The 56,840-nt window shown below is 68.8% G+C and carries 49 protein-coding genes (1 of these 49 running past the window's edge); 23 read left to right on the forward strand and 26 right to left on the reverse strand.

Going from position 1 to position 56,840, the window contains the following annotated elements; all coding sequences use genetic code 11:
* The 6 genes from CAL24_RS09230 to flhD all read right to left on the reverse strand — a co-directional run.
* Positions 1-804 (reverse strand): Hpt domain-containing protein (locus CAL24_RS09230; protein ID WP_170947052.1); only part of this gene is annotated, 804 nt, incomplete at its 3' end.
* Positions 805-831: 27 nt separating this feature from the next.
* Positions 832-1,212: a response regulator gene (locus CAL24_RS09235; RefSeq protein ID WP_028355634.1), complete on the reverse strand. Its 381-nt coding sequence runs from the start codon at positions 1,210-1,212 to the stop codon at positions 832-834.
* A gap of 2 nt (positions 1,213-1,214) precedes the next feature.
* Entirely contained in the window at positions 1,215-2,153 is a 939-nt protein-coding gene (gene motB, locus CAL24_RS09240) for a flagellar motor protein MotB (RefSeq protein ID WP_028355633.1), read from the reverse strand.
* A gap of 11 nt (positions 2,154-2,164) precedes the next feature.
* Positions 2,165-3,040 carry a flagellar motor stator protein MotA gene (gene motA, locus CAL24_RS09245; RefSeq protein WP_028355632.1) on the reverse strand — a complete coding sequence of 292 codons (876 nt, stop codon included), beginning with the start codon at positions 3,038-3,040 and terminating at the stop codon, positions 2,165-2,167.
* 142 nt (positions 3,041-3,182) lie between these two features.
* Complete coding sequence (gene flhC / locus CAL24_RS09250) at positions 3,183-3,761, reverse strand: flagellar transcriptional regulator FlhC (protein WP_028355631.1); 579 nt, start codon at positions 3,759-3,761, stop codon at positions 3,183-3,185.
* 11 nt (positions 3,762-3,772) lie between these two features.
* The gene (gene flhD / locus CAL24_RS09255) at positions 3,773-4,096 is read right to left on the reverse strand and encodes a flagellar transcriptional regulator FlhD (protein WP_028355630.1); all 324 of its coding nucleotides are present in this window, start codon (positions 4,094-4,096) and stop codon (positions 3,773-3,775) included.
* 341 nt (positions 4,097-4,437) lie between these two features.
* Here flhD and CAL24_RS09260 point away from each other — a divergent pair, with 341 nt between their 5' ends.
* Both CAL24_RS09260 and CAL24_RS09265 read left to right on the forward strand, forming a co-directional pair.
* Entirely contained in the window at positions 4,438-5,172 is a 735-nt protein-coding gene (locus CAL24_RS09260; RefSeq protein ID WP_028355629.1) for an RNA polymerase sigma factor FliA, read from the forward strand.
* A gap of 151 nt (positions 5,173-5,323) precedes the next feature.
* On the forward strand, positions 5,324-6,517 hold the full coding sequence (locus CAL24_RS09265; protein ID WP_094806539.1) for a FliC/FljB family flagellin: 1,194 nt from the start codon (positions 5,324-5,326) through the stop codon (positions 6,515-6,517).
* A 252-nt stretch (positions 6,518-6,769) separates the two neighbouring features.
* On the opposite strand, the gene lpdA is transcribed toward CAL24_RS09265, so the two are convergent.
* From lpdA to aceE, 3 genes are read right to left on the reverse strand one after another with little or no spacing between them, the layout of a single operon-like run.
* Positions 6,770-8,575, reverse strand: coding sequence for a dihydrolipoyl dehydrogenase (gene lpdA, locus CAL24_RS09270; RefSeq protein ID WP_094806540.1), 1,806 nt, complete (start codon positions 8,573-8,575; stop codon positions 6,770-6,772).
* A 12-nt stretch (positions 8,576-8,587) separates the two neighbouring features.
* Entirely contained in the window at positions 8,588-10,297 is a 1,710-nt protein-coding gene (aceF, locus tag CAL24_RS09275) for a dihydrolipoyllysine-residue acetyltransferase (RefSeq protein WP_094806541.1), read from the reverse strand.
* A 12-nt stretch (positions 10,298-10,309) separates the two neighbouring features.
* Positions 10,310-13,018 (reverse strand): pyruvate dehydrogenase (acetyl-transferring), homodimeric type, encoded by a 2,709-nt coding sequence (gene aceE / locus CAL24_RS09280; protein ID WP_028355486.1) that lies wholly within the window; start codon positions 13,016-13,018, stop codon positions 10,310-10,312.
* Between the two features lie 302 nt (positions 13,019-13,320).
* Between aceE and CAL24_RS09285 the strand changes: the two genes are divergently transcribed.
* The 6 genes from CAL24_RS09285 (at position 13,321) to CAL24_RS09310 (ending at position 19,992) form a co-directional block, all read left to right on the forward strand.
* Positions 13,321-15,075, forward strand: coding sequence for a PAS domain-containing sensor histidine kinase (locus CAL24_RS09285; protein ID WP_094806542.1), 1,755 nt, complete (start codon positions 13,321-13,323; stop codon positions 15,073-15,075).
* Positions 15,072-15,698, forward strand: coding sequence for a response regulator transcription factor (locus CAL24_RS09290; protein ID WP_028355484.1), 627 nt, complete (start codon positions 15,072-15,074; stop codon positions 15,696-15,698). The genes CAL24_RS09285 and CAL24_RS09290 overlap by 4 nt, the downstream gene beginning before the upstream one ends.
* Positions 15,695-16,579, forward strand: a complete 885-nt coding sequence (gene folD / locus CAL24_RS09295) for a bifunctional methylenetetrahydrofolate dehydrogenase/methenyltetrahydrofolate cyclohydrolase FolD (protein ID WP_051439527.1) — start codon at positions 15,695-15,697, stop codon at positions 16,577-16,579. Before CAL24_RS09290 ends, folD begins: the two co-directional genes overlap by 4 nt.
* Before the next feature lie 216 nt (positions 16,580-16,795).
* The gene (locus tag CAL24_RS09300; protein WP_094806543.1) at positions 16,796-18,856 is read left to right on the forward strand and encodes a M3 family metallopeptidase; all 2,061 of its coding nucleotides are present in this window, start codon (positions 16,796-16,798) and stop codon (positions 18,854-18,856) included.
* A gap of 107 nt (positions 18,857-18,963) precedes the next feature.
* Positions 18,964-19,578: an SCO family protein gene (locus tag CAL24_RS09305; RefSeq protein ID WP_028355481.1), complete on the forward strand. Its 615-nt coding sequence runs from the start codon at positions 18,964-18,966 to the stop codon at positions 19,576-19,578.
* Between the two features lie 162 nt (positions 19,579-19,740).
* Positions 19,741-19,992: a GlsB/YeaQ/YmgE family stress response membrane protein gene (locus CAL24_RS09310; protein WP_028355480.1), complete on the forward strand. Its 252-nt coding sequence runs from the start codon at positions 19,741-19,743 to the stop codon at positions 19,990-19,992.
* A 68-nt stretch (positions 19,993-20,060) separates the two neighbouring features.
* On the opposite strand, the gene adeC is transcribed toward CAL24_RS09310, so the two are convergent.
* The 3 genes from adeC to CAL24_RS09325 are packed head-to-tail and all read right to left on the reverse strand — an operon-like array spanning position 20,061 to position 25,915.
* Entirely contained in the window at positions 20,061-21,527 is a 1,467-nt protein-coding gene (adeC, locus tag CAL24_RS09315) for an AdeC/AdeK/OprM family multidrug efflux complex outer membrane factor (RefSeq protein ID WP_028355479.1), read from the reverse strand.
* Positions 21,524-24,727, reverse strand: a complete 3,204-nt coding sequence (locus CAL24_RS09320; RefSeq protein ID WP_094806544.1) for an efflux RND transporter permease subunit — start codon at positions 24,725-24,727, stop codon at positions 21,524-21,526. The genes adeC and CAL24_RS09320 overlap by 4 nt, the downstream gene beginning before the upstream one ends.
* A gap of 9 nt (positions 24,728-24,736) precedes the next feature.
* Positions 24,737-25,915, reverse strand: a complete 1,179-nt coding sequence (locus CAL24_RS09325; protein ID WP_028355477.1) for an efflux RND transporter periplasmic adaptor subunit — start codon at positions 25,913-25,915, stop codon at positions 24,737-24,739.
* A gap of 220 nt (positions 25,916-26,135) precedes the next feature.
* Here CAL24_RS09325 and CAL24_RS09330 point away from each other — a divergent pair, with 220 nt between their 5' ends.
* Positions 26,136-27,065 carry a LysR family transcriptional regulator gene (locus tag CAL24_RS09330; RefSeq protein WP_028355476.1) on the forward strand — a complete coding sequence of 310 codons (930 nt, stop codon included), beginning with the start codon at positions 26,136-26,138 and terminating at the stop codon, positions 27,063-27,065.
* Positions 27,066-27,112: 47 nt separating this feature from the next.
* Here CAL24_RS09330 and CAL24_RS09335 read toward each other — a convergent pair whose 3' ends face one another.
* Positions 27,113-27,844, reverse strand: a complete 732-nt coding sequence (locus CAL24_RS09335) for a pseudouridine synthase (protein WP_028355475.1) — start codon at positions 27,842-27,844, stop codon at positions 27,113-27,115.
* Between the two features lie 100 nt (positions 27,845-27,944).
* Between CAL24_RS09335 and CAL24_RS09340 the strand changes: the two genes are divergently transcribed.
* The gene (locus CAL24_RS09340; RefSeq protein ID WP_094806545.1) at positions 27,945-28,505 is read left to right on the forward strand and encodes a chorismate--pyruvate lyase family protein; all 561 of its coding nucleotides are present in this window, start codon (positions 27,945-27,947) and stop codon (positions 28,503-28,505) included.
* A gap of 33 nt (positions 28,506-28,538) precedes the next feature.
* On the opposite strand, the gene CAL24_RS09345 is transcribed toward CAL24_RS09340, so the two are convergent.
* Complete coding sequence (locus CAL24_RS09345; RefSeq protein WP_028355473.1) at positions 28,539-29,075, reverse strand: YaeQ family protein; 537 nt, start codon at positions 29,073-29,075, stop codon at positions 28,539-28,541.
* 95 nt (positions 29,076-29,170) lie between these two features.
* Between CAL24_RS09345 and CAL24_RS09350 the strand changes: the two genes are divergently transcribed.
* Complete coding sequence (locus CAL24_RS09350; RefSeq protein WP_094806612.1) at positions 29,171-29,821, forward strand: LysE family translocator; 651 nt, start codon at positions 29,171-29,173, stop codon at positions 29,819-29,821.
* 91 nt (positions 29,822-29,912) lie between these two features.
* Here the strand turns inward: CAL24_RS09350 and CAL24_RS09355 are convergent, their stop codons facing one another.
* From CAL24_RS09355 to ggt, 5 genes are all read right to left on the reverse strand, one after another.
* Entirely contained in the window at positions 29,913-31,775 is a 1,863-nt protein-coding gene (locus CAL24_RS09355) for a dipeptide ABC transporter ATP-binding protein (RefSeq protein WP_094806546.1), read from the reverse strand.
* Between the two features lie 14 nt (positions 31,776-31,789).
* Complete coding sequence (locus CAL24_RS09360) at positions 31,790-32,668, reverse strand: ABC transporter permease (protein WP_028355470.1); 879 nt, start codon at positions 32,666-32,668, stop codon at positions 31,790-31,792.
* Complete coding sequence (locus CAL24_RS09365; protein WP_094806547.1) at positions 32,665-33,609, reverse strand: ABC transporter permease; 945 nt, start codon at positions 33,607-33,609, stop codon at positions 32,665-32,667. The genes CAL24_RS09360 and CAL24_RS09365 overlap by 4 nt, the downstream gene beginning before the upstream one ends.
* Before the next feature lie 107 nt (positions 33,610-33,716).
* A complete protein-coding gene (locus CAL24_RS09370; protein ID WP_028355468.1) occupies positions 33,717-35,231 on the reverse strand; it encodes an ABC transporter substrate-binding protein in 1,515 nt (504 codons plus the stop codon).
* An 85-nt stretch (positions 35,232-35,316) separates the two neighbouring features.
* Positions 35,317-36,945, reverse strand: a complete 1,629-nt coding sequence (gene ggt, locus CAL24_RS09375; RefSeq protein ID WP_094806548.1) for a gamma-glutamyltransferase — start codon at positions 36,943-36,945, stop codon at positions 35,317-35,319.
* Positions 36,946-37,038: 93 nt separating this feature from the next.
* Here ggt and CAL24_RS09380 point away from each other — a divergent pair, with 93 nt between their 5' ends.
* Positions 37,039-37,947 carry a LysR family transcriptional regulator gene (locus CAL24_RS09380; RefSeq protein ID WP_094806549.1) on the forward strand — a complete coding sequence of 303 codons (909 nt, stop codon included), beginning with the start codon at positions 37,039-37,041 and terminating at the stop codon, positions 37,945-37,947.
* Between the two features lie 9 nt (positions 37,948-37,956).
* Here CAL24_RS09380 and CAL24_RS09385 read toward each other — a convergent pair whose 3' ends face one another.
* Together CAL24_RS09385 and CAL24_RS24145 are read right to left on the reverse strand one after the other, a co-directional pair.
* Positions 37,957-40,134, reverse strand: coding sequence for a phosphocholine-specific phospholipase C (locus tag CAL24_RS09385; RefSeq protein ID WP_028355465.1), 2,178 nt, complete (start codon positions 40,132-40,134; stop codon positions 37,957-37,959).
* Positions 40,135-40,170: 36 nt separating this feature from the next.
* Positions 40,171-40,326 carry a hypothetical protein gene (locus CAL24_RS24145; RefSeq protein ID WP_170947054.1) on the reverse strand — a complete coding sequence of 52 codons (156 nt, stop codon included), beginning with the start codon at positions 40,324-40,326 and terminating at the stop codon, positions 40,171-40,173.
* Between the two features lie 186 nt (positions 40,327-40,512).
* Here CAL24_RS24145 and CAL24_RS09390 point away from each other — a divergent pair, with 186 nt between their 5' ends.
* The 9 genes from CAL24_RS09390 to gspN are packed head-to-tail and all read left to right on the forward strand — an operon-like array spanning position 40,513 to position 46,211.
* Positions 40,513-40,953, forward strand: a complete 441-nt coding sequence (locus CAL24_RS09390) for a general secretion pathway protein GspC (protein ID WP_028355464.1) — start codon at positions 40,513-40,515, stop codon at positions 40,951-40,953.
* A gap of 32 nt (positions 40,954-40,985) precedes the next feature.
* Complete coding sequence (gspG, locus tag CAL24_RS09395; protein WP_170947055.1) at positions 40,986-41,453, forward strand: type II secretion system major pseudopilin GspG; 468 nt, start codon at positions 40,986-40,988, stop codon at positions 41,451-41,453.
* A complete protein-coding gene (gspH, locus tag CAL24_RS09400) occupies positions 41,425-41,916 on the forward strand; it encodes a type II secretion system minor pseudopilin GspH (RefSeq protein ID WP_028355462.1) in 492 nt (163 codons plus the stop codon). The genes gspG and gspH overlap by 29 nt, the downstream gene beginning before the upstream one ends.
* Positions 41,903-42,301: a type II secretion system minor pseudopilin GspI gene (gspI, locus tag CAL24_RS09405; RefSeq protein WP_028355461.1), complete on the forward strand. Its 399-nt coding sequence runs from the start codon at positions 41,903-41,905 to the stop codon at positions 42,299-42,301. The genes gspH and gspI overlap by 14 nt, the downstream gene beginning before the upstream one ends.
* Positions 42,298-42,906: a prepilin-type N-terminal cleavage/methylation domain-containing protein gene (locus CAL24_RS09410; protein WP_028355460.1), complete on the forward strand. Its 609-nt coding sequence runs from the start codon at positions 42,298-42,300 to the stop codon at positions 42,904-42,906. Before gspI ends, CAL24_RS09410 begins: the two co-directional genes overlap by 4 nt.
* Complete coding sequence (gene gspK / locus CAL24_RS09415) at positions 42,903-43,847, forward strand: type II secretion system minor pseudopilin GspK (RefSeq protein ID WP_028355459.1); 945 nt, start codon at positions 42,903-42,905, stop codon at positions 43,845-43,847. Before CAL24_RS09410 ends, gspK begins: the two co-directional genes overlap by 4 nt.
* Positions 43,826-44,863: a type II secretion system protein GspL gene (gspL, locus tag CAL24_RS09420; protein ID WP_094806550.1), complete on the forward strand. Its 1,038-nt coding sequence runs from the start codon at positions 43,826-43,828 to the stop codon at positions 44,861-44,863. Before gspK ends, gspL begins: the two co-directional genes overlap by 22 nt.
* A complete protein-coding gene (gene gspM, locus CAL24_RS09425) occupies positions 44,860-45,462 on the forward strand; it encodes a type II secretion system protein GspM (RefSeq protein ID WP_028355457.1) in 603 nt (200 codons plus the stop codon). Before gspL ends, gspM begins: the two co-directional genes overlap by 4 nt.
* Positions 45,462-46,211 (forward strand): type II secretion system protein N, encoded by a 750-nt coding sequence (gene gspN, locus CAL24_RS09430; protein WP_170947056.1) that lies wholly within the window; start codon positions 45,462-45,464, stop codon positions 46,209-46,211. Before gspM ends, gspN begins: the two co-directional genes overlap by 1 nt.
* 11 nt (positions 46,212-46,222) lie before the next feature.
* On the opposite strand, the gene gspE is transcribed toward gspN, so the two are convergent.
* Both gspE and gspD read right to left on the reverse strand, forming a co-directional pair.
* Positions 46,223-47,653 carry a type II secretion system ATPase GspE gene (gene gspE, locus CAL24_RS09435; RefSeq protein WP_094806551.1) on the reverse strand — a complete coding sequence of 477 codons (1,431 nt, stop codon included), beginning with the start codon at positions 47,651-47,653 and terminating at the stop codon, positions 46,223-46,225.
* Positions 47,650-50,253 (reverse strand): type II secretion system secretin GspD, encoded by a 2,604-nt coding sequence (gene gspD / locus CAL24_RS09440; RefSeq protein WP_094806614.1) that lies wholly within the window; start codon positions 50,251-50,253, stop codon positions 47,650-47,652. Before gspD ends, gspE begins: the two co-directional genes overlap by 4 nt.
* 127 nt (positions 50,254-50,380) lie before the next feature.
* Here gspD and gspF point away from each other — a divergent pair, with 127 nt between their 5' ends.
* A complete protein-coding gene (gene gspF, locus CAL24_RS09445; RefSeq protein ID WP_094806552.1) occupies positions 50,381-51,589 on the forward strand; it encodes a type II secretion system inner membrane protein GspF in 1,209 nt (402 codons plus the stop codon).
* Between the two features lie 316 nt (positions 51,590-51,905).
* Here the strand turns inward: gspF and CAL24_RS09450 are convergent, their stop codons facing one another.
* From CAL24_RS09450 to CAL24_RS09460, 3 genes are read right to left on the reverse strand one after another with little or no spacing between them, the layout of a single operon-like run.
* Positions 51,906-52,244, reverse strand: coding sequence for a P-II family nitrogen regulator (locus CAL24_RS09450; protein WP_012249775.1), 339 nt, complete (start codon positions 52,242-52,244; stop codon positions 51,906-51,908).
* A gap of 40 nt (positions 52,245-52,284) precedes the next feature.
* Positions 52,285-53,919 (reverse strand): NAD+ synthase, encoded by a 1,635-nt coding sequence (locus tag CAL24_RS09455; protein WP_094806553.1) that lies wholly within the window; start codon positions 53,917-53,919, stop codon positions 52,285-52,287.
* A gap of 38 nt (positions 53,920-53,957) precedes the next feature.
* Positions 53,958-55,307 carry a mechanosensitive ion channel family protein gene (locus CAL24_RS09460; RefSeq protein ID WP_094806615.1) on the reverse strand — a complete coding sequence of 450 codons (1,350 nt, stop codon included), beginning with the start codon at positions 55,305-55,307 and terminating at the stop codon, positions 53,958-53,960.
* Positions 55,308-55,445: 138 nt separating this feature from the next.
* Here CAL24_RS09460 and argH point away from each other — a divergent pair, with 138 nt between their 5' ends.
* A protein-coding gene (gene argH / locus CAL24_RS09465; RefSeq protein WP_028355580.1) for an argininosuccinate lyase crosses the window boundary here: on the forward strand, positions 55,446-56,840 show its 5' portion. Its footprint extends 21 nt past the window's final position; only the first 1,395 of its 1,416 coding nucleotides appear in the window; it begins with the start codon at positions 55,446-55,448; its stop codon lies off the right edge, out of view.

Below are 56,840 nucleotides of genomic sequence, written 5' to 3' on the forward strand. Positions count from 1 at the left end.
CTGTGATAGGTGCTGATGGGGGAAATCATCAAGGCGCGCCACCGCGGCCTGGCCGGCGGCCGCCGGCTCGGCCGGGGCCGGCGCGCCGGCCTGCGCCGGCAGCGGCGCGCGCCGCACATCGAGCTGGTCGGCGTCCACGATGAAGCAGCAAACCGCCTCGATATCGTCGGACGAGCAGGTGCTGTCGACCCATACTGTCAGGCCGCCCGCATCCCGCTCGTGCCTCAGCACCTTGCCCAGGTTGCCCATCTCGTCCACAAGGGCCTGGGCGTCCTTGTCCGAGACCCGGCCGATGCGTATCTGGAACGGCGCCGCATCGTCGACCGGCGCGGGCTGGGCCGGGGTCGCGGGCTGCGCGGCGACAGGCGCCGCGGCCGGCGGCGGCACCGCGCCAGCGGCCGCGCCGTGCTCCTGCGCCAATTGCCGCAGCACCGCGCAGATGCGCTCGTAGACGGCCTCGTCGGGCTCCCCGGCAGCGCGATAGGTATCCAGTTGGCTCTTCAGCACGTCTTTTGTTTCCAGGAAAATGTCCACCATGTCCGCGCGCAGGGCCATCTCGCCGCGCCGGATCTCGTCCAGCAGGTTCTCCAGCAAATGCGTGGTGCCGGCCAGCTTCTGGAAGCAGCCGAAGGTGGCCGCGCCGCCCTTGATCGAATGCGCGGCGCGGAAGATGGCGTTCAACTGCTCGATATCGGGCGCATTCACGTCCAGGCCCAGCAGCAGTTGCTCCATCTCGGCCAGCAGTTCGTCGGCCTCGTCGAAAAAGGTCTCGTAAAACTGGCTGAGGTCCAGACCGGCGCTCATGATCCTGTGTCTTCCTGTCGAAATCGCTCAGGCGGCGGGCTGCTCGCCGAGCAGTTCCGCCGCCAACTCCACCAGCACGTCGGGCTCGACCGGCTTGTTCAGCCAGCCGCATACGCCCAGGCCGCGCGCCGCGTCCTTGCTCTGCGCGGCCTGCTCAGTCGTCAGGACCAACACGGGCAGCTCCTGGTAGCCCGGTTCGGCGCGCAATTCCTGTATCAGCGCCAGGCCGTCCATCACCGGCATGTTCCAGTCGCTGACCAGCAGATCGATGCGGTCGCCGCGCGCCAGCTCGAGCGCCTGGCGGCCGTCCCCGGCGGTCAGCACGCGCCACCCGGCGGCGCCCAGGGCCGCCTGGACGATCATCCGCATCGTCGCCGAATCGTCCACGACCAATATCGTTGCTGTCATGACTACCTTGCCGTCCCGGCCGCCGGCGTTTCCCGCGCCACCGCCTCGTTCACATCCTCGACGCCGCCGGCCCGCAGTTCGGCCGCGGTGGCGTTCTCCCGTTCGATCTGCAGCTGGGTGCGGCGATTCAGCACCACCAGGCTGATACGCCGGTTAACGGCCGCATACGGGTCATCTTTAACCAGGCTCATGCTGGAAGAGAGTCCCTGGATGCGCATCAGCTTGCCTTCGGCCATGCCGCCGGCGACCAATTCCTGGCGCGAGGCATTGGCCCGGTCGGCGGACAGCTCCCAATTGCTGTAGGCGCGTTCGCCCCGGGCATACTGGGTGGCGTCGGTGTGGCCGGCGATACTGACCTTGTTGGGCAATTCGTTGAGCACCGGCCCCAGCTCGCGCAGAATGTCGCGCATATAGGGCCGGACCTCGGCGCTGCCGGTCGAGAACATGGGCCGGTTCTGGTTGTCCACGATCTGGATGCGCAGCCCTTCGGTGGTCATGTCGATCAGGAGCTGCGGCTTGAAGTTCTTCAGCACGGGGTTTTCTTCCAGCATGCTGTCCAGGCGGTGCTTCAGGCGCTCCAGCGCGCGCCGGTCACGCCGCTCGGCGTCGGACTGCACCTGCGCCTGCACCCGGCTGCCATCGGCCTGGCGCACCTCTCCTTCGTCGCGCAGCGGATCGCGGCCGCCGCCCGGGATGGCGCTGGTCTCGGCCGACGAGCTCGGCCCGCCGGTCAGGGCCACCCGCAGCGGCATGCGGAAGTACTCGGCAATGCCGCGCAGCTCTTCCTTCGGCACAATGGCGATCAGCCACATGACCAGGAAGAACGCCATCATGGCGGTGATGAAATCCGCGTAGGCGATCTTCCAGCTGCCTCCATGCCGCGCGGCGGCCCGCGCGCGCTTGCGGCGGATCACCACCCGGTGATTGTTCAGCGAACTCATCCGCCGCCCCTTCAGGCGCGGCCGGTGGCCGCCGACTTGGCCTGCCGCACGTGCTCTTCCAGCTCACCGAACGACGGGCGCACGGCGGAGAACAGCACCTTGCGGCCGAATTCGACGGCAAGCTGCGGCGGGTAACCGTTCATGCTGGCCAGCAGCGTCACCTTGATGCACTCCAACACCTTGACCGACTCGGCGGTGCGCCGCTCCAGACGCGACGCCAGCGGCGCGACGAAACCATAGGCCAGCAACACCCCCAGGAAGGTGCCGACCATGGCCTTGGAAATCAGGTCCCCCAACACCGCGGGAGGCTGGTCCACCGCGCCCAGCGCCTTGATCACCCCCAGCACCGCGGCCACGATGCCGAAGGCCGGCAGCGCGTCGGCCACCTGGTGCAGCGCATGGCAGGGCACCTCGCGCTCGTGCCGGTAGGTCTCGATCTCCTCGTCCATCAGCGTCTCGATCTCGAACGAGCTCATGTTGCCGCTGATCATGATGCGCAGGTAGTCGGTAATGAACTCCATCAGCTTGGCATCGCCGGTAATGCGCGGATAGTCGCTGAAAATGGCGCTGGACTCCGGGTCTTCGATGTGCGATTCGATCGCCATCAGGCCCTCGCGGCGCGCCTTGTTCAGCAGCACATACAGCAGGGCCATGAGCTCCATGTAGACCTCCTTGCTGTACGGCGCGCTCTTGACCGCTTGCGGCAGCGCATTCCGCATCAGCAGCAGCGACTTGCGGCTGTTGCCCGCCAGGAAAGCCCCCAGCGCCGCGCCCGCGATCAGGGTCAGCTCGAATGGCTGGTACAGCGCCCCGAGGTGCCCGCCCAGCCCGATGAAACTGCCCACCACCGCGACGAGCACCACCGCATAACCAATAACAATCAACACATCAGGCCTCTGCCATCGAAGTCTAGAGTTGGCGACAATGATCCCCCGCCGACCCGGCTGCAAAAGCACGGGTTACGGGGCGTTTTGGGGGGCTTTTGGCCTATTTGGCGGGTCCGCCGCCGGCCGGCGGCGGACGCGGGGCTCAGCCGCGCATGGCGGCGGCCGCCGGAAGGGCGCGCTGCCCGGCCCGGGCCTTGGCCGCGGCGCGGGTCTTGCCGGCGCGCGGCGGCGGCCGGCAGATCGCGCAGACGAAGTCGCCCTGCGGATCGTGCGCATGCGCAATGAAATGGCCGCCGCACTGCCGGCAAGGCGACAACTGCAGCATGCCGCTGTCGAAGAACCGCACCAGCATCCAGGCGCGCGTGAAGCTGAGCACCGGCTCGTCGGCCGGGCGCTCGGCTCCCGCGTGCTCCAGGTACAGCCGGTACGCATCGATGATGGCCCGGATGCCGCGGCTGTCGGTGCGCGTATTCAGGAAGCTGTAGACGTTATAGAACAGCGACGAATGGATGTTCGGCAGCCAGGTCATGAACCAGTCGACCGAGAACGGCAGCATGCCCTTCGGCGGGGAGCAGCCGCGGATCTCGCGATACAGCCGCGACAGGCGGTCGTGGCTGAGGCTGGTTTCCGCCTCCAGGACTTGCAGGCGGGCGCCCAGCGAGATCATGGAGCTGGCCAACAGAATGTCGTCGGCCTCCTGGGAAACGCTCTTGCTAGCCATGGGACGCGGCATCAGGCCAACTGCTCTACAGGCTGGTTGGCCAGCAGGATGGTCGCATGGGCCTGCTGCAGCGCGCCGCCCAGGACGTCCTGGGTCAGCGCCGAAAGCAGGCTGTAGTCGTCGAAACGGAATCGGCACAGCAACGAGCTCGAGCTGGCCAGCTTCACCAATTGCGCGGGCGACAGGCGCGCCAGGATGTCGGCCACCTCGGCGCTGAACCCCAGGCGGAACATCGACGCGGCATAATCGTCGCGTAGCATGCGCTGGGCCAGCAGCAGATACGAAAGGTTGACTTCCCGGATATCGGCGAGCAAAGAACTGTCCGCGGTATTCACGCTTGTGGCTCCTAAAAACTTGACAATGCCGGGGCGGCTAGAGCCCCGGCCGTATCGGCTCAAGATCCCATTGACCCGACTTCGATATCAATACAAACTGTATCTTTTGATACCAAAGTGAACGTAATCTACCATTGATCTTGTCAAATTTTATGACATTCATGGCGGAATATGGCGAAATTTCTGACATTCAGCAAAAAAAATACACTCAAGTTACGTTTAGGTACATGACCTGCCCAGGAATTTCGTAAACAAACACGTAAAAGGTTTTGTGTTTGTATAAATGAAAAACGCGTGCTTGCCGACAATCTCCTGCTTGAACGAGATGTCGACGGATACGCATGCCCCACGCAGATGACAGTCTGGTCCGGTACGCGCCGCTGGTCCGCAGGCTGGCGCTGCAGATGCTGGCGCGGCTGCCCGCCAGCGTCCAGCTCGACGACCTGGTCCAGGCCGGCATGATCGGCCTGCTCGACGCGTTGCGGCGCTACCAGGAAACGCCCGACGCCCAGTTCGAGACCTACGCCACCGCCCGCATCCGCGGCGCCATGCTCGACGAGCTGCGCAGCCAGGACTGGTTGCCGCGCAGCGTGCGCAGCAAGGGCAAGCGCATCGAGGCCGCCATCCAGCGCAAGGAACAGGAACTGATGCGGCCGCCCTCCGACGGCGAGATCGCCGACGCGCTGGAAGTGCCGCTGGACGAATACCAGGCCATGCTGAACGACGCGCGCGGCATCCAGATCCTCCATTACGACGAACTGGGCGAGCCCGGCGAACCCGGCTGGCACGAAATGCCGGCGGACACCTCGCACAGCCCGCTCGACGCCCTGCTGGCCGCCGACCTGCGGCGCGCGCTGATCGAGGCCATCGAAGCCCTGCCGGAACGCGAACAACTGGTGCTGTCGCTGTGCTACGAGCAGGGGCTGAACCTGAAAGAGATCGGCGCGGTCCTGGGAGTGACCGAGGCGCGCGTCTGCCAGCTGCGCACCCAGGCCACCGCCCGCATCCGCGCCCGCTTGCGGGACGGCGCCTGGCAGCAGCTGCCGGCCGAGGCCCACCTGGCGCAGGTCCTGTAAGCGCGCCCGCCCTTCCCTTCCTCCGATTCTGCGGCCAGACGCTTAAGTTCATCACGCCCCCGCCGTTACCCAGGCTAGCGGGACATCCGGCCCGCAAATGGGCGGCCTCGCTGCCCAGTTTGAAGAAGCCTTTCTCTCTTGGGAGCTATCCATGGCTGCAGTCATCAACACCAACTACTTGTCGCTGGTTGCGCAGAACAACCTCAACAAGTCCCAATCCGCTCTGGGCTCCGCCATCGAGCGCCTGTCCTCCGGCCTGCGCATCAACAGCGCCAAGGACGACGCCGCCGGCCAGGCCATCGCCAACCGCTTCACCGCCAACGTGCGCGGCCTGACCCAGGCTGCCCGCAACGCCAACGACGGCATCTCGATCGCCCAGACGACCGAAGGCGCGCTGAACGAAATCAACAACAACCTGCAGCGTGTGCGTGAACTGGCCGTGCAGGCCGCCAACGGCACCAACTCGGCTTCGGACCTGAAGTCGATCCAGGACGAAATCCAGCAGCGCCTGGACGAAATCGACCGCGTGTCGGCCCAGACGCAATTCAACGGCGTCAACGTGCTGGCCAAGGACAACAAGCTGACCATCCAGGTCGGCGCCAACGACGGCGAAACCATCACCATCGACCTGAAGGAAGTCACCGCCAAGACCCTGGGCCTGGATGGCTTCAACGTGTCGGGGCCGAAGGGCGCGCTGAATCCGCTCGCCGCTGCCGATTACCAGAAGGCTTATGGCGCGACGACCGCTGTCAACGCCAACAGCGTGGACGAAGCCACCGCCGACACCCTGGCCGGCCGCCTGGGCGTGGCCGCGGGCAGCGTGACGGTGGCCGGGACCGCCGTGGCCGACGAGAACGGCAACTGGTTCGTCCAGGTCGACATCACCGCCGCCGACGCGACGGAAGCCAGCAACCTGCAGGCCAAGGGCTTCGATATCGAGTCGGGCGACAGCGCGACCTACTACATCGCCCTGGACCCGCAGGATGCCGACACCACCACCACGGCCGGCACCGCCGCCTTCACGCTCGACACCAGCACGATCGACCTGGGCAGCCTGAGCAAGGGCGCCACCGACGGCGCGCTGGCCAAGCTCGACACCGCGCTGCAGAACATCGACACGCAGCGCAGCGCCCTGGGTGCCATCCAGAACCGCTTCGAGTCGACCATCGCCAACCTGAACAACACGGTCAACAACCTCTCGGCCGCCCGTTCGCGCATCGAAGATGCCGACTACGCGACCGAAGTTTCGAACATGACCAAGAGCCAGATCCTGCAACAGGCCGGCACCTCGGTGCTGGCGCAGGCCAACCAGGTTCCGCAGACGGTGCTGTCGCTGCTGCGTTAATCCGGGCAACCCCGGCACATGCCGGGACCCAGGCAGGGCCATCCACAAGACGGCCCTGCTTCGCAACGGCTGGATGCCTGGCGTCCAGCCGTTTTTTGTTTTGGGCTTTCATTGGAGGTGTCAGGCCCCCTGAAGGGTGCCTGACACCTCTAGAACCTGGCGCGATCCCGCGCGCCTGGCGCCGGCCGCAACGGCTGCCCCAAAAAAGCAGCCGCCCATCGGGCGGCTGCTTTCCTGCTGCGGCGCAGCCGGTCACTTCTTCCGCATCGGCGGCAGGTCGGTGCAGACGCCTTCGGCCACTTCGGCCGCCATGCCCACCGATTCTCCCAGCGTGGGATGCGGGTGGATGGTCTTGCCGATGTCCACCATGTCGGCGCCCATCTCGATCGCCAGGGCGATTTCGCTGATGAGGTCGCCGGCATGGGTGCCGACGATACCGCCGCCGACGATGCGGTGGCTCTCCGCGTCGAACAGCAGCTTGGTGAAGCCCTCGTCGCGGCCGTTGGCGATGGCGCGGCCGGATGCGGCCCAGGGGAACAGGCCCTTCTCGACCTTGATACCCTGCTTCTTGGCCTCGTCCTCGGTCAGGCCGACCCAGGCCACTTCCGGATCGGTGTAGGCCACCGACGGAATGACGCGCGCGTCGAAGAAGGACTTCTGGCCGGCGGCGGCCTCGGCCGCCACGTGGCCCTCGTGGACCGCCTTGTGGGCCAGCATGGGCTGGCCGACGATATCGCCGATGGCGAAGATGTGCGGCACGTTGGTGCGCATCTGGCGGTCCACTTCGATGAAGCCGCGTTCGGTGAGGGCGATGCCGGCCTTGTCGGCGCCGATCTTCTTGCCGTTGGGGCTGCGGCCCACGGCCTGCAGCACCAGGTCATAGCGCTGCGGCTCCTTGGGCGCGCCCTCGCCCTCGAACGTGACGTAGATGCCGTCCTTCTTGGCCTCGGCGCCCACCGTCTTGGTCTTGAGCATGATGTTGTCGAAACGGCCGGCGTTCATCTTCTGCCAGACCTTGACCAGGTCGCGGTCGGCGCCTTGCATCAGGCCGTCCAGCATTTCCACCACATCCAGGCGCGCGCCCAGGGTGGAATACACGGTGCCCATTTCCAGGCCGATGATGCCGCCGCCGATGATCAGCATCTTCTTGGGAATGGCGCGCAGCTGCAGCGCGCCGGTGGAATCGACGATGCGCTCGTCGTCCGGCAGGAACGGCAGCTTCACCGACTGGCTGCCCGCGGCGATGATGGCATGCTTGAAGCGGATGGTCTGGGCCTTGCCGTCGGCGCCCTTGACGGCCAGGTGGTGCGGATCGGCGAATTCGCCCACGCCGGTCACCACTTTCACCTTGCGGGCGCGGGCCATGCCGGCCAGGCCGCCGGTCAGCTTGGCGACCACGCTGTCCTTGTAACCGCGCAGCTTGTCCAGGTCGATCTTCGGCTCGCCGAAGCTGATGCCGTGGGCGGCCAGGGCGCGCGCCCCGTCGATGACGGCGGCGTTGTGCAGCAGGGCCTTGGACGGAATGCAGCCAACGTTCAGGCAGACGCCGCCCAGGGTTTCGTAGCGCTCGACCAGCACCGTGGACAGGCCCAGGTCGGCGGCGCGGAAGGCGGCCGAATAGCCGCCGGGGCCGGCTCCCAGCACCACCACGTCGCATTCGACGTCGGCGGCGCCGCTGTGGGACGCGGCGGCCGGGGCGGCAGTGGCTTGCTTGGGCGGCGCCGGCTGCTTGCCTGAGGTGTCAGACACCGGCGCGGAGGCTTGCTCTTTCGTTTTGGTGTCTGACACCTCTTGGGTTTCAGACACCTGGGCGGCGTCGCCGGCCTCGACCTCCAGGATCACCTTGCCTTCCGACACCTTGTCGCCGACCTTCACCTTCACCGACTTCACCACCCCGCCCGCCGAGGCCGGGATCTCCATCGACGCCTTGTCGGACTCCACCGTGATCAGGCTCTGCTCCGCCTTGATCGTATCGCCTTCGTTCACCAGCACCTCGATGACTTCCACTTCCTTGAAGTCGCCGATGTCCGGCACCTTGATTTCCACGAGTTTGCTCATGACGGCTCCCGGTTACAGCGCAATGCGGCGGAAATCGGCCAGCAGCTGGCCCAGGTACGCATTGAAGCGCGCGGCGGCGGCGCCGTCGATGACGCGGTGATCGTACGACAGCGACAGCGGCAGGATCAGGCGCGGCACGAACTGCTTGCCGTCCCACACCGGCTTGTGGGCCGAGCGCGAGACGCCCAGGATGGCGACCTCGGGGGCATTGATGATGGGCGTGAAATGGGTGCCGCCGATGCCGCCCAGCGACGAGATCGAGAAGCAGCCGCCCTGCATCTCGGCCGGCGAGATCTTGCCGTCGCGGGCCTTCTTGGACAGCTCGCCCATTTCCTTGGCGATATCCAGGATGCCCTTCTTGTCGGCGTCGCGGATCACCGGCACCACCAGCCCATTGGGCGTGTCGGCCGCGAAGCCGATGTGGTAGTACTGCTTGTAGATCAGCTGGTCGCCATCGAGCGAGGCGTTGAACTCGGGGAACTTCTTCAGCGCCGCCACCACGGCCTTGATCAGGAACGCCAGCATGGTGACCTTGATGCCGGCCTTCTCGTTTTCCTTGTTCAGGGTGACGCGCAGCGCCTCCAGGTCGGTGATGTCCGCCTCGTCATTGTTGGTGACGTGGGGAATCATGACCCAGTTGCGATGCAGGTTGGCGCCGGATATCTTCTTGATGCGCGACAGCGGCTTGGCCTCGATCGGCCCGAACTTGGTGAAATCGATCTGCGGCCACGGCAGCAGGCCGAGCGCCGCGCCGTCGGCGCCGCCCGCGGCTGCGGCAGCGGGCGCGGACAGCGCCTGCTTCACATAGGCGCGCACGTCGTCCGCCGTGATGCGGTCCTTGCGGCCGCTGCCCTTGACCTTGCTCAGGTTGACGCCGAGTTCGCGGGCGAACTTGCGCACCGAGGGCGAGGCGTGCGGCAGCTGGCCCGGCTTGAGGCCGGGGTCTTCCAGCGCGGCGGTCGGCGACGGCCGGGCGCCGGCGGCTTTGTCGGCTGCCTGCTGCGGCGCCGCGCCGGCGCTGTCAGGCGCCTGTTGCTGGCCTTGGGTATCCGGCGCCTGCTGCTGGGCGGGCGCCTGGGCTTTTTGCGGCGCGGCCTGCGCGCCGCCCTGGCCTTCCACCACCACGATGGCGCTGCCCTTGGACACCTTGTCGCCCACCTTGACCCTGACTTCCTTGACCACGCCGCCGGCCGAGGCCGGGATTTCCATCGAGGCCTTGTCGGACTCGACGGTGATCAGGCTCTGCTCGGCCTTGATGGTGTCGCCCACCGCGACCATGACCTCGATGACTTCCACTTCCTTGAAGTCGCCGATGTCCGGCACCGTCACTTCGGTGACGCCGCCGGCCGGCTCGACATCCGGGGCCTCCTCGGTCTGGCCCTGGGTCTTGGGAGCCGGCGCCGGCTGGTTGTCCGACGCCTGGGCCTGCTTATTGGGCGCGGTGTCAGACACCCCCTGGGTGTCTGACACCTGGGCTGCGTCGCCGGCCTCGACCTCCAGGATCACCTTGCCTTCCGACACCTTGTCGCCGACCTTCACCTTCACCGACTTCACCACCCCGCCCGCCGAGGCCGGGATCTCCATCGATGCCTTGTCGGACTCCACCGTGATCAGGCTCTGCTCCGCCTTGATCGTATCGCCTTCGTTCACCAGCACCTCGATGACTTCCACTTCCTTGAAGTCGCCGATGTCCGGCACCTTGATTTCCACGAGTTTGCTCATGACTGTTTACCTTCAGGCGTGGTGCGGGTTGGCTTTTTCGGGGTTGATGCCGTACTTCTTGATGGCCTCGGCCACCTTGGCGGCGGGGATGGTGCCGGCATCGGCCAGCTCGCGCAGCGCGGCCAGCACGACGAAATGGCGGTCGACCTCGAAGTGCTCGCGCAGCTTGTAGCGGAAGTCGGAACGGCCGAACCCGTCGGTGCCCAGCACGCGGTACGAACGGCCCTTGGGCACGAACGGTCGGATCTGGTCGGCGAACAGCTTCATGTAGTCGGTCGACGCGATGATCGGGCCCTCGGTCTTTTCCAGCTGCTGGGTCACGTAGGGCACCAGCGGCTTCTTCTGCTCCGGGTGCAGCAGGTTGTGGCGCTCGGCGTCGAGGCCGTCGCGGCGCAGCTCGGTGAAGCTGGTGACGCTCCACAGGTCCGAGGCCACGCCCCAGTCGGCTTCCAGCAGTTCCTGGGCGGCCATGACTTCGCGCAGGATGGTGCCGGAGCCCATCAGCTGCACGCGCTGCTTGCCCTTGCCGTGCGACTTGAGCTTGTACATGCCCTTGATGATGCCTTCCTCGTCGCCCGCGGTCAGGCCGGGCTGCGGGTAGTTCTCGTTCATCACGGTCAGGTAGTAGTACACGTTCTCCTGGTCTTCCACCATGCGCTTGAGGCCGTGCTGGATGATGACCGCCAGTTCGTGCGCGAAGGTCGGGTCGTACGACACGCAGTTGGGAATGGTCGAAGCCAGGATGTGGCTGTGGCCGTCCTCGTGCTGCAGGCCCTCGCCGTTGAGCGTGGTGCGCCCGGCGGTGCCGCCCAGCAGGAAGCCGCGCGCCTGCATGTCGCCGGCCGCCCAGGCCAGGTCGCCGATGCGCTGGAACCCGAACATCGAGTAGTAGATGTAGAACGGGATCATGATGCGGTTGTTCGTCGAATACGACGTGGCCGCGGCGATCCACGAGCTCATGGCGCCCGCTTCGTTGATGCCCTCCTGCAGCAGCTGGCCGTCGGCCGCTTCCTTGTAGTACATGACCTGGTCTTTATCGACCGGCACGTACTTCTGCCCTTCGGGCGCGTAGATGCCGATCTGGCGGAACAGGCCTTCCATGCCGAAGGTGCGCGATTCGTCCGCCAGGATGGGCACCACCCGCGGGCCCAGGTCCTTGTCGCGCAGCACCTGGTTCAGCACCCGCACGAACGCCTGCGTGGTGGAGATCTCGCGGCCTTCGGAAGTGGGCTCCAGCACGGCCTTGAACGCCTCCAGGGCCGGCGCCTTGAGCTGCTCGTCGGCCTTTTCGCGGCGACGCGGCAGGTAGCCGCCCAGCGCCTTGCGGCGCTCGTGCAGGTATTTCATTTCGGGCGAGTCGTCGGCCGGCTTGAAATACGGCAGCTTCTCCAGCTGGTCGTCGGGAATGGGAATGGCGAAGCGGTCGCGGAATTCGCGGATGGCGTCCAGTTCCAGTTTCTTCTGCTGGTGGGTCGGATTCTTGGCCTGGCCCACGTGGCCCATGCCGTAGCCCTTGATGGTCTTGGCCAGGATGACGGTGGGCTGGCCCTCGTGCGTGGCGGCCGCCTTGAAGGCCGCGTACACCTTGTGGGGGTCATGGCCGCCGCGGTTCAGGCGCCAGATGTCTTCGTCGCTCATGCGCGAGACGGCTTCCAGCAGCTTGGGGTGCTTGCCGAAGAAGTGTTCGCGCACGAACTTGCCGTCGTTGGCCTTGTACGCCTGGTACTCGCCGTCGACGGTCTCTTCCATGATCTTGCGCAGGATGCCTTCCTTGTCGTGCGCCAGCAGCGGGTCCCAGTAGCCGCCCCAGATCAGCTTGATGACGTTCCAGCCCGAGCCGCGGAAATCGCCCTCGAGTTCCTGGATGATCTTGCCGTTGCCGCGCACCGGGCCGTCCAGGCGCTGCAGGTTGCAGTTGATGACGAAGATCAGGTTGTCGAGCTTCTCGCGCGCGGCCAGGGCGATGGCGCCGAGCGATTCGGGCTCGTCCATTTCACCGTCGCCGCAGAATACCCACACCTTGCGCTTGCTGGTGTCGGCCAGGCCGCGGGCGTGCAGGTACTTGAGGAACCGCGCCTGGTAGATGGCCATCAGCGGCCCCAGGCCCATCGACACCGTGGGGAACTGCCAGAAGTCCGGCATCAGCTTGGGGTGCGGGTACGACGACAGCCCTTTGCCGTCCACTTCCTGGCGGAAATGGTCGAGCTGCTCGGCGGTCAGGCGCCCTTCCAGGTAGGCGCGGCCGTACATGCCGGGCGAGGTATGGCCCTGGAAGTACACCAGGTCGCCGCCGTGGTCTTCGCTTTCGGCGTGCCAGAAGTGGTTCTGCCCGCAGCCGATCATGGTGGCCAGCGAGGCGAACGACGCAATGTGGCCGCCCAGGTCGCCGCCGTCGGGCGGGTTGTGCTTGTTGGCCTTGACCACCATGGCCATCGCGTTCCAGCGCACGTACGAGCGGATGCGCGACTCCAGCTCGAGGTTGCCGGGGTGGGCGGGCTCGAGCGCCTGCGGTATGGTGTTGACGTACGCCGTATTGGGCGAGAATGGAATATGCGCGCCGGAGCGGCGGGCCTCGTCGATCAGCCGTTCCAGCAGGTAGTGGGCGCGTTCCGGACCTTCGCGGTCGAGCACGGCGGCCAGGGCTTCGAGCCATTCCTGGGTTTCCAGGGTATCTTCATCATTGGCGGCCGATAGCGCGCGAGCCTGGGCGTTAGAGGACATCGTGTGTCTCCTGTGGAGGTTCTGTGCACGCCCGCCCCGGGTCGCGGGATCGGGCAAATGGTTCCGGAACATGCCGGGTTTCCGCCGTCCGGGCAGCCTGGACGGCGGCCTGGAGCAACGCATCAAACCGGGAGAGTAACCCGTCCCACAGAAAATTTCATGTTGCGGTACGGCATTTCGCAATATGAAAAATTGACGCCAAGCTGAATGCAGAGGGGCGGCTGGCCGGCCGGGCCGGCCGCCGCGCCGCGCAGCCGGCCGCAACACGCTCTAAAATGCCGGCTCTATACGGCCCGAACGCAATGTCCAGCCCGCACAAGTCCAATATTCCCACGTCGTTCCACGACCATGCCCGGCAGCGCCGGCGCGGCGTGTACTGGCTCACGCCCGCGCTGGTGCTGATCCTGTACCTGTGCGTGATGGGCGCCTTCTTCTGGCTGCAGCGCCTGCACGACGACAGCGTCATGTTCGTGACGATCGACCAGGAAGTGCGCCAGCAGCGCCTCATCTGGGTGGTGCTGGCGCTGTCGTGCGTGATCATCATCAGCCTGCTGATGCTGTGGCGCTATACGCGCTTCCGCTCCAGCGCCGAGGCGGCCCTGATCGCCGAGACCCGCTTCCGGCGCGCCATGGAAAACTCCATGTCGACCGGCATGCGGGTGCTCGACATGGAAGGCCGCATCGCCTATGTGAACCCGGCGTTCTGCCGCATGATCGGCTGGAACGAGGCCGACCTGATCGGCCGCAGCCCGCCCTTCCCCTACTGGGTGCCGGGCCGCCACGAGCAGCACCAGCATACGCTCGACGTGCTGACCTCGGGCAAGACGCCCAGCAGCGGGCTCGAGGTCGAGGCCCAGCGCCGCGACGGCTCGCGCTTCACGGCGCGCATGTACGTGTCGCCGCTGCTCGACCCCAACGGCACGCAGATCGGCTGGATGACCTCGATGACCGACATCACCGAGCCCAAGCGCATCCGCGAGGCGCTGACCGCCGCCCATGAGCGCTTCATGACGGTGCTGGAGGGCCTGGACGACGCGATCTCGGTCACGGCCGACACGCACGACGGCCTGGAGCTGCTGTTCGCCAACCGCACCTACCGGCGCGTGTTCGGGGCGCAGACCGGCGGCCACGACGAGCTGCTGGCCGGGCGGCGCGGCCGCTTCACCGACGAATCGGTGGAAGTGTTCGCCCCGTCGGTGCAGCGCTGGTTCGAAGTGCACCACCGCATGCTGGCCTGGACCGACGGCCGGCGGGTGCGCATGCAGGTGGCGCGCGACATCACCGAACGCCGCAACCACGAGGAAGCCTCGCGCATCCAGCAGGAAAAGATCCAGCTCACCAGCCGCCTGACCACCATGGGCGAGATGGCCTCGTCGCTGGCGCACGAGCTGAACCAGCCGCTGACGGCCATCGCCAACTACAGCATGGGCGCGGTGGCGCTGGTCAAGGCCGGCCACACCAGCCCCACCATGCTGCTGCCGGCGCTGGAAAAGGCCGCCTCGCAGGCCGAGCGGGCCGGCAAGATCATCAGCCGCATCCGCGAGTTCGTCAAACGCAGCGAGCCGCGCCGCCAGCGGGTGCCCATCAGCCGCATCGTCGACAACGCCATCGGCTTCGCCGAGATCGACGCGCGCAAGCGCCGCATCCGCATCGAGCCCTTCGTGCCGTCCAACGCGCCCGACGTGCTGGCCGACCCGATCCTGATCGAGCAGGTGCTGCTGAACCTGCTCAAGAACGGCCTGGAGGCCATGGAAAAGAGCGAATCCGACGAACTCAAGGTCGCCGTGATTCTGCACGAACAGCACATCGAGGTGGCCGTGGTCGACCGCGGCCACGGGCTGGCCGAGCCCGAGCGGCTGTTCGAACCCTTCTTCAGCACCAAATCCCAGGGCCTGGGCATGGGGCTGAATATCCGCCGTACCATTATCGAGTCGCATCACGGCCGCCTTTGGGCGGACCCCAACCCCGCCGGCGGGACGATTTTCCGCTTTACCCTGCCTTGCGCCGTCCCAGAGAAGGGCGCGCAGAATGATCAGCCCGAGGAGTTGCACGCATGAACACCCCCCCCCAGTCGAGCACGGTATTCATTGTCGATGACGACGAAGCGGTACGCGATTCATTGCGCTGGCTGCTGGAAGCGAACGGCTATCGCGTGCGCGCCTACGCCAGCGGCGAGACGTTCCTCGAAGAATACGATCCGACCCAGGTCGGCGTGCTGATCGCGGACGTGCGCATGCCCGGCATGAGCGGCCTGGAACTGCAGGAACAGATCATCGCCCGCAATGCGCCGCTGCCCATCGTGTTCATCACCGGCCACGGCGATGTGCCGATGGCGGTGTCCACCATGAAGAAGGGCGCGGTCGACTTCCTCGAAAAGCCGTTCAACGAGTCCGACTTGCGCGAGATCGTGGCCCGCATGCTGGAGCAGGCGACCCAGCGCGTCAGCCAGTTCCAGGCCCAGAAGAACCACGAGGCCATGCTGGCGCGCCTGACCGCGCGCGAGCAGCAGGTACTCGAGCGCATCGTGGCCGGCCGGCTCAACAAGCAGATCGCCGACGACCTGGGCATCAGCATCAAGACCGTCGAGGCGCATCGCGCCAACATCATGGAAAAACTGGAAGTCACCACGGTCGCCGACCTGATGAAGGTCGCGCTGGCCAAACCCGAGGCACATGCATGACCCTGCAGGACAGCAACACCCAAGCGCGCGCGGGCGCGCGCATCATCGATGGCACCGCCCTGGCGCAGCGGATCCGCGCCGAAGTGGCGCAACGCGTGCAGGCCCTGGCGGCGCGCGGCGCCCGCCCCGGCCTGGCGGTGGTGCTGGTCGGCGATGACCCGGCCTCGCAAGTCTACGTGCGCAACAAGGTCGCCGCCTGCGAAAAAGCCGGCCTGCATTCGGTCAAGGAGCAATACCCGGCCAACATGACCGAGGCCGAACTGCTGGCGCGCATCGACGCGCTGAACCGCGACCCGTCCATCCACGGCATCCTGGTGCAGCTGCCCCTGCCGCCGCACATGGACAGCCACAAGGTCATCGAGGCGATCGCCGCCGACAAGGACGTGGACGGTTTCCATGTCAGCAACGCCGGCCTGCTCATGACCGGCCAGCCGCTGTTCCGGCCGTGCACGCCCTACGGCGTCATGAAGATGCTGGAAGCCGAAGGCGTGCCGCTGCGCGGCGCCGAAGCCGTGATCGTCGGCGCCAGCAACATCGTCGGCAAGCCGATGGCCATGCTGCTGCTGCAGGCCGGCGCCACCATCACGATCTGCAACTCCAAGACGCGCGACCTGGGCGCGCAGACGCGCCGCGCCGACGTGCTGGTGGTGGCCACCGGCAAGCCCGGCATGATCGACGGCAGCATGATCAAGCCCGGCGCGGTGGTCATCGACGTGGGCATCAACCGCGGCGCCGACGGCAAGCTGTGCGGCGACGTGGACTTCGCCTCGGCCAGCCAGGTGGCCGGCGCCATCACGCCCGTGCCGGGCGGCGTCGGCCCCATGACGATCGCCATGCTGCTGGTCAACACCGTCGAGGCCGCCGAACGCGCCGCCGGCTGACAACCCGGGCCGCCGGCGCGCCGGCATGACCGGACAGGTGTCTGACACCCCTCGAAGCGCCGCCGGCAGGCAGGCGTTGCCTCCCGGGGTGTCAGACACCTTTCACTACTTCCCACCGCACCGACCGGCGCCTTCCCGCCGTGCCGCCCGACTTGCTTTCCGGCGCGCCGCCCTTATCTGTTATCAATACAGATTCCCGTTCCCACACCGATCCTCATGACCCAGAATCCCCTCCTCGCCCCCGTCTCCGACCTGATCGACTACGCGGCGGTCCAGCCGGGCCACATCGTGCCCGCCATCCAGGAACTGCTGGAACAGGCCCGCCGGGCGGTCGCCGCCGCCGCCGACCCGGCCCTGCCGGCGCAATGGGAGGCCGTGGTCGAGCCGCTCGATACGGCATCGGAGCGCCTGTGGCGGGCCTGGTCGGTGGCCGGCCACCTGAACGCAGTGGTGAACACGCCCGAGCTGCGCGAGGCCTACAACGCCGCCCTGCCCCTGGTGACCGAATTCTCCACCTGGGTGGGCCTGCACGAGGGCCTGTACCGCCAGTACCAGCGGCTGCAGGCCGCGCCCGGCTTCGCCGACTGGAGCCCGGTGCGCCGCCGCGTCGTCGAACTGGCGCTGCGCGACTTCCGGCTCAGCGGGGTCGAGCTGCAGGGGCCGGCGCGCGAGCGCTATGCCGCCATCTCGGACCGCGAGGCCCAGGTGGCGCAGAAATTCTCCGAAAACGTGCTCGACGCGATCGACGCGTGGTCGCTGCTGGTCGACGACGAGGCGCGCCTGGAAAGGCTGCCCGCCGACGTGCGGCAGGCCGCCAGCCAGGCGGCGCAGGAAGACGGCAAGCAGGGCTGGAAACTGACGCTGAAGATGCCCTGCTACCTGCCGGTCATGCAGTACGCGCGCGACCGCTCGCTGCGCGAGCAGCTGTACCGCGCCTATGGCACGGTGGCCTCCGAACAGGGCGACACACGCTTCGACAATTCACCGCTGATCGAGGAACTGCTGGCGCTGCGCGCCGAGGAGTCCGGCCTGCTGGGCTACGGCAGCTTCGCGGCGCTGCGCCTGCAGACCCGCATGGCGCGCGACGCGGGCGAGGTCACCGGCTTCCTGCGCGACCTGGCCGCGCGCGCCCGCCCCTATGCCGAGCGCGACCTGGCCGAGCTGAAGGCCTACGCGGCCGCCGAGCTGGGCCTGGAGACCCTGCAGCCCTGGGACGTGGCCTACGCTTCCGAACGCCTGCGCGAAGCCCGCTACGCCTACTCGGAAGACGAGATCAAGCAGTATTTCACCGAGCCGCGCGTGCTGGCGGGCCTGTTCGAGGTCATCGAAACGCTGTTCGACGTGCGACTGCGCGAGACCGATGTATCCCGCTGGCACCGCGACGTGCGCGGCGTACGGGTGGAAACGCCGGCCGGCGCGCTGGTCGGCCACCTGTACCTGGACCTGTACGCCCGCGCCGGCAAGCAGAGCGGCGCCTGGGTCGACAGCGAACGCAGCCGCCGCCGCGTCGGCGCGCAAGTACAGGCGCCGGTGGTGTATCTCACCTGCAATTTCGCCCGCCCGGCCGATGGCAAGCCGGCCCTGCTGACTCACGACGACGTGATCACGCTGTTCCACGAGACCGGCCACGCCCTGCATGCCCTGCTGTCCGAGGTGGACGAGCCGGCCGCCTCGGCGTTCGCCGCGGTGGAATGGGACGCCATCGAGCTGCCCTCGCAGTTCATGGAGAACTTCTGCTGGGAATGGCCGGTGGCGCAGCGGCTGTCGTCCCACGTCGACAGCGGCGAGCCGCTGCCCCGCGCACTGTTCGACAAGCTGGTGGCGGCGCGCAATTTCCAGAGCGGCATGCAGGCCGTGCGGCAGATCGAGTTCGCCCTGTTCGACATGCTGCTGCACGAGCGCCCGCAGGGGGCGCCGATCGCCGAGGTGCTGGCCCTGCTCGAACAGGTGCGCGGCGAAGTGGCGGTGCTGTTCCCGCCCGCCTGGCATCGCCTGCCCCACAGCTTCTCGCACCTGTTCGCCGGCGGCTATGGCGCCGGCTATTACAGCTACAAGTGGGCCGAAGTGCTGTCCGCCGATGCCTATGAGGCCTTCGAAGAGGCCGCCGCCGGCGCGTCCGGCGAGCACGGCACGCTGGATCCCGCCACCGGCGCGCGCTTCCGCAAGGAGATCCTGGCCGTCGGCGGGGCGCGGCCCGCGGCGGAATCGTTCCACGCGTTCCGGGGCCGCGCGCCGCGCATCGACGCGCTGCTGCGGCATAGCGGCATGGCCGGCTGACGCCCGCCACGCCGGCGCGCGCCCCCCCCCTGCCCGCGCCGGCGCGCTAGAATCGTGCCGTTGCCGTTCCGTTTACCGCGCCGCTGCGGCCCGTACCCGACATCGACATGCCCGCTATTCTTTCCGGCCGCCTGTGGCGTGCCTTGCTGCTCGCCTCCTGCATGCTGGTCGCCGCCTGCGGCGACAAGGCCGCCAACTGGACCCTGTACGACATCAAGGGACACCTGCCCGACCTCAAGTTCCAGCTGGCCGGCGCGGGCGGCAAGACCGTTTCCAGCAACGACCTCAAGGGCAAGACGGTGCTGCTGTTCTTCGGCTATGCGAGCTGCCCCGACGTCTGCCCGACTACCATGGCCCAGCTCACGGCCGTGCTGCAGCAGCTGGGCGACGCCGCCGACAACGTGCGCATCGTCTTCGTCAGCGTCGATCCGCACCGCGATACGCCGGATGTCCTGCAAGCCTATGTGGATGCGTTCAACAAGAGCGCCATCGGCGTGACCGGCAGCGAAAAACAGATCGCCGACCTGGCGCGCCGCTACCGCGTGGCCTACCAGATCGAGAAGCCCCGGCCGGGCGACGCGGCCGACGTCTACGACGTGACGCACAGCCGCGGGGTTTACATCTTCGACAACGAAGGCCAGGCCCGCCTGCTGGCATCCGACACCGACAGTATCGACGCGATCGTCAAGGATCTGCGCCAATTGATCGAGATTACCGGCTAATTCACCGCATACGCCGCTAGCACGTTCTTGCGGCATGCCGATGGCCGGACGGCGCAAGCTGTTGCGCGGATGCCCCAAATACGAGTTGTTACAACGTCGGCCCGCGGGGGGGGTGGGTATTATCCAAACGCTTACCCTACATCCTGAAAGAGGAGCACGCGCATGAGCATCATCATCATGATCATCGTCGGGTTTGTCGTCGGCCTCATCGCCCGCGCCATCATGCCTGGCGACCAGAACATGGGGATCATCATGACCACCATCCTGGGCATCGTCGGCGCAGTCGTGGCGGGCTTCCTGGGCCAGTCGCTGGGCTGGTACGCACCGGGCGAACCGGCGGGCTGGATCGGCTCGGTCGTCGGCGCCATCGTCGTGCTGTTCGTGGTCGGCCTGATCACCAAGAAGCGCGCATAACGCATCCATGCAAGAAAAAAAGCCGGGCGGCCCGCGGGCCGCCCGGCTTTTTTCTTGCCCGCGCCAGGCTACCGCGCCGGCGGGGCCGCGGCCACGGTCTGCTCCGACCAGCCTCCGCCCAGGGAGCGGTACAGCGTCACCAGGTTGGACAGGCGCGCCAGGCGGGTCTCGACCAGGACCTGCTGGGCCGAATACAGCGAGCGCTGCGCGTCCAGCACGCTGAGGTAGTTGTCCACCCCTTGCTCGAAGCGCTGGCGCGACAGGTCGTAGGCGCGCTGGCTGGCGTCGACCAGCTGGCGCTGCGCGACGATCTGCGTCTGCAGCGTGCCGCGTCCGGCCAGCGCGTCCGACACCTCGCGGAAGGCGGTCTGGATCGATTTCTCGTACTGGGCCACCTGGATGTTCTTGCGCACCTTGGCCGCGTCCAGGCTGGCGCGCAGCGCACCGCCCGCGAAGATGGGCACGGTGATGCTGGGCGCGAAGCTCCAGGCGCCCGAGCCGGCATCGAACAGCCCGCCCAGGCTGGCGCTGGCGGTGCCCGCGCTGCCGGTCAGGCTGATGGTCGGAAAGAAAGCCGCCCGGGCCGCGCCGATATTGGCATTGGCCGCCCTGAGCTGGTGTTCGGCGGCGCGGATGTCCGGTCGCCTGACCAGCAGGTCGGACGGCAGGCCGGCGGGCAGGTTCGACGGCATGATGCCGTCCGGCAGCGCCCGGGCCTGGTCGAGTTGCGCCACCACGTCGGCCGGCAGCGGCTGGCCCACCAGCAGCACCAGCGCATTGCGGTCCTGGGCCGCCATGCGGGTGTACTGCGACAGGTTGCGCTCGGCCGTGCGCAACGCGATCTCCGCCTGGCTCAGGTCGAGCTCGGTGGCCACGCCCAGGTCGTAGCTCTGCTTGGTCAGGCGATAGGAATCCTGCTGCGCCGCCAGGGTCGACCGGGTCAGGCTCAGCAATTCCTGGTCGGCCCGCAGCGTCAGGTAGGCGGCGGCGGTTTCGGCCACCAGCGACAATTGCGTGGCGAGGCGGGTCTCGTCCTGCGCCAGGTAGGTTTCCAGGGCCTGGTCGCTGAGGCTGCGAATACGCCCGAACAGGTCGAGTTCCCACGCCGAGACGGCGCCGCCGACCTGGTAGCTGCGGCTGATGGTGGACTCGCCGCTCTGCGACAGGTCGCCGGGCATGCGCTGCACCGAGCCCTGCCCCGCGACGCCCACGCCGGGCAGCAGGTCGGCCCGCTGGATGCGGTACTGGGCCCGCGCTTCTTCGACGTTCAGGGCGGCCACCCGCAGGTCGCGGTTGGCCTCCAGGGCCATGGAGATCAGCCGCTGCAGCAGCGGATCGGCGAAAAAGTCGCGCCAGCCGATATCGGCCGCGGCGGCGCCCGCGGCCGGCTGGCCCGGCGTCTCGTAGGCCGGGCCGGTGGGAAAGGTGGCGCTGACGGGCGCGTCGGGACGCTCATAGGTGGGCGCCAGGGAGCAGCCCGCCAGGGCCGCCGCCAGCGCGGCGGTCAGGATGGATCGATACATGGTCGGACTCATTGCGGTTGCTCCCCGGGCTGCGCCGACGGCGCCGGCGGCAAGGCGGGGTCGCCGTCTTGCGGATCTTCGTCGTCGTCTTCGTGGCGTTCGCTGTGGCGCTTGACCTTGAACAGCTGCAGCATCACCACGAAGAAGGCCGGCACGAAGAAGATGGCCAGGAAGGTGCCGGCCAGCATGCCGCCGATCACGCCGGTGCCGATGGCATGCTGGCGGCCCGAGCCGGCGCCGTTGGAGATGGCCAGCGGCACCACGCCCAGGATGAACGCCATGGACGTCATGAGAATCGGCCGCAGGCGCTGGCGCGCCGCGTGCACGGCGGCTTCGACCAGGCTGGCGCCCTCTTCGTAGTGGGCCTTAGCGAACTCCACGATGAGAATGGCGTTCTTGGCGCTCAGGCCCACGGTGGTGAGCAGACCGACCTGGAAGTACACGTCGTTGGACAGGCCGCGCAACAAGGTGGCGGCCAGCACCCCGATGACTCCCAGCGGCACCACCAGCATGACGGAGGTGGGGATGGCCCAGCTTTCGTACAGCGCGGCCAGGCACAGGAACACCACGAGCAGTGAAATGGCGTACAGCGCGGGCGCCTGCGCGCCGGACAGGCGCTCCTCGTAGGACAGGCCGGTCCATTCATAGCCGATGCCGGTGGGCATGGTGGCGGCGATGCGCTCCATCTCGGCCATGGCCTCGCCCGAGCTGTAGCCCGGCGCCGCCTGCCCCTGGATGTTGAACGACGGCACGCCGTTGTAGCGGTCCAGGCGCTGCGGGCCGTAGGTCCAGCGGGCCGAGGCGAAGGCCGAGAACGGCACCATGCCGCCGCTCTGGTTGCGCACGTACCATTTGTCGAGGTCCTCGGGCAGCATGCGCGACGACGCTTCGCCCTGCAGGTACACCTTCTTCACGCGCCCGCGGTCGAGGAAGTCGTTGACGTACGAACCGCCCCAGGCGGTGGACAGCGTGTTGTTGATGTCGGAAATGCCCACGCCCAGCGCACGCGCTTTCTCGCGGTCGATTTCCAGCTCATACTGCGGCGCGTCTTCCATGCCGTTGAAACGCACGCCGGCCAGCACCGGGCTCTTGGCCGCCTCGGCCAGGAACTGCTGGCGCGCGGCGACGAGCCTGTCGTGGCCCAGGCCCGCCTGGTCGGTGAGCTGGAAGTCGAAGCCCAGCGCGTTGCCGAGCTCCATGACGGCCGGCGGCGCGAAGGCCATCACGCGCGCATCGTGCAGGTGCTGGCTGAAATACGCATTGGCCCGGGCCGCCAGGGCCTGCACCTTCTGCGAAGCGTCGCGGCGCTCGTCCCAGTCGCGCAGCTTGATGAACATGATGGCCGAGTTCTGGCCGCGGCCGCCGAAGCTGAAGCCGTGCACCGCGAACACCGAGGCGACGACGTCCTTCTCGTCCTCGAGCAGGTAGCGGGTGGCGGCCTCGACCGTGTGGCTGGTGCGCTCGGCGGTGGCGCCGGCGGGGGCCTGCACCTGCGCGAACAGGATGCCCTGGTCCTCGTCGGGCAGGAAGGCGGTGGGAATGCGCGTGAACATCCACCCCATGACGAGCACCAGCAGCAGGTAGATGAGCATCAGCCGCTTGGTGCGCCCCAGGCCGCGCGCCACCGAATTGGCATAGCCGTCGGTGGAGCGCTCGAACAGGCGGTTGAACCAGCCGAAGAAGCCGGTCTTGGTCGCATGGTGGCCCTTGGGGATGCGCTTGAGCAGGGTGGCGCACAGCGCCGGCGTGAAGATGATGGCCACCAGCACCGACAGCACCATCGACGACACGATGGTGATCGAGAACTGGCGATAGATGACCCCGGTGGAGCCGCCGAAGAACGCCATCGGCACGAACACGGCCGACAGCACCAGCGCGATGCCGATCAGCGCGCCGGTGATCTGGCCCATGGACTTGCGCGTGGCCTGGCGCGGCGACAGGCCCTCCTCGGCCATGACGCGCTCGACGTTTTCCACCACCACGATGGCGTCGTCCACCAGCAGGCCGATCGCCAGCACCATGCCGAACATGGTCAGGGTGTTGATGGAATAGCCGAACACCGCCAGCACCCCGAAGGTGCCCAGCAGCACCACCGGCACCGCCAGCGTGGGGATCAGCGTGGCCCGGAAGTTCTGCAGGAACAGGTACATCACGAGGAACACCAGGATGATGGCCTCGATCAGGGTGTGGATCACGCTTTCGATGGACAGCGCCACGAAGGGCGAGGTGTCGTACGGGTACACCACGTCCATGCCCGGCGGGAAGAACGGCTTGAGGCGGTTGATGGTGTCGCGCACCGCCTCGACGGTATCGAGCGCGTTGGCGCCCGGCGCCAGCTTGATGGCCAGGCCGGAGGCCGGCTGCCCGTTGAAGTAGCTGTCGATGGCGTAGTTCTGCGCGCCCAGCGACACGCTGGCGACGTCGCCGAGCCGGACCTGCGAGCCGTCCGGGTTGACCTTCAGGAGGATCGCGCGGAACTCCTCGGGCGTCTGCAGGCGCGACGGGCCGATGATGGTGGCGTTGAGCTGCTGGCCCTTGATCGCCGGCAGGCCGCCCAGCTCGCCCGACGACACCTGCACGTTCTGTTCCTTGACCGCGTTCATCACGTCGACGGTGGTCAGGTCGTAGGACAGGAGTTTGTCGGGATCGACCCAGATGCGCATGGCGTACTGCGAGCCGAACAGCTGGAAGTCGCCCACGCCGGGCGTGCGGCTGACCGGGTCCTGCACGTTGGCCGCCACGTAGTTGGCCAGATCCTCCTTGGCCATGGTGCCGTCGGTGGAGATGAAACCCGCCACCACCAGGAAGTTCTTGGTCGCCTTGCTGACGCGTATGCCCTGCTGCTGCACTTCGAGCGGCAGCAGCGGCTGCGCCACCGCCAGCTTGTTCTGCACCTGCACCTGCGCGGTGTCGGGGTCGGTGCCCTGCGCGAACGTCAGCGTGATCGCCATGCTGCCGTCGGAGTTGCTTTCCGATGACATGTAGCTGAGGTTGTCGATGCCGTTCATCTGCTGTTCGATGACCTGCACCACGCTGTCCTGCACCGTCTGCGCCGACGCGCCCGGGTAGTTGACCCGGATGCTGATGGCCGGCGAGGCGATGTTGGGATACTGCGCCACCGGCAACTGCAGGATGGCCAGGACGCCCGCCATCATCAGGACGATGGCGACCACCCAGGCGAAGACCGGCCGGTCGATGAAAAACTTGGCCATGCGGACTCCTTACTTGGCCGCGGCGGCGGGCGCTTGCGCAGGCGCGGTGAATTCGGTCGCGTTGACTTCCGCGCCGGGCTGTACCCCTTGCAGGCCTTCGACGATGATCTTGTCGCCGGCCTTCAGGCCGTCGGTGACCAGCCATTGGTCGCCGATGGCGCGGTCGACCTTCAGGATGCGCAGTTCGACCTTGTTGTCGGCGTTGACCACCAGCGCGGTCGGCTCGCCGCGCTGGTTGCGCGTGATGCCGCGCTGCGGCGCCAGCAGCCCCTGCGGGGCCACGCCTTCGATGACGCGGGCGCGCACGAACATGCCCGGCAGCAGTTGGCGGTCGGGGTTGGGGAACACCGCGCGCAGCGTGACCGAGCCGGTGCCCTGGTCAACGGTCACTTCGGAGAACTGCAGGGTGCCCTCATGACGGTATTGCGAGCCGTCGGCCAGCGTCAGCGACACGCGGGCCGCATCCTTGCCGGCCTCGCGCTGCAGCAGGCCGCTGTCGAGCGCGCTCTTCAGGCGCAGCAGGTCGACGCTGGACTGCGTGACGTCGACGTAGATCGGGTCGATCTGCTGCACCGAGGCCAGCGCGCCGGCCTGGTTGGCGGTGACCAGCGCGCCCTCGGTGACCGTGGAACGGCCGATGATGCCGTCGATGGGCGACAACACCCGGGTATAGACCAGGTTGATGCGCGCGGTCTCGAGCGCGGCCTTGGCGGACTGCACATCCGCCGCGGCCTGGTCGCGCGCGGCGACCGCGTCGTCATACGCCTGGCGGCTGACCGCGCGGCTCTCGGCCAGCGGGCGGTAGCGCTGCACCAGCAGGTTGGCCGTCTTGAGCTGCGCCTGGGCGCGCGCCAGCGCGGCCTTCTGGCTGTCGTAGCTGGCCTGGTAGAGGGCCGGGTCGATCTGGTAGAGCTGCTGGCCGGCGCTGACTTCGCCGCCTTCGGTGAACAAGCGCTTCTTGATGATGCCGTTGACCTGCGGCCGGACTTCCGCGACCCGGTAGGCGCTGGTGCGGCCGGGCAGCTCGGTGGTCAGGGCCACGGGGCGCGTCGCCAGGGTCACCACGCCGACCTGCGGCTTGCCGCCCGCCGGCGGGGCCGGGTCGTTGCCGCAACCCGCCACCGCCAGCGTCGCCGCCGCGATGACCAACAGCGCGGCGCTGCGCCGCAATACGTTGTTCTTGTTCATACGATCCTTTTCGAGCTGGACAGGGCCGGGCCGCGGCCTGTGCGCCGCCGCGCGGCAAGCTCCGGTCAGTGATTCATCAGGTTCGGGGCGCGTGCTCAATTGCTGCGCTGCGAAACTCGTCATTTTGCTTTATCCCAATTCAGAAACAAAGCGGCCAAAGGCGAAAACATCATCCCATTTATGGGACAATTCATCGTCAGCCACTACAGGAATTGCGCGCATGAAACGCTTGCAAGGCATGGAATTTTTCGTGGAAGTGGCCAAGACCTGCAATTTTGGCCGGGCCGCGGCCAACCTGGGCGTGCCCAAGTCGACCGTGTCGCGCCAGGTGGCCGAGCTGGAACGGTCGCTGGGCCTGCGGCTGCTGAGCCGGACCACCCGCCGGGTGGAACTGACCGAGGCCGGCCATTTGTATTTCGAGCGCTGCCAGCGCATCGTCGCGGAAGCGCAGGTGGCCCACGAGGAACTGCAAAAACTGGTGGAGACGCCCTCCGGCCCGCTGCGGGTGAACATGCCGGCCGATTTTGGCACGGACTTCCTGGCCGAGGCGTTCATGGAGTTTTCTCAACGCTATCCCGAAGTGACTTTCTACCTGGACCTGGCCAGCCCGGAACACGCGGGGCGCGTCTTCCAGACCTGCGATGTGTCGATCGAGATCGGCGCACTGCCCGACTCGACCCAGATCGCCCGCCTGCTGGGCTGGCTGCCGGCCTACCTGTATGCCTCGCCCGAATACCTGGCGCGCCATGGCGCGCCGCAACACCCCAGTGACCTGACCCGCCACGAGTGCCTGGAGTTCCGCGCATCGGGCGACCGCGTCACCCGCTGGCCGCTGGCGCGCGGCGACGAGCACGTGGAGATCACGCCCGGCAAGCGGTTCTCGGTGAACAGCGTGGCCATGGTGCGCAGCCTGGCTTCGCTGGGCGCCGGCATCGCCGTGCTGGCGCCGGTGCAAAGCGTGCGCCAGGACGTGGCGCAACGCCGCCTGCAGCGCGTGCTGCCGGACTGGCAGGCCGGGCCGTTTCCGGTCTATGCCGTCACCGACACGCGCCTGCTGCCGGCCAAGACGCGGATATTCATCGAATTCCTGATGGAACGCCTGCGCGATGGCAAACGGGCGCCACAGGATAACGCGGCGCTCTTCGCCTGACCGCGCATCGGAAATGGACTGAAACAGCTACCGCGCGGGCGGCCTGTTCAGAAATGCTCGTCCTCGCGCAGGTAGCGCCACTGCCCCATCGGCAGGTCGCCCAGCCTGACCCGGCCGATGCGCACGCGCTTCAGGCCCACCACCTTCAGGCCCACCAGTTCGCACATGCGGCGGATCTGGCGCTTGCGGCCTTCGCGCAGCACGAAGCACAGCTGGTCGGCATTCTGCCAGCGCACTTGCGCCGGCTTGAGCGCCTTGCCGTCGAGCGACAGGCCATGGTTGAGCAGCGCCAGCCCGCGCGCGTCGAGGCGGCCCTGCACCCGCACCAGGTATTCCTTGTCGACCCCGGAATCTTCGCCGATGAGGTGGCGGGCGATGCGGCCGTCCTGTGTCAGCACCAGCAGGCCATGCGAATCGATGTCGAGCCGCCCCGCCACCGCCAGGCCCTGCAGGTGCGCGCGCGAAAAGCGCAGCGGCGCGCGGTCGCGCGCATAGCGCGAGGCCGCCGTGATGAGCGCGGCGGCCGGCGTGTAGCCCTTCTCGGCCTGGCCCGACACATAGCCCACCGGCTTGTTGATCAGGATGGTGACGCGCGCCGTCTGGCGCGCCTGGGCGGCGCGCTCGAGCGTGATGACCTGGTCGGGAAAGGCGCGCGCGCCCAGTTCGGCCACCACCACGCCGTCGACCCGCACCCAGCCGCGCTCGATATAGCTGTCGGCCTCGCGCCGCGAACAGAGGCCGCGCTCGGCCATCAATTTCGAGATTCGTACTTTTTCCATGGGACTTTGCCAGCCGCGCCGGACCCGACACGGGCCGGCCGGCGATTGTCGCATTGTAGGCCGGCCCGCGGCGGCGCCGGGCTTGGCATAATAGGCACCCATGAAAGTCCCGTCTCCCCTGGCGCCTGGCTGGCTGCCTGCCGTCCCTCCTTCGTTGTCGACCGCCCACAAGTATTGGCTGATGCGCCCCGGCGCTCTGACCGCCGGCCTGCGCGCCCTCGGCACGGTGCGCCTGCGCGTGCTGGCCGAATATGCCCAGGGCGCGCCCGTCGACGAAGCCCGCGGCATGGGCCTGGCGCCCGCCAGCCCGGTCTGGGTGCGCGAGATCCTGATGTCGGTCGATGGCGTGGACAGCGTGGTGGCGCGCAGCCTGACGCCGCTGGCCGCCTCGCACGGCGTGTGGCAGGGCATGCGCCGGCTGAGCACGCGGCCGCTGGCCGACATGCTGTACCACGACCGCAGCATCGAACGTTCGGCCTTCGTATGCCGCCGCCTGGCCGCGCCGGTGCCCTTCCATGCCACGGCGCGGCGCGCCCAGCCCGGCGCGGCGGGCGCGCTGTGGGCCCGGCGCTCGGCATTCTGGCGCCATGGGCAGCCGCTGCTGGTGGCGGAGTGCTTCCTGCCGGCGTTCTGGCGCGACGTCGAGCGCCATCCGGCCTGACCGCGCCGCGGCCCGGCGCGGACGCGGCGCCGCTCAACGCCAGCGATCGGGCTCCAGCGTGACCTGCCCCGCCGCCGCCGACACGAAGGCGGCGCCATCCTGGACATTGACGTGCAGGTCCATGGTGCGTTCAGCCAGCGCCCCGAGCTCGCGCGTCTGCGCGGCCGGCAGGTTCACCACCCGCAGGTTGCGGGCCCGCGCCAGCTTGTTGCGCACGCCGTCCCACCATACCGTGCTGGCGTGGCCGCCGTAGCAATACACTACCACCTCGGCGGCGCGCCCGCAGGCCTTGAGGATGCGCCGCTCGTCGGGGTGGCCGACTTCGATCCACAGATCGATCGCGCCGGTGAGGTCTTTCAGCCAGACGTCGGGTTCGTCGGTTTCGCTCAGGCCCTTGGTGAACGCCAGCCCTTCCTCGGCATGCAGGGCGTAGGCCAGCAGCCGCACCATCATGCGCTCGTCGGTTTCCGAGGGATGGCGGGCGATGGTCAGGGCGTGGCTGCCGTAATAGTGGCGATCGGTGTCGGCGATATGCAGGTCGGCTTTGTAGATGGTTGCGCGCAGGGCCATGGGGAATCCGGCGGCGCCGGGCCGCGAAAAGCGCTAATGATACCCGTGCGCCGCCGCGCGGCGGTATGCTGGCGTTTTGTCCCGCCGAGGCCGCCATGACGCCCACCGCCGCCCTGATCGCTTTCTGTCTTGCCGCCGGCATCCTGACGCTGACGCCGGGACTGGACACCGCCCTGGTGCTGCGCACCTCCGCCATCGAGGGCGGCCGGCGCGCCATGCTGGCCGGCCTGGGCATCTGCGCCGGCTGCCTGGTCTGGGGCGTGGTGGCCGCGCTGGGCCTGGGGTCGCTGCTGGCCGCCTCGCAGACGGCCTATGACGTGCTGCGCATCTGCGGCGCGGCCTATCTGTTCTACCTGGGCGTGAAGCTGCTGTGGCGGGCCGTCCAGGGCCATCCGCCGGCCGCCGCGGCCGGCCCGGCCGCGCCGCCCGCGTCGCACTGGTCCGGCACCGGCGCGCAGTGGTTCCTGCGCGGCTGCCTGACCAACGTGCTCAATCCCAAGGTGGGGGTGTTCTACGTCACGTTCCTGCCGCAATTCATTCCGGCGGGGGTGGATGTCCTGGGATTCAGCCTGCTGTTGGCGGGCTTGCATGCCTTGATGGGCGTGCTGTGGTTCGCGGCGCTGGTGGCGGCCACCCGGCCGCTGTCCCGCTGGCTGCAGCGCGGCAGCGTCTTGCGGGGGCTGGATGCGGTCACCGGGGGGGTGTTCGTGGCGTTCGGCGTGAAGCTGGTGATGGAGCGGCGGTGAAGGGTGTGCGCGCGAAGCGCTTGACTATTGATTCCGTCGGGGCGGGAGGCGGGCCCCGTCCCGCCCCGACGGTGGGAAGCACGCACCCACGTCACGCATAGACGCCCACGGCGTGCCGGGCCACGTAATGTCCGTCGCCGACCTGCACCAGCGGCGCCACGACCGGCTCGTCGCCGACCCGGCGCACCGGGCTGGGGATCTCGTCGACGAGCAGCGAGCGCTTGCGGTGGCGGCGCTGCGGGTCGGCGATGGGCACGGCGTCCATCAGCTTGCGCGTGTAGGGATGCTGCGGGTTCTCGAAAATGGCGCGGCGCGGGCCGATCTCGACGATCTGGCCCAGGTACATCACGGCCACGCGGTGGCTGACGCGCTCGACCACGGCCATGTCGTGCGAGATGAACAGCAGCGACACGCCCAGCTCGCGCTGCAGGTCCAGCAGCAGGTTGACGATCTGGGCCTGGATGGACACGTCCAGCGCCGACACCGACTCATCGGCCACGATGACCTTGGGATTGAGCGCCAGGGCGCGCGCGATGCAGATGCGCTGGCGCTGGCCCCCCGAGAACTCGTGCGGGTAGCGCTCGATCATGTCGGGCAGCAGGCCGCACTTGTCCATCAGCCAGCGCACCCTTTCCTCGGCCGCCCTGCCCTTGGCCACGCCGTGGATCAAGAGCGGCTCCATGATGGAATAGCCGACCGTCATGCGCGGATCCAGCGACGCGAACGGGTCCTGGAAAATGAATTGGATGTGGCGCCGCAGCGACTGCATGGCGGCGCCACGCAGCGCGCCGATGTCGCGGCCGTCGAACTCGATGCGGCCGCCCTGGCTCTTGACCAGCTGCAGTAGCGAACGGCCGGTGGTGGTCTTGCCGCAGCCCGACTCGCCCACCAGCGACAAGGTTTCGCCGGGGTAGAGGTCGAAGCTGACCTGCTCCACCGCGTGGACGCGCTTCTGCACCCGGCCCAGCACCCCGCCGGCGATATCGAAGCGGGTGACCAGGTCCTTGACGCGCAGCACCGGGCCGCCGTCGCGGCGCACCGTGCTGCCGGCCGGCGCGGCGGCCGGTTGCGGCGCGGCGCCGGCCTGCGCGTCTTCCACGCGCAGCAGCGGGAACGGCGCGGGCTCGTCGGTGCCCCGCATGGAGCCCAGGCGCGGCACCGCCGACAGCAGCGCGCGCGTGTAGGCGTGCGCCGGCGCGGCAAAGATGTCGTCCGACGGCCCCTCTTCGACCTTGTCGCCGCGGTACATGACCAGCACGCGGTCGGCCACTTCGGCCACCACGCCCATGTCGTGCGTGATGAAGATCACGCCCATGTCCATTTCTTCCTGCAGCTGGCGGATCAGCTGCAGGATCTGCGCCTGGATCGTGACGTCGAGCGCCGTGGTGGGCTCGTCGGCGATCAGCAGTTGCGGCTTGCACGACAGCGCCATGGCGATCATCACGCGCTGGCGCATGCCGCCGGACAACTGGTGCGGATAGCGGTCGAGAATGGCGCGCGCTTCGGGAATGCGCACGCGCTCCAGCATGCGCAGCGCCTCGGCGCGCGCCGCGCCGGCATCCAGGCGCTGGTGCAGCTGCAAGGCTTCGGCGATCTGCGCCCCGGCGGTGAAGCTGGGATTCAGCGAGGTCATGGGCTCCTGGAAGATCATCGCCACATCGGCCCCGCGCACCCGCTGCAATACGCTTTCGCCGGCCCGCGCCAGGTCCAGGACTTCGCCGCCGCGGCGGCGCAGCCGCATGTCGCCCGCGACGATCTTGCCGCCGCCGTACTCCACCAGCCGCATCAGCGCCAGCGAGGTGACCGACTTGCCCGAACCGGACTCGCCGACGATGGCCAGCGTCTCGCCGCGATCGACGTGGAACGATACGTCGCGCACCGCCTCGACCACCCGTTCGGGCGTGTTGAAGCGCACCGTCAGGCCGTCGACCTGCACTACCCTTTTTTCATCCATGCTCGTCATCGTGTTCACTTGTCCTGGCGCGGGTCGAGCGCGTCGCGCAGGCCGTCGCCCAGCAGGTTGAAACCCAGCACCGCCAGGAAAATCGCCGAGCCCGGGAAAATCGACATCCAGGGCGCCTGCGTCATGAAGTTCTTGGCCGTATTCAGCATCGAGCCCCAGGACGGGTTCGGCGGCTGCAGGCCCAGGCCCAGGAATGACAGGCTGGCCTCGGCGATGATGGCGGTGGCGATGGTGATGGTGGCCTGCACGATGAGCGGCGGCATGATGTTGGGCAGGATATGGCGCACGATGATGCGCGTGTCCGATGCCCCCAGCGCGCGCGAGCTCTGTACGTAGTCCTCGTTCTTGACGGCCAGTACCTGGCCGCGCGCCAGCCGGATGAACTTCGGCGCGGCGGACACCCCGATGGCGATCATGGCATTGGTCAGGCTGGGACCCAGGAAGGCCGCCAGCGCGATGGCCAGGATCAGGAACGGGATGGCCAGCAGCGCCTCGGTGCAGCGCGACACCACGCTGTCGATCCAGCCGCCGAAGTAACCCGATACCAGGCCGAACGGCACGCCCACGATGAGCGCGATCACCACCGACACCAGGCCGGCCATCAGCGAGGCGCGCGCGCCGTACAGCATGCGGCTGTAGATGTCCCGGCCCAGTTCGTCGGAACCCAGCCAGAAGGCCGCCGAGGGCGCCTTGCGGATCGACATGAAGCTGGTCTGCAGCGGATCGTGCGTGGCCAGCAGCGGCGCCAGCAGCGCCAGCGCCACGAACAGCAGCACAATGGCGGCGCCCAGCAGCGCCACCCGGTTGCGTTTGAATTTGCCCCAGGCGCGGTTGCGGCTGCGGGGCGGCGGTACGGCGGTCGCCGTGGCGAGATGTGCGCTCATGCGTGCCTCAGGCGGGGGTTGACCAGGATGTAGAGAATGTCGGCCAGCAGGTTCATGATGATGAAGCCCACGGCGACGCACAGCACCACCCCTTGCACGACCGCGTAGTCGCGGGCGAACACCGCGTCGACGATCAGCTTGCCGAAACCCGGGATGGTGAATACCTGCTCGGTCAGCACGGCGCCTGCCAGCAGCTCGCCGAACAGCAGCGTCACGAGGGTCACGATAGGCATCAGCGCGTTGCGCAGCGCGTGCTTGAGGACCACGCGGTGCGGCGCCACGCCCTTGGCGCGCGCGGTGCGCACGTAGTCGGCGCTGAGCGCCTCCAGCATGGCCGAGCGGGTATGCCGCATCAGGTAGGCCGCGATGGCCGTGGACAGCACCAGGGCCGGCATCAACATGGTCTTCATCGACATCCAGAAGTCTTCCGCCGGCGACACATAGCCGGAGGCCGGCAGCAGGCGCCACTTGACCGACACCAGCATGATCAGCAGGATGCCGAGCCAGAAATTGGGGATCGACATGCCCGACAATGCCGCCACGTTGGCGCCCATCTCGGTCGCGGTGCCCTTGCGCACGGCGGCCACGATGCCCATGGGAATGCCGACCAGCAGCGCGAAGAACATCGCCATGGCCGCCAGTTGCAGCGTCACCGGCAGTTTCTGCGCGATGAGATGGGTGACCGGCACGTCGGTGCGCAACGACTTGCCCAGGTCGCCCTGCAGCACCTGGGCGACCCAGGCGCCGTACTGCACGGGCAGCGGGTCGTTCAGGCGATACTTTTCGCGCAGGTAGTCGAGGACGGCGGGGTCGCGCTCTTCGCCCGCCAGTGTGAGCACCGGATCGCCGGGCAGGATTTTCTGCAGCATGAAGACGATCATCGACACCAGGATCAATGTCGGGATCGCCACCAGCACGCGGCGCAAGATGATTTTGAACATGGGCTGGACCTGAAACTCTGGAACGGTGCGCGCCGCTGCGCCCCCAAACGCGCGGGCCGTGCGTCGCGGCACGGCCCGGCTGCATCAGGCGCGCGGTGCGGCTCGCGTCATTGGGCGAACGACACGCCCTTGAGGCGGATCATGCCATCCGGGTAGGGCTTGAAGCCCTGCACCTTCTTGGCCAGGACGAACGGCCAGGGCTGGTAATAGATATACACCGCCTGGGCATCTTCCTGCAGGATGGCCTGCGCCTGGTCGTAAAGCGCCTTGCGCTTGGTCTCGTCCGGCACGGTGCGGGCCTCGGCCAGCAGCTTGTCGACCTCGGGGTTGCAATAGCGGCCGTCATTGAGCGCGCCCTTGCAGGTGACGAACTGGTAGATGTTGCCGTCCGGATCGACCCGGCCGGACCAGCCGCGCATCAACAGCTCGAAATTGCCGCTTTGCGCTTCGTTCAGCAGCGCCGCGTACTCGGTGGGCCGCAGGCTGAGCTGGAAGCCGGCTTCCGCCGACATGGCCTGCACCATCTCGGCGATGGCCGAGGTGGTGGTGTTGTTGCCGAACGCCAGCTCGGCCCTGACCGTTTCCTTGCCGGCTTCCTTCAGCAGCGCCTTGGCCTTGGCGATGTCGCGCGCCGGGATGGGGAACTTGTCGCTGTGATACGGGCTCGCGGGCGGGAACGGCTGGTTGGCCGGATCGAAGATGCCGCCGCCGACCACCTCGTTGATGATGTTGCGGTCCAGCGTCAGCTCGAAGGCGCGGCGCACCCGCTCGTCCTTGAACGGATTGGTCTCAGCGCGCTTGCCATTGGCCACGTTGAAATAGAACTGCTGGTAGCCCAGGCCCGAGACGGGCGCGAACTGCAGGCTGGCGTCGCTCTTGACCTGCTGGGCATCCGACGGATTCATGCGCTCCAGGATGTCCAGGCCGCCGGCGCGCAGGTTGGACAGGCGCACGGTGGTGTCGGGAATGGGCAGGAAGGTGACGCGCTTGAAGGCGTAGTTGCCGGCGTCGTAGTACTGGTCGAACTTGTCCAGCACGATGCGGTCATTCTGCACCCGCTCGACGAACTTGTAGGGCCCCGAGCAGACCGGCTTGCGGCCCACGGCCGCGGTGTCGTCGCTGAAGATCTTCGGCGACATCATCATGCCGGCGCGGTCGGACAGCGCGGCCAGCAAGGTGGCGTCGGGCTGCTTGAGCGTCAGCACCAGGGTCTGCGCGTCGGGCGCCTCGACCTTGGCCACCGAACCCAGCTCGCCCTTGCGCATGCTGTCCTGCAGCGTCATGGCGCGCTCGAGATTGGCCTTGGCCGCCGCCGCGTCGAACTTGCTGCCGTCATGGAACAGCGCGTCGGTGCGCAGCTTGAACGTCAGCACGGTGTTGTCGTCGTTCCAGGACCACGACTGCGCCAGTTGCGGCACGAATTGCAGTTTCTCGTTGACGTCGACCAGCTTGTCGCACAGCGATGTGAAGACGATGCGGCCCACGTAGGTGCGGGCGCGGTGCGGATCGAGTACGTCGGGGTCTTCCTGCAGGCCGATGCGCAGCTCCTGCGCCAGCGCCGTCCCCGAGGCGGCGGCCAGCAGCGCGGCGCACACCCCCAGCTTGAAGTGCTTGAGCTTCATGTACGTTTCCCTTGGATGTGTGTTATGAGTACCGGCGCCGGCCCCGCCAGGGCGCCGGTGCCGGCCCAGCATGCCATGTTGCGGCCTAGAAGCCAACCGCCTGGCCATCGCGGCGGCCGTCGCTGGCGGCGACATAGCCGGCCTCGTTGTCGCTCTCGTGCATGCGCCAGATGAACTGGCCGGCGCCGAAATCCATGTAGGGATCGTCCACCGACTTCATGGAATGGCCCAGCGCCCGCAGCCCCTCGACCGTGGCGCGATTCATGGTGGACTCGATGTCCAGCGTGAAATCGCGGTTGACCTTCCAGCGCGGTGCGCAGCACGCCGCCTGCGGCTGCTGGTGGTAGTCGAGCATGCGGATGACGGTCTGCAAGTGGCCCTGCGGCTGCATGTCGCCGCCCATCACGCCGAAGCTCATGACCGGCTTGCCGCCGCGCGTCAGGAAGCCCGGGATGATGGTGTGGAACGGACGCTTGCCGCCGTCCACCACGTTGGGCGACTTGGGATCCATGGAGAAACCCACGCCGCGGTTCTGCAGGCTGATGCCGGTGCCCGGCACCACGACCCCCGAGCCGAAGCCCATGTAGTTGGACTGGATGAACGAGATCATCATGCCGCTTTCGTCGGCGGCGGTCAGGTAGATGGTGCCGCCGGCATGCGGGCGGCCCGCCTCGAAATGGGTGGCGCGGTCCAGGCGGATCAGCTTGGCGCGGCTTTCCAGGTAGGCGTCGGACAGCATCTGCTGCGGCGTGACGTCCATGGTGCGCGGGTCGGACACGTAGCGGTACAGGTCGGCGAACGCGAGCTTCATGGCCTCGATCTGCACGTGCTGCGACTGCACGGAGTCGACCGGCATGCCGGCCAGGTCGAAGTGCTCGCAAATGCCCAGCGCCATCAGGGCGGCAATGCCCTGCCCGTTGGGCGGGATTTCGTGCAGCTCGTAGCCGCGGTACGACTTCGAAATGGGCTTGACCCATTCCGGCCGGTAGCCGCGCAGGTCGTCCAGCGTCATGGCGCCGCCGCATTCCTTGCTGAAGGCGGCGATTTTCTCGGCCAGTTCGCCTTCGTAGAAATCGCGCCCGCCGCTGGCGGCGATGCGGCGCAGCGTATAGGCCGCGTCGGGGATGCGGAAATGCTCGCCCACGGCCGGCGCGCGGCCGTTGGGCATGAAGGCCTGCGCGTAGCCAGGCTGGTCGGCCAGCTCGGCCGCCGCGGCCGCCCACTTGTGGGCCACCACCGGCGGCACGGCGTAGCCGCGCTCGGCGATCTCGATGGCCGGCTCGAACAGGTCGGCAAACGGCAGCTTGCCGAGCTTCTCGTGCAGGGTGGCCCAGCCGGCCACCACGCCCGGCACGGTGGCGGCGTCCCAGCCGCGCTTGGGCTGCTTGGCCAGGCCGTCCGGCCCGGTGCCGTACTTGCGCTTGAAGTATTCGACGTTCCAGGCGGCCGGCGCCACGCCCGAGGAATTCAGGCCATGCAGCTCCTTGCCGTCCCAGACAATGGCGAAACAGTCGCCGCCCAGCCCGCACGACACCGGCTCGACCAGCACGATGGTGGCCGCCGCCGCGATCGCGGCGTCGACCGCGTTGCCGCCCTTGAGCAGCATGCGCAGGCCCGCCTGGGCCGCCAACGGGTGGGAAGTGGAGACGACATTGCGGGCGAACAGCGGAATCCGGAACGAAGGATAGGGATTGTTCCAGTCGAAAGTTTTCATGGACGCAGGCTCAAGGGGAAAAGACAGTCGAAATTACTCTTGTGCTCTAATTAAATCAATTTGAATATTTGATTTCTCATACAAATTAATTTTATGAGCAGCATCCGCTTCCTGCGCAGTTTCCTGGCGGTGGCCCACCATGGCTCCTTTTCGGAAGCGGCCGAGCAGGTCGCCCTGACCCAGGCGGCCATCAGTTTCCAGATGCGCGCGCTGGAAGCCGAGCTGGGCCGCGAGCTGTTCGACCGCAGCGGGCGGCTGGCCATTCTCAATGCCGCCGGGCGCGAACTGCTGCCCGACATCAAGCAACTGGTGGACCTGTACGACCGCCTGAAGCTGCCGCGCAATGCGCCCGGCGAGCTGGCCGGCGCGGTCTCCATCGGCGCCATCGTGTCCTGCATGGGCACGCTGTCGAAAGTCGTGTCGCACCTGAAGCGCCGCCATCCCAGCCTGGACGTCAAGGTGCTGTCGGGCAAGGCCAGCGAGCTGGCCGGCAAGGTCGAGGCCGGCGAGCTGGATGCCGCCTTCGTGGTGGAGAGCAGCCGCAAGATGACCAGCATGCGCTGGACCCCGCTCTATGAAGAACCGCTGGTGGTGGTGGCGCCGCCCTCGGCCGCGGGCCAGACCGCCCACGCGGTGCTGGCGGCCAACCCCTTCCTGCGCTTCGACCGCACCCAGCGCACCGGCCGCCAGATCGACCACGTGCTGCGGCGGCTGGGCCTGCCGGTGGCCGAGTTCCTGGAGCTCAACGCCATCGAGACGCTGGTCGAACTGGTGCGCCAGGAAGTGGGCGTGACGCTGCTGCCGCTGCTCAACGGCTCGAACTGGCAGGCCAGCCCGGACCTGCGCATCCTGCCGCTGCCTGACGAGCTGGGCCACCCGGCGCGCGGCATCGGCATGGTCGAACGGCGCGACCACGCGCGCCAGGACATCACGCGCGAAATCTGCGCGCAAAGCTTGGCGATGTTCCGCGCCCGGGCGCCGGGCGCCGGCGCGGAAGCGTGAGCGCCGCCGCTAGGGGCGCAGCCCCATCGCGGGGTCGCTGATCGACGGCCTGCCGGTCTCCACGCGCCCTGCGTAGCGGCGCAGATAGGCCGCGTCGCCGGCCACCGTGACACTGAAGTCGTACCAGCCGCCGCTGTCCTTCAAGGACCAGTGCTGCTGCGCTTCGGCCCCGGCCGCCACCTCGAGCGACCAGCGCTGGTCGCCCGCGTAGTACGCATTGGGCACGACCTCGAACGTGCAGGCCGCCTGGCCGCGGTTCAGGAACGACACATAGACATCGCCCTGGGCGACCTCGTAGCAGACGCGGATCTCCGGATTGGCCGACTGCGGCCCGGCCGCCGCGTTCAGGCTGCCCTTGAAGTGACGGTGATAGCCGTTGGGGCCGAGCACCCACAGATCGTAGGCGCCGCCGTCGGCGCGGGTGTCCCAGCGGTCGTCCAGCTCCGAACCGGCGTGCAGCGTGTAGCGGCGCGGCAATCGATCCAGATGCAGGCGGTCATACACGTGGAACACCGCCGCCGCCGGGCCCGTATTGGCGAACAGCAGCTGCATGGTCCCGCCGGACGGATCGGCGCGCCCGCTGGTGTGCAATTCGTAGGGCAAGGCCCGCGAATAGCGCACGCCGGGCGCCTGCTGCGGCAGTTGCTGGCCGCTCGCGTCCGGCACCGGCACCTGGGCCAGCGCCTCTTGCTGCGCGCGGATCAGGTCGGCCTGCGTCTTGCTGAGCAGTTTCAGGTCGGGCAGCGGCTCGCTGTTGGGCGTGGCGAAATCGAACGCCGACACCAGGTCCCCCATCACGGCGCGCCGCCAGGGGCTGATGTTGGCCTCGGCCACGCCGAAGCGCGCCTCCAGGAAGCGCAGCACCGAGGTGTGATCGAAGACCTGCGAGTTCACCCAGCCGCCGCGGCTCCATGGCGAGACCACATACATGGGCACGCGCGGCCCCGGCCCATAGACGCGCTGGTCGGCCGGATCCTGGCGCGAGGCCACCATGTGGCGCTCGAAAGCCGTATCCACGGTGGAGGCGCCCGCCATCGAGCCGTCCGGGTTGAACGAGGGCGCAGCCGGCGGCGGCACGTGATCGAAGAAGCCGTCGTTCTCATCGAAATTGATGAGCAGCACGGTCTTGCTCCACACCTCGGGATTGGCGGTGAGCGCATCCAGCACTTCCTGGATGTACCAGGCCCCCTGGACCGGACTGGACGGCCCCGGATGCTCGGAATACGCGGCCGGCGCCACGACCCAAGACACTTGCGGCAGGCTTCCGCTGGCGGCGTCGTCGCGCAGGGCCTGCAGCATGCCGCCGTCCGGCATGGTGTTGGCCACGCCCTTGTACAGCGGGTTGGCGGCGTCCATCGCCGGCGTCCACATCGGGTACGGCGCGCCGTCCGGCGCGTTGCCGGCCTGCTCGTTGGCGCGGCGGAACTGCTGGAAGCCGGCCAGCGAGTTGTCGGTGAAATTGTCGGGCAGGTTCTGATAGACCTTCCAGGTCACGCCGGCCTGCTGCAGGCGTTCCGGATACGTGGTCCAGGTCCAGCCCTCGGTCGAGGCGCCCAGGCCGTCCCACTGGTTGCGGGTCGACGGGCCATTGCCGGCGCCGGTGGGGTCATTGGTGCCGGTCCACAGGAACAGCCGGTTGGTATTGGTGCCGCCGTGCGTGGAGCAATGATAGGCATCGCACAGCGTGAAGGCCTCGGCCAGCGCGAACTGGAACTCCAGCTCGGCCTGGCGGTAATAGCCCATGGAATGGTCTTCCTTGTACAGCGGCCATTGGTCCATGCGGCCGCCGTCCCAGGCGGCCTGCGCGTCGGGGTAATCGTGCGGCGTGCCGGCGACGCGCTGCGCGTTGCCGCGCGTGCTGTCCAGGTGGTATGGCAGCACTTCGCGCGCACCATTGGACTGCTGCCAGACCGAACGCCCGTCGGGCAGGGGTATGGTGAAGCGGTCGCCGAACCCGCGCACGCCCTTGAGCGTGCCGAAGTAATTGTCGAACGAGCGGTTCTCCTGCATGAGGATCACCACGTGCTCGACGTCCCGGATGGTGCCGGTGCGGTTGTTGGCGGGAATCGCCAGCGCCCGGCGGATGCTGGGCGGCAGCGCGGCGAGCGTCGCCACGCCGGTGGCGGCGATGGCGCTGTTGCGCAGGAAGCGGCGCTTGGCCGGCGAGGCTGGAGGATGTTGCGGCATGAACGGATCCTGGATGATGTCGATATAGCCGCGCGCTCAGGGCGCGCAGCGCAGCACCGGCTCGGCGGGCGTGGTCGGGGGATTGGGCGGCGCGACATCGTCGTCGTCATCGGAATCGCCGCTGCCGCAAGCGGCCAGCGAAGTGCACAACAGCGCCACCGCCGCGAGGCGGTACAGAGTGGACAGGTTCATGGTCGAAGTTTCCTTGGTCGGAGGCAATGGCGCGCCCGGCGCGCCGCACGGCGATCCTAGGCGCCGACAATGACAATTGACCGACCGCGCGCGGCGTGCCGGCCGTGCGCAACACTGGCCGCCGCTCACATGGCTGTCACATGCATGCGGTAGGGTCGGCGCATCGATCCAACCGCCCTTGCCCGCATGCGCCTGCGTCCGCACTTCACCGTCCCCCCTGCCCCGCGCGCCCTGCGCGCGCTCGCCATCGCCGCGGCCGCCGCCGGCGCGGGATTGTGGGGCGCCATATTGCTGGCGCCCGGCCCCGCGCCGCTGCCGCCCGCGCTGGCCATGGCCGCGCCGCCGTCATCGGACACGCGTGCCGTGGCGTTGCTGTTCGGCACAGACCAGGCGATCGATACGCAGGTCTCGGTATTGGGCCTGATCTCGGCCGGCACACACGGGTCAGCGGTGCTCAGCGTCGATGGCGGCCCCGCCCGCGCCTACGGCATCGGCGCGGAGGTCGCGCCCGGCCTGGCGCTGGCCGGCGTCTCCGCCGCCGGCGTCGAGCTGGACCGCAACGGCCTGCGCGTGCGCGCCAGCGCGCCCGCGCAGGCGGCGCCGTCCGGCATCGTGCCGGTGCCCTGATGGCGACAGTATTACTGTCATATTTCTGACGCATGATTGCCGCTTTCCATACCTACCAGCGGAGAAATACTGTGCGTCAGTTCCAGCGCGCGCGTGCCCGGCAGCAGGGCTTCACGCTAATCGAGATCATGGTGGTGATCGTCATCATGGGCATCCTGGCCGCCCTGGTGGTGCCGCGCGTGCTCGACCGGCCCGACCAGGCCCGCCGCGTGGCCGCGCGCCAGGACATCAGCGGCCTGATGCAGGCGCTCAAGCTGTACCGCCTGGATACCGGCCGCTACCCGACCACCGCCGAAGGCCTGCAGGCCCTGGTCAAGCAGCCCGAGGGCGCGCGCAACTGGCGCCCCTACCTGGACCGCCTGCCCAACGACCCGTGGGGCCATCCATACCAGTACCTGAATCCGGGCGTGCGCGGCGAGATCGACGTGTTCACCTTCGGTCCCGACAACAAGGCGGGCGGAGAACAGGACGATGCGGACATCGGTTCGTGGGATCTCTGAAGCCGGTTTCACCCTGATCGAGATGCTGGTGGTGGTGGTGATCATCGCCATCGGGGCTTCCATGGTCAGCCTGTCGATCGCCTCGTCGTCGGGACGTGAACTGCGCGGCGATGCCGAGCGCCTGGTCGACGCCTTCGCGGTCGCGCAAAGCGAAGCGCGCAGCGACGGGCGCGCCATCCGCTGGCGCGCCGATGCGCGCGGCTGGTCGTTCGAGCGGCGCGGCCGCGCGCCGCGCGTGTCGGCCCAGGACGACGGTCCGCGCGCGCCGGACCGCTTCGAGGACGACAGCGCGCTGCGCCCGCAAGCCTGGAGCGCGCCGCCGGTGATCCTGAGCCTGGCGCCGGATCGCCCGGTCGTGTTCGGCACCGAATGGATCGCCGACCCCCTGGTGCTGGAGCTGGCCGCCAATGGCGAGACGGCGCGGATCGAGCGCGATGCCGCGGGCGGCTATGCGATCCGCTGAGCGCCGCCGCGCCGCGGCGCGCGGGCAGCGCGGCTTCACCCTGATCGAAGTGCTGGTGGCGCTGGCCATCATCGCGGTGGCCATGGGCGCGGCGATGCGCGCCACCCAGGTCATGCTCGACAACAACCGGGCCATCCGCAACAAGACGCTCGCGCTCATGGCGGCCGAGAACGCGCTGGCGCAATTGCGCCTGGAACAGGCCTTTCCGCGCGCCGGCACCCAGACCACGCCCTGTCCGCAGGGCGCCCTGGCGCTGCGCTGCGAACTGGAGATCCGCAATTCGCTGAACCGCAATTTCCGCCAGGTGACCGTGCGGGTGCGCGACAGCGGCCAGGGCGGCGCCACGCTGGCCGAACTGACCGGCCTGGTCTCGCAGATACGATGAGACACTCTCGCCACGCCCGCGCTGCGCGCCAGCAGGGCTTTACCTTGATCGAAGTGCTCATCGCCATCGCCTTGATGGCGCTGGTCAGCCTGCTGTCGTGGCGCGGACTGGAGCAGGTATCGTCGGCGCGCGCCTGGCTGGACGACCAGACGCAGGAACAAGCCATCGTGCTGCGCACCCTCGGCCAGCTGGAGCGCGACCTGAATCGCGCCTACACCGGCGTGCCGGCCGGCGACGCCGGCGACAACACGCTGTTGCCGGCCGGCATCCACGTCGCGCAGGCCGCCGGCGCGGCGCTGCTCGATATCGTGCGCGCCACGCCCGAGGGCGGCCTGTGGCAGCGCGTCACCTGGCGTCTGCGGCCCGACGGCCTGTGGCGCTACAGCGGCGTGGCCGCGGCGCGCTATCCGCTGCCGGAACCGGCCGAAGGCGCCCTGGTCATGCCGGGCGCCACCGCACTGGCGCTGCGCGCATGGGTGCCCGGGCGCGGCTGGCGCGATCCGCTGCAGCCGGAAACCACCCGCGCCAGCGGGCTGGAAGTGGCGGTCGAACGGCGCCTGCGCGGCCAGGCCGAGCGCTACACGCGCGTGGTGGTGCTGCCATGACGCGCGGCCCCGCGCGACAGCAAGGCATGGCGGTGGTCAGCGCGCTGATCGTGGTCGCCATCGTGGCGGCCCTGACCAGCGGGCTGTTCCTGCGCCAGACTTCGGCGATCCGCCAGGTCGAGAACGAACAGGCGCGCATCCAGGCGCGCTGGCTGCTGCTGGGCGGCATCGACTGGGCCCGCCTGATCCTGGGCGAGAACGCCCGCCGCGAAGCCACCGTGCGGCGCGACCAGCTGTGGTCCACGCCGGTGCTCGACACCCGCATCGAAGGCGGCGACGATGACCGTGCCGCGGTGTTCTCGGGCAGCATCCAGGACGAACAGGGCAAATACAACCTGTACAACCTGGCCGAGCGCGGCGTGGTCGACGAGACCCAGCTGGAGGTGCTGGCGCGCCTGCTGGCCGCCCTGGGCCTGCCCGACACGCTCGCCCCGCAATTGGCCGAGCACGTCGCGCTGACGCAAAGCCGCGCGGCTGCGCCCCAGGCGCCCGGCGCAGCCGCGCCGCCCGGCGCCGGCGGCGCGCGCGCGCCGCAGCCGCGCGGCATCGAGGACCTGGCCGCGCTGATGCAGGTCGACCAGGCCGGCGTGCGCGCCATGCGGCGCACCATGACGCTGCTGCCGGCCGCCAGCCTGGTCAACGTCAACACCGCCGAACCCGAAGTCATCGCGGCCCTGGTGCCGGGCCTGAGCCTGGCCCAGGCGCGCGCCGTGACCGGCGAGCGCGACCGCGGCCGCTGGTTCAACGACAGCGGCGACTTCACCAACCGGCTGTCCACCGGCGACCCGCCCTTGCAGGTGCCGCCGGTCGCCACCACCAGCGAATGGTTCCTCGCCACGGGCACCGTGGCCTACCAGCGCGCGCGCGTCAGCATGCAGGCCCTGGTCAGCACCGCCCGCCAGCGCGCCCCCGAAACCGTATGGATAAGAGAAACACCGTAAAGAATGTGCTGCGCGTGGCCCTGCCGCGCCTGGCCGAATGGGCGGACAGTACGCCGCTGGCCTATGCCTGGATCGACCGCCAGGGCCGGGTGGCGCGCGGCGGCAGCCTGGCGGCGGCGCCGCTGGCGGCCGCCTTTCCGCACGCGCGGGTGCAGGCCATACTGCACCCGGACGATGTGATCGTGGCGGCGCTCACGGTGCCGGCCGTGCCCGCCAGCCGTCACGCCGCCGCCGTGCACGGCGCGCTGGAGGGCCTGGTGCTGGGCGAGCTGGACACCCTGGCGGTGGGCCATGGCGGCCGCGCCGCCGACGGCAGCGTGACGGCCGCCTGGATGGCCCGCGAGCCGCTGCGCGCCGCCTGGCAGCGCCTGTCCGCCGCCGGGCTGGCGGTGCAGGCGTTCTACCCCTTGCAGGTCTGGTCCGATATGCCGGACACGGCGCAGCCGGCCCCGCTGCACGACATCGGCGACCCGCGCTGGCAAGCGCCCGGGCCGGGCTGGTCGCTGGCGGTGCCGGACCTGGCGCCGCGCCGGCCGTCGCGCTGGCGCGGCGCCGCGGCCTGGCTGGGGGTTGCCGCGGCGGTCTGGATCGCCGGCCTGAACCTGTATGCCCTGCAATTGCAGCGCGAGACGCAGGACCTGCGCAGCGCCATGGAGCGCGATGTGCGCGATGCGTTCCCCGGCATTCCCGTGGTGCTGGACCCGCTGCGCCAGGCCGAACGCGGGCGCGACGCGTTGCTGGCGGGCCAGGGCGATGCATCGGGCGACGACTTCCTGTCGCTGGCGCGCGTGGCGGCCCAGGCGCTGCCGTTCGCCGCCGACGCAGTCGACCGGATGACCTACCGCGACGCCACGCTGACACTGCGCCTGCATGCCGCCCCCGCCGGCCAGGACACGGCCGCGGCGACCGACCGGCTGGCCGAGACGTCCGCCATCCTGCAACGCGCCTCGGCGCTGGGCGCGCGCATCGAGCGCGACGACGGCGGCGATTGGCGCATCATGAGGGTCCGCCCATGAGCCTGCCTGCCTCCCTGCGCGCCAGCCTGGCGCCCGCGATGCGCCGCGCCGAGGCCGGCTGGCAACGCGCCGCCGCCTGGTACAGGCAGCGCCCGCCGCGCGAGCAGCGCCTGTTGGCGGCGGCCGCCGCGGTCGCGGCGCTCGCCCTGCTGTTCCTGGTGCTGATCGAACCGGCCTGGTCCGCCATGCGGCAGGCGCAGCGCGACTTGCCGGCGCTGCGCGTCCAGGCCGCCACCGTGGCCGACCTGACCGCGCAAGTGCGCGCCATGCAGCGCCATGGCGCCGGCAGCGCGGCGCCGGCCATGCCCACGGCCGAGGAACTGTCGGCCAGCCTGCGGCGCGAAGGCCTGCCCGACGAAGCGTGGACGCTGGCCGCGCCGGCCAAATCCGCCGGCGCCGCGCCGGAACCCGGCGTGACGCTGAGCTTGCGCGAGGCGCCATCGTCCGCCCTGTTCCGCTGGCTCGACACCGCCGCGCGCGACTGGCGGCTGTCGGTCGCCCAGGCGGAGCTGACCCGCGCCACCAATCCGGCCGGCCGCCGCCTGCCGGGCCGCCTCAGCGGCACACTCACCCTGCGCCCTGCTGCCCCCGCTTCCTGATGCGTTTATCCCTGCCTTCGTCTTTCTCGCTGCCGCTGGCCGCGCTGGCCTGTGGCAGCGCCTTGCTCGCCGCCCTGCCGGTATTGCCGGCCCGCTGGTTCAAGCTGCTGATACCCGATGACGCCATGGTGGCGCTGGCCGGCGCCGACGGCACCGTGTGGCGCGGCAGCGCCCAGCTCGCGCTGGGCCCGCCCGGGGCCCGCCGCCTGCTGCCCCAGCCGGTGCGCTGGCAATGGCGCGCGGGCGCGCTCGAACTTTCGCACCCCTGGCTGCGCGGACCGGTGCGCCTGCAACCGGGCTGGAATGGCGTGACGGTCTCGGCGCAGAACCTGCAGATGCCGGCGGCAGTGCTGGCCGCGTTCGGCGCCCCGCTCAATACGGTGGCGCCGGGCGGCCAGATCGAAGTGCAATGGCGGCCGTTCCTGCTGGGCAGCATGCCGCCGGCCGGCGAGCTGGGCGTGGGCCGCTGGACGCAGGCCTCGTCCGCCCTGTCGCAAGTGCGTCCGCTGGGCGACTACCGGCTGCGCGCCAGCGCGGCCGATGGCGCGATCGAACTCCAGCTCGACACCGAGGCCGGCGTGCTGGAGCTGACCGGCAGCGGCCAGGTGCGCAAGGGGCGGCTGCAGTTCCAGGGCATCGCGCAGCCGGCCGCCGGGGCCAGCGACGCGCAGCGCGCCGCCCTGACCGGACTGCTGGGCGCGCTGGGCCCGGTGTCGGACGGCAGGAGCCGCTTCGGCACGCCGCGCTGAACGCCGCCCGCTCAGGCGTCGCGCGTGACGCGCAGGATTTCCTCGGGCGAGGTGGCGCCCGCCTCGACCCAGCGCTGGCCGTCGTCGCGCAGCGTGCGCATGCCCCCGCGCAGGGCCTGGGCGCGCAAGGCCTGTTCGTCGCGCCCCTCGTGGATCAGGCGCCGCACGTCCTCGTCCACCGTGAACAGCTCGTGGATGCCGGAGCGGCCGCTATAGCCAGTGTGATTGCACGCCGGGCAGCCCACCGGGCGGTAGACCACGCGCCCGTCCGGCAAGGTATCCGGCCGGCGGCATTCGTGGCATAGCTGCCGCACCAGGCGCTGGGCCAGCACGCCCAGCAGCGACGAGGCGAGCAGGAACGGCTCGACGCCCATGTCCACCAGCCGCGTGACGGCCGAGGTGGCGTCGTTGGTGTGCAGCGTGGCCAGCACCAAGTGCCCGGTCAGCGAGGCCTGCACCGCGATCTGCGCGGTTTCCAGGTCGCGGATCTCGCCGATCATGATCACGTCCGGATCCTGCCGCAGGATGGCCCGCAGGGCCAGCGCGAAGGTCATGTCGATCTTGGCGTTGACCTGCGTCTGGCTGATGCCGGGCAGGTCGTACTCGATCGGGTCTTCGACGGTAAGGATGTTGGTGGTCGAGGCGTCCAGGCGCGACAGCGCCGCGTACAGCGTGGTGGTCTTGCCGCTGCCGGTCGGGCCGGTCACCAGCACGATGCCGTGCGGCTGGCGGATCAGGCTGTCGAGCTGGGTCAGCACCGCCGGGCTCATGCCGAGCTTCTCCAGTTGCAGGCGCCCTGCCTCCTTGTCGAGCAGGCGCAGCACGGCGCGCTCGCCATGGCCGGTGGGCAGCGTCGACACCCGCACGTCGATGGGCCGCCCGCCCACCCGCAGGGCGATGCGGCCGTCCTGCGGCAGGCGCTTCTCGGCGATGTCCAGATTGGCCATGATCTTGATGCGCGAAATCAGCGCCGAGTGCAGCGCCTTGCGCGGGCTGACCACGTCGCGCAGCACGCCGTCGACCCGGTAGCGCACCACCGAATGGGTCTCGTACGGTTCGATATGCATGTCGCTGGCGCCATCGCGCGCGGCCTGCGCGAACAGCGCGTTGATCATGCGGATCACCGGCGCGTCGTCCTGCGTCTCCAGCAGGTCGGCCACTTCGGGGATGTCCTGCAGGAGCCGGTCCAGGTCGATCTCGTTCTCGGCCACGCCCATGACGGAAGCGGCGTCGGCGGTATCGCTGTAGGCGGCGTTGAGCAGCGTCTCGAGCTGCTCGTCGTCCACCTGCGTGACGGGCACTTCGCCATGGCAGCGCCTGATCTCGCGGATCGCCCAGGCCGGCGTGCGCGCGCTGACGGTCAGCTGCGAGGCCCCGGGCCGCAACAGCAGCACGGCCCGCTGCGCGCGGGCCCAGGCGAACGGCAGCGGGTAGGCGTTCACAGGTGGGTCACCAGTTCGGCCCGGTAGCCCAGCTCCCTGAGCAGCGCCACGGCCGTATCGACGGTGGCGGCGTCGCGCGCCACATCGGAGCGCACCACGAAGCCCTGCCCGCCCGGCCCCACCTGCACATAGGCGCTCAGGCCGCTGATGCGCACGCGCTGGGCGATGCGGTCGGCCTCGGCCTGGCTTTCCACCGAGGCCACCTGCAGAATGGTGGTGTCCTGGCGCGTCTCGGCATACAGCGCGGACGGGTCGGTGGCGATGCTGACCCCCAGCGGCAGGTTGGCGCGGATCGGCAGGCTCGGGTCGGTGCCGCCCGAGGGCTCAGGCAACTGCCGCACGCGGAAGGTCTGGGTGGTGCGCGGCGGGTCGCGGCGCATGGTCGCGGCGGCGGCCTCGGGCCGCAGGTCGTACTCGGCGCCGCCCACCGCCTGCACGCGCGCCGGCGGCAACAGCGGCGCCTGCAGGTCGGGCAGCAGCCAGTGCTTGCCGGGCTGCGCCTGGCTTTGCGCGCGGCGCATGTAGTCATAGCGGTTGAGCGTGACGTTGGCGCTGTCGCGCGCGTCGCGCACCACGTAGGGCCGCAGGAACACCATCAGGTTGCTCTTGGTGCGGCGCCGCGTGTCGTAGCGGAACAGCGCCCCCAGCACCGGAATCGAACTCAGGCCGGGCACGGCGTTGGTGGAGGTGCTGACGCTGTCTTCCAGCAAGCCGCCCAGCACGATGATCTGGCCGTCGTCGACCAGCACGCTGGTATCGATGGCGCGCTTGTTGGTGACGAGGCCGGTGGTCTCGCTGGAACTGGCCTCGTCGATGCTGCTGACTTCCTGGTAGATGTCCAGCTTGACCGCGCCGCCTTCGGAAATCTGCGGGCGGATGTTCAGCTTCAGGCCGATGTCCTCGCGCTCGATGGTCTGGAACGGATTGTTGCTGCCGGCGCTGCCGGAAGTCACATACTGCCCGGTGACGAACGGCACGGTCTTGCCCACCAGGATGCTGGCCGGCTCGTTGTCCAGGGTCAGCAGGTTGGGCGTCGACAGGATGTTTGCCTCGCCGCTGTTCTGCAGCGCGCGCGCCAGCACGTTGAGGTTGATCACCTGGTTGCCCAGCGCATCGACGGTGCCCTTGACCAGGCCCAGCGTCAGGCCGCGCCCCAGCGCGTCCAGGGTGGTGGCGCCGGTGCCGGCGCTGCCGATGCCGCTGCCGCCCAGGTTGGTGCCGCCGACGAAGCCGCTGCCGTCCAGGCTGCCGGCGCCGGTCATCCACTGGATGCCGAACTCGGCCGCCTTCTCCTGGCTGACCTCCACGATCAAGCTTTCCACCAGCACCTGCGCGCGGCGCTGGTCGAGCTGGTCGATCACTTCGCGCAGGCTGCGATACAGCGGCTCGGGAGCCGAGATGATCAGCGTGTTGGTAGCGGGGTCGGCCTGCACCGTGGCGCCGCCGCCGGAATATGTCACCGCCTGTCCGGCGCCGCCGTCGTCGCGCTCGATCTGCTGCTGCTGGCCGAACGAGCTGCCGCCGCCCAGGCCGCCGGACGTGCCGGAGCTCACCGGCATGCTGCTGGCGCCGCGCGTGGACGTGTTGGCGCGATTGCGCGAATTGGCTGCCGTCCCGCCACCCATGTTCGACCCGACCGCGGCGCCCTCCCCGCCCGCGCCGTTGAGGGCCTGGCTGCTCAGCAGGCCGCCGAGGACTTCGGCCATGCGCGAGGCCTGCGCATTGCGCAAGTACACCACATGCAGATTGCCGGGCCGCGCCGATTGCGAATCCAGTTTCTCGATCAGGTCGCGGGCCAGCCTGGTGCGGGCCGGACTGCCGGCGCGCACCAGCACGCTGTTCGTGCGCGGATCGGCCACCATGGCGATGCGCTGCGTCGGATCGTTGTTCTGGGCGTCGAGCAGCTGCGTGGCCAGCGAGGCCAGGTCCGACGCCACGCCGTACTTGACCGGCACCACGTCGGTATCGATCGCGCTGGGCACATCGACCCGCGCGATCACGCGGGCGATCCGGTCCAGGTTGTCGGCGTAGTCGGTTACGACGATGGTGTTGTTGCCCGGATATGCGTTGATGGGGTTGTTGGGCGGGACCAGCGGCCGCAGCACCGGCAGCAGGTTCGCGGCGTTCTCGTACTTGAGCGAGAACACGCGCGTCACGACCTCGCTGCCGCGCGCTTCACGCGCGAAGTCGGCCATCGGCACCGGCGCCGGCGCGCCGCTGCGCCGCGGCGTGTCCGTCACCACGGTGCTGCCCTGCAGCTTGGCGTCGGCCTCGGGCACCACGCGCGTCACGCCGTCGACCTCGACAATGGCATAGCCCTGCATGCGCAGCGCACCCGCCAGCATGGCCAGCGCCGTATCGCGATCGACCGGGCGCCCGGACACCAGCGTGAGCTTGCCCTTGACGCGCGGATCGACCAGGTAATTGCGCTGCGTGAATAACGATAGCGCGCGCAACACCGCGGGGATATCGGTGTCGACGAAATTCAGGCTGACGCGCTGGTCGGCCGGCTGCGCTTGGGCATAGACAGGCGGCAGCGGCATCGCGGCATTCGCAACGGCGAGCAGGACAGCCAGGGTGGTTTTTCTGAGGCGGCGCATGAGATATGTGAACAGCAAAGGAGCAGTAAATTGCGGCCGAGTATACGGGGTACCCCTGCAACACTATCGTCATATTTCGCGGTCAATGTGGCGGCCTGGAAATCATTGAAAGCACGGGCTTTTTCGCATGCCGTCGTTCCGTTACGAAGCCACCGACCTGGTGGGGAAGATCGTCCATGGCACCCTCGATGCCGAGACCGAGCGCGGCGCGCGCAACCAGTTGCGCGCCCGCGGCCTGGTGCCGCTGTCGACGGTGGCCGCGGCGTCGCGCCAGGGCGCGGGCGCCGGCATGCTGCAGCGCCGCCTGTCCGACAGCGAGCTGGCCTGGCTGACGCGCCAGCTCGCCAGCCTGCTGGCCGCGCGCCTGCCGCTGGACGCCGCGCTGAGCGCGACGCTGGAGCAGGCCGAGAGCCGCCACGTGGCGACCGCGCTAACCGGCGTGCGCGATGAGGTGCGGGCCGGCTTCCGGCTGGCCGATGCGCTGGCGACGCGGCCGCGCGATTTTCCGGAGATCTATCGCGCGCTGGTGGCCGCCGGCGAGGAATCCGGCGACCTGGCGCAGGTGATGGAGAAACTGGCGGGCTACATCGAAGAGCGCAACGCGCTGCGCGGCAAGGTGATGACGGCGTTCATCTATCCCGCCGTGGTGGCCTGCGTATCGGTCATCATCGTCGCGTTCCTGCTGGGCTATGTGGTGCCGCAGGTCATCACCGCCTTCGACCACGCGCACCAGCAATTGCCGCTGCTGACGCGCATCATGCTGGCGCTGAGCGATTTCGTGCGCCAATGGGGCTGGGCCAGCGCCATCGGCGCGGTGGCCGCCTTCTCGCTGTGGCGCATCGCGCTGCGCGCGCCGGCGCGCCGCGAGGCCTGGCATGCGCGGCTGCTGCGGCTGCCGCTGGCGGGGCGCTTCGTGCTGGGGGTGGACGTGGCGCGCTTCGCCTCGACGCTGGCCATCCTGAGCAGCAGCGGCGTCAGCCTGCTGGGCGCGCTGGGCGCGGCGCGCCGCACCCTGGGCAACGAACGCCTGCGCCGCGCCGTCGATGAAGCCACCGAGCGCGTGCGCGAAGGCGCGCCGCTGGCCTCGGCGCTGGCGGCGCAGAAGGTGTTTCCGTCATTGTTGATCCACCTGGTCGCCAGCGGCGAGAAGACCGGGCGCCTGCCGGAACTGCTCGAGCGCGGCGCGCAGAACCTGTCGCGCGACCTGGAGCGCCGCGCCATGGCCATGACCGCCCTGCTGGAACCGATGCTGATCCTGCTGATGGGCGGCTTCGTGCTGCTGATCGTGCTGGCGGTGATGATGCCGATTCTGGAGATGAATCAGTTGGTGCGCTGAGAGCCTGGGGGGCTGTGCGCGGTGTCTGACACGCAAGGTGTCAGACACCTGGGTTGCCCCACCGGCAGGTGCCGGGCCCCGCAAGTGCCCGACACCGAGGTCCCACGCAAGGTGTCAGACACCTGTGCTGCCCCACCGGCAGGTGTCAGGCTCCGCAGGTGCCCGACACCGGGGTCCCACGCAAGATGTCAGACACCTGTGCTGCCCCACCGGCAGGTGTCAGGCTCCGCAGGTGCCTGACACCGGGGTCCCCGTGTCGGCCGGGCGATCGCCTGGCGCCGGGTCCGCCCATCCCGGCCGGGCCGTGCCGGCGCCCTTACAGCGCCTGTTCGCCGTTCTCGCCGGTGCGGATGCGGATGGCCTGTTCGACCGGGGTGACGAAGATCTTGCCGTCGCCGATCTTGCCGGTGCGGGCCGCCTTGATCACCGCCTCGATGGCCGGTTCGACCATGTCGTCGGCCAGCACCACCTCGACCCGGATCTTGGGCAGGAAATCCACCACGTATTCGGCGCCGCGATAGAGCTCGGTATGCCCCTTCTGGCGGCCGAAGCCCTTGACCTCGGTGACGGTCAGGCCGCTGACTCCGACCTCGGCCAGCGCCTCGCGGACTTCGTCGAGCTTGAAGGGTTTGATGATGGCGGTGACTTGTTTCACGTTGTTGTGGTCCTGAGGAAAGATCGAAGGCGGCGCGGGTTCAGACGGTTTCCCGGAACCCGTTGGTGACAGGATAGCGCCAATCCCGGCCGAACGCGCGCGGCGTGATGCGCGGCCCCGGCGGCGCCTGGCGGCGCTTGTATTCGTTGACGCGGATCAGGTGCACCACCTGCTCGACGGCCGCCTGCGGGAAGCCCGCGGCCACGATCTCGGCGGCCGACTGGTTGCGCTCCATGTAGCGCTCCATGATGCCGTCGAGGATGTCGTACGGCGGCAGGCTGTCCTGGTCGGTCTGGTCGGGCCGCAGCTCGGCCGAGGGCGGGCGCGTGATGATGCGGCGCGGGATGACTTCGCGTTCGCGGTTGCGCCATTCGGCCAGGCGGTACACCAGCGTCTTGGGGACGTCCTTGATGACCGCGAAGCCGCCGGCCATGTCGCCGTACAGCGTGCAATAACCGGTGGTGAGCTCGGATTTGTTGCCGGTGGTCAGCACCAGGTGGCCGGTCTTGTTGGACAGCGCCATCAGCAGCGTGCCGCGCACCCGCGCCTGGATGTTCTCTTCGGTGGCGTCGACCGGCAGGCCGGCGAACTGCGGGGCCAGCATGGCGCCGAACGCGTCGACCGCCGGGCCGATGGCGATATCGTCATGGCGCACGCCCAGGCGCTGCGCCATGTCGCTGGCGTCGGTCTGGGAGATATCCGCCGTGTAGCGCGACGGCATCATCACCGTGCGCACGTTGGCGGCGCCCAGGGCGTCGACGGCCACCGCCAGCACCACGGCCGAATCGATGCCGCCCGACAGCCCGATGATGGCCCCCGGAAAGCCGTTCTTGCCCAGGTAGTCGCGCACCGCCAGCACCAGCGCGTTCCAGACCTGCTCTTCCAGGCAGTATGGCTTGACATCGGCATGCCGCGACACGGGACGGACGGTGCCCGAGCCATCGGCCTCGACCACGTCGACGCCCTCGGTGTAGTCGGGCAGCCGCGCGGCCGGCCGGCCCTGCGCGTCGAGCGCGAACGAGGCGCCGTCGAACACCAGCTCGTCCTGGCCGCCCACCATGTTGGCGTAGATCACGGCGCAGCCCGTGTCCTGCGCGCAGCGGCGCGCCACCTGGAGGCGCTCTTCCTGCTTGCCGGTGTTGTAAGGCGAGGCATTGGGCACCAGCAGCACCTGCGCGCCGGCCTGCGCGGCGGCGCGCGGCGCGCGGTCGAACCAGATGTCCTCGCAGATGTTCACGCCGAAGCGCACGCCCTTGACCTCGAACACCAGCGGCTGGTCGTCGGCCGAGAAATAGCGTTGTTCGTCGAACACCGAGTAATTGGGCAGCTCGCGCTTGCAGTACGCGCCGACCACCTTGCCTTCGCACAGCACCGTGGCGGCGTTGTACAGCTTGCCGCCGCGCGCCAGTACGTGGCCCACCAGCAGGTGCAGGCCGGCCAGGCCGGCGGTGTCCTGGCGCAACTGCGCCAGCGCGGCTTCCTGGCGCTCGACGAAATGCGGGCGCAGCAGCAGGTCTTCGGGCGGATAGCCGGTCAGCACCAGTTCGGGCGTGACCAGCACGTCGGCCCCCTGCCCGTGGGCCGCTCGGGCGGCCTCGAGCACGCGGGCCGCATTGCCGGCGATGTCGCCCACGTGGGCGTTGATTTGCGCGATTGCAACCCGGGCAGCGCTCATGGACTACGGTTCCAGATCGGTTGAATACGGACTGAAAATTATCGCATGCCGGCCCCGGGGGCATCGTCCAGCACCGTCGGCCCGGCCGCGCCGTCCAGGGCGCGTTCCCGCGCCAGATCGCGCCGCAGCGCCTGGCCCAGGCCCTCGCCCATGGCGCCGATGTCGGCGCCCGAGGGCTGCTGGTACAGGCGCAGGCCCAGTTCGGGCAGGATGGCCAGCAGGTGGTCGAACACGTCGCCCTGGATGCGCTCGTACTCCACCCAGGCCGTCAGGGCGGTGAAGCAATAGACCTCGATGGGGATGCCGTCGGACTGCGGTTCCATCATGCGCACCATCATCGACATGTCCTGGCGGATCTCCGGATGCCGCTTCAGATAGGCCAGCGCATAGGCGCGGAAGGTGCCGATATTGGTCAGCCGCCGCCGGTTGGCCGGCAGCCGCGCCAGTTCTTCGTCCAGCGTGCTGTTGGTCTGCAGCAGATCGGTCCGCTTGGCCGCCAGGTAATCGTGCAGCAGCCGGAAGCGCATCAGGCGCTCGGCCTCGTCGTCGGCCAGGAAGCGCACGCTGGTGGCGTCCACCCGCAGCGTGCGCTTGATGCGCCGCCCGCCCGACTCGAACATGTGGCGGTAGTTGCGGTAGCTCTCGGAAAACAGCTTGTAGGTGGGCACCGTGGTGACGGTGTTGTCCCAGTTCTGCACCTTGACGGTATGCAGGGCGATGTCGCGCACGAAGCCGTCGGCGTTCGACTGGGGCATCTCGATCCAGTCGCCGATGCGCAGCATGTCGTTGGAGGTGAGCTGGGTGCTGGCCACCAGCGACAGCAGCGTGTCCTTGAACACCAGCAGCAGCACCGCCGACAGCGCGCCCAGGCCGGAGATCATCCACAGCGGCGAGCGGTCCAGCAGTATCGACAGCACCAGCACCGTGCAGATGGCGATCAGCATCAGCTTGCCGATCTGGATGTAGCCCTTGATGGAACGCGTCTGTGCCCGCGTGGTGGCGGAATAGGTGTCCTGCCAGGCGCTCAGCACGCCGCTGGCCGCCATGAATAGGCAGATCCAGGCGGCGGCGTGGGCCAGCCGCCCCACCACGGCGGCGGCCGGCTCGACGTGCGGCACCAGGCCGATGCCCATGGACACCACGGCGAACGGCACGGCATACCAGAAGTTCTGGTAGGCGCGCCGGCGCCGCAGGGCCTTGTCCCAGTTCTCGCGGCCGGTCAGGATCAGCAGCCGGTGCGCGCAGGCCAGCACGATGCGGGCCCCGACCCACTGCGCGATCAGGGCCGCCAGCACCAGCACGCCGACGCCCAGCAGCGTCTGGCCCCAGGCATGGGTCGGCACGTATTCGCCCAGCCGCGTCACCAGGCGTTCCCATTCCCATTCGATTGCCAAATCCGGGCTCCTTCAGATGGCTTGCCCGAATTATCCAACAAGTGGCCCCGCCGCCGGGCGGCGCCGGATACCTGGGCGGCGCCGGGCGGTTTGCCAGCGTCGCCAGTCCCTAGCCCTATAATTCCGCCCATCATGGCAAAAACACCCTCCTCCGACCAAAACCAGTTCGCCAACAAGGCGCAAGCCTGGTCCGCCCGGTTCTCCGAGCCGGTTTCCGAACTCGTCAAGCGCTACACGGCGTCCGTGGATTTCGACCAGCGCCTGGCGCGCCACGACATCCAGGGCTCGCTGGCGCACGCCGAAATGCTGGCGGCGCAGGGCATCATCCCGGCCCAGGACCTGGCCGACATCGAGCGCGGCATGGCCCAGATCCTGTCGGAAATCGACGCCGGCACCTTCCAGTGGCTGCTCGACCTGGAAGACGTGCACCTGAACATCGAAAAACGCCTGGTGGAGCTGGTCGGCGACGCCGGCAAGCGCCTGCACACCGGCCGCTCGCGCAACGACCAGGTGGCCACCGATATCCGCCTGTGGCTGCGCGCCGAGATCGACGGCCTGATCGCCCTGCTGCGCAAGCTGCGCCACGCGCTGGCCAGCGTCGCGCTGGAACACGCCGGCACCATCATGCCGGGCTTCACGCACCTGCAGGTGGCCCAGCCGGTCACCTTCGGCCACCACCTGCTGGCGTATGCCGAAATGTTCGGCCGCGACGCCGAGCGGCTGGCCGACTGCCGCAAGCGCGTCAACCGGCTGCCGCTGGGCGCCGCCGCGCTGGCCGGCACCAGCTTCCCCATCGACCGCGAACGCGTGGCCCGCACGCTGGGTTTCGACGGCGTGTGCCGCAACTCGCTGGACGCCGTGTCCGACCGCGACTTCGCCATTGAATTCTGCGCCGCCGCCGCGCTGATCATGACCCATGTGTCGCGCCTGTCCGAAGAACTGGTGCTGTGGATCAGCCCGCGCGTGGGCTTCATCGACCTGGCCGACCGCTTCTGCACCGGCAGCTCGATCATGCCCCAGAAGAAGAACCCCGACGTGCCGGAGCTGGCGCGCGGCAAGACCGGCCGCGTCAACGGCCACCTGATGGCCCTGCTGACCCTCATGAAAGGCCAGCCGCTGGCCTACAACAAGGACAACCAGGAAGACAAGGAAGGCCTGTTCGACACGGTCGACACCCTGCGCGACACGCTGACCATCTTCGCGGACATGGCCGCCGGCATCAAGGTCAAGGCCGACAACATGCGCGCCGCCGCGCTGCAGGGTTTCGCCACCGCCACCGACCTGGCCGACTACCTGGTCAAGCAGGGCGTGCCGTTCCGCGACGCCCACGAAGTGGTGGCCCACGCCGTGCGCGACTGCGAACAGCGCGGCTGCGACCTGGCCGACCTGCCGCTGGCCGACCTCAAGGCCTACCACCCCGGCATCGGCGACGACGTCCATGCGGTGCTGACGCTGGAAGGCTCGGTGGCGGCGCGCAAGCACGTCGGCGGCACCGCCCCGGAACGCGTGCGCGAGGAAGCGCAGCGC

It is taken from the genome of Bordetella genomosp. 2, assembly GCF_002261345.1.
GTDB lineage: Bacteria > Pseudomonadota > Gammaproteobacteria > Burkholderiales > Burkholderiaceae_B > Bordetella_A.

Coding starts and splice junctions, on each gene's coding strand:
- CAL24_RS09370 (WP_028355468.1), bottom strand. CDS start 35,231: ATGAAGCTCAAGCACTTCAAGCTGGGGGTGTGCGCCGCGCTGCTGGCC.
- CAL24_RS09350 (WP_094806612.1), top strand. CDS start 29,171: ATGACGCCCACCGCCGCCCTGATCGCTTTCTGTCTTGCCGCCGGCATC.
- adeC (WP_028355479.1), bottom strand. CDS start 21,527: ATGAGTCCGACCATGTATCGATCCATCCTGACCGCCGCGCTGGCGGCG.
- CAL24_RS09260 (WP_028355629.1), top strand. CDS start 4,438: ATGCCCCACGCAGATGACAGTCTGGTCCGGTACGCGCCGCTGGTCCGC.
- CAL24_RS09340 (WP_094806545.1), top strand. CDS start 27,945: ATGAAAGTCCCGTCTCCCCTGGCGCCTGGCTGGCTGCCTGCCGTCCCT.
- CAL24_RS09335 (WP_028355475.1), bottom strand. CDS start 27,844: ATGGAAAAAGTACGAATCTCGAAATTGATGGCCGAGCGCGGCCTCTGT.
- CAL24_RS09330 (WP_028355476.1), top strand. CDS start 26,136: ATGAAACGCTTGCAAGGCATGGAATTTTTCGTGGAAGTGGCCAAGACC.
- aceE (WP_028355486.1), bottom strand. CDS start 13,018: ATGTCCTCTAACGCCCAGGCTCGCGCGCTATCGGCCGCCAATGATGAA.
- CAL24_RS09410 (WP_028355460.1), top strand. CDS start 42,298: ATGAGACACTCTCGCCACGCCCGCGCTGCGCGCCAGCAGGGCTTTACC.
- gspN (WP_170947056.1), top strand. CDS start 45,462: ATGCGTTTATCCCTGCCTTCGTCTTTCTCGCTGCCGCTGGCCGCGCTG.
- lpdA (WP_094806540.1), bottom strand. CDS start 8,575: ATGAGCAAACTCGTGGAAATCAAGGTGCCGGACATCGGCGACTTCAAG.
- CAL24_RS09265 (WP_094806539.1), top strand. CDS start 5,324: ATGGCTGCAGTCATCAACACCAACTACTTGTCGCTGGTTGCGCAGAAC.
- gspM (WP_028355457.1), top strand. CDS start 44,860: ATGAGCCTGCCTGCCTCCCTGCGCGCCAGCCTGGCGCCCGCGATGCGC.
- CAL24_RS09380 (WP_094806549.1), top strand. CDS start 37,039: ATGAGCAGCATCCGCTTCCTGCGCAGTTTCCTGGCGGTGGCCCACCAT.
- CAL24_RS09455 (WP_094806553.1), bottom strand. CDS start 53,919: ATGAGCGCTGCCCGGGTTGCAATCGCGCAAATCAACGCCCACGTGGGC.
- gspF (WP_094806552.1), top strand. CDS start 50,381: ATGCCGTCGTTCCGTTACGAAGCCACCGACCTGGTGGGGAAGATCGTC.
- CAL24_RS09300 (WP_094806543.1), top strand. CDS start 16,796: ATGACCCAGAATCCCCTCCTCGCCCCCGTCTCCGACCTGATCGACTAC.
- CAL24_RS09345 (WP_028355473.1), bottom strand. CDS start 29,075: ATGGCCCTGCGCGCAACCATCTACAAAGCCGACCTGCATATCGCCGAC.
- CAL24_RS09235 (WP_028355634.1), bottom strand. CDS start 1,212: ATGACAGCAACGATATTGGTCGTGGACGATTCGGCGACGATGCGGATG.
- CAL24_RS09360 (WP_028355470.1), bottom strand. CDS start 32,668: ATGAGCGCACATCTCGCCACGGCGACCGCCGTACCGCCGCCCCGCAGC.
- CAL24_RS09305 (WP_028355481.1), top strand. CDS start 18,964: ATGCCCGCTATTCTTTCCGGCCGCCTGTGGCGTGCCTTGCTGCTCGCC.
- CAL24_RS09365 (WP_094806547.1), bottom strand. CDS start 33,609: ATGTTCAAAATCATCTTGCGCCGCGTGCTGGTGGCGATCCCGACATTG.
- gspD (WP_094806614.1), bottom strand. CDS start 50,253: ATGCGCCGCCTCAGAAAAACCACCCTGGCTGTCCTGCTCGCCGTTGCG.
- CAL24_RS09285 (WP_094806542.1), top strand. CDS start 13,321: ATGTCCAGCCCGCACAAGTCCAATATTCCCACGTCGTTCCACGACCAT.
- CAL24_RS09390 (WP_028355464.1), top strand. CDS start 40,513: ATGCGCCTGCGTCCGCACTTCACCGTCCCCCCTGCCCCGCGCGCCCTG.
- CAL24_RS09310 (WP_028355480.1), top strand. CDS start 19,741: ATGAGCATCATCATCATGATCATCGTCGGGTTTGTCGTCGGCCTCATC.
- CAL24_RS09355 (WP_094806546.1), bottom strand. CDS start 31,775: ATGGATGAAAAAAGGGTAGTGCAGGTCGACGGCCTGACGGTGCGCTTC.
- aceF (WP_094806541.1), bottom strand. CDS start 10,297: ATGAGCAAACTCGTGGAAATCAAGGTGCCGGACATCGGCGACTTCAAG.
- gspL (WP_094806550.1), top strand. CDS start 43,826: ATGGATAAGAGAAACACCGTAAAGAATGTGCTGCGCGTGGCCCTGCCG.
- gspH (WP_028355462.1), top strand. CDS start 41,425: ATGCGGACATCGGTTCGTGGGATCTCTGAAGCCGGTTTCACCCTGATC.
- CAL24_RS09290 (WP_028355484.1), top strand. CDS start 15,072: ATGAACACCCCCCCCCAGTCGAGCACGGTATTCATTGTCGATGACGAC.
- gspI (WP_028355461.1), top strand. CDS start 41,903: ATGCGATCCGCTGAGCGCCGCCGCGCCGCGGCGCGCGGGCAGCGCGGC.
- CAL24_RS09320 (WP_094806544.1), bottom strand. CDS start 24,727: ATGGCCAAGTTTTTCATCGACCGGCCGGTCTTCGCCTGGGTGGTCGCC.
- CAL24_RS24145 (WP_170947054.1), bottom strand. CDS start 40,326: ATGAACCTGTCCACTCTGTACCGCCTCGCGGCGGTGGCGCTGTTGTGC.
- CAL24_RS09385 (WP_028355465.1), bottom strand. CDS start 40,134: ATGCCGCAACATCCTCCAGCCTCGCCGGCCAAGCGCCGCTTCCTGCGC.
- gspG (WP_170947055.1), top strand. CDS start 40,986: ATGATTGCCGCTTTCCATACCTACCAGCGGAGAAATACTGTGCGTCAG.
- CAL24_RS09325 (WP_028355477.1), bottom strand. CDS start 25,915: ATGAACAAGAACAACGTATTGCGGCGCAGCGCCGCGCTGTTGGTCATC.
- gspK (WP_028355459.1), top strand. CDS start 42,903: ATGACGCGCGGCCCCGCGCGACAGCAAGGCATGGCGGTGGTCAGCGCG.
- folD (WP_051439527.1), top strand. CDS start 15,695: ATGACCCTGCAGGACAGCAACACCCAAGCGCGCGCGGGCGCGCGCATC.
- motB (WP_028355633.1), bottom strand. CDS start 2,153: ATGAGTTCGCTGAACAATCACCGGGTGGTGATCCGCCGCAAGCGCGCG.
- ggt (WP_094806548.1), bottom strand. CDS start 36,945: ATGAAAACTTTCGACTGGAACAATCCCTATCCTTCGTTCCGGATTCCG.
- flhC (WP_028355631.1), bottom strand. CDS start 3,761: ATGGCTAGCAAGAGCGTTTCCCAGGAGGCCGACGACATTCTGTTGGCC.